The organism is Duganella sp. Dugasp78 (assembly GCF_059491455.1).
In genome coordinates this window covers 3412705-3469143 of the sequence record NZ_CP168506.1, presented here as the reverse complement: position 1 = coordinate 3469143, position 56439 = coordinate 3412705, and the positions used below count along the sequence as shown (strand labels likewise).

53 protein-coding genes and 1 tRNA gene (2 of these 54 cut by a window edge) are annotated in these 56439 nt (G+C 61.8%); 29 read left to right on the top strand and 25 right to left on the bottom strand.

Annotated features, from left to right (window positions below; genetic code table 11):
- The 8 genes from ACEN9O_RS15375 to ACEN9O_RS15340 all read left to right on the top strand — a co-directional run.
- Nucleotides 1-714: the 3' portion of a tetratricopeptide repeat protein gene (locus ACEN9O_RS15375; RefSeq protein ID WP_495618376.1), read on the top strand. The gene continues 510 nt to the left of window position 1, outside the view; only the last 714 of its 1224 coding nucleotides appear in the window; the start codon falls outside the window, past its left edge; it ends in the stop codon at nt 712-714.
- Nucleotides 715-908: 194 nt separating this feature from the next.
- Entirely contained in the window at nt 909-1880 is a 972-nt protein-coding gene (locus ACEN9O_RS15370; protein ID WP_495618375.1) for a bifunctional riboflavin kinase/FAD synthetase, read from the top strand.
- A 65-nt stretch (nt 1881-1945) separates the two neighbouring features.
- Nucleotides 1946-4813, top strand: coding sequence for an isoleucine--tRNA ligase (gene ileS, locus ACEN9O_RS15365; protein ID WP_495618374.1), 2868 nt, complete (start codon nt 1946-1948; stop codon nt 4811-4813).
- 126 nt (nt 4814-4939) lie between these two features.
- Nucleotides 4940-5443 carry a signal peptidase II gene (lspA, locus tag ACEN9O_RS15360; protein WP_495618373.1) on the top strand — a complete coding sequence of 168 codons (504 nt, stop codon included), beginning with the start codon at nt 4940-4942 and terminating at the stop codon, nt 5441-5443.
- 18 nt (nt 5444-5461) lie between these two features.
- Nucleotides 5462-6685 carry a bifunctional phosphopantothenoylcysteine decarboxylase/phosphopantothenate--cysteine ligase CoaBC gene (gene coaBC / locus ACEN9O_RS15355; protein ID WP_495618481.1) on the top strand — a complete coding sequence of 408 codons (1224 nt, stop codon included), beginning with the start codon at nt 5462-5464 and terminating at the stop codon, nt 6683-6685.
- The gene (dut, locus tag ACEN9O_RS15350; RefSeq protein WP_495618372.1) at nt 6686-7135 is read left to right on the top strand and encodes a dUTP diphosphatase; all 450 of its coding nucleotides are present in this window, start codon (nt 6686-6688) and stop codon (nt 7133-7135) included.
- A 22-nt stretch (nt 7136-7157) separates the two neighbouring features.
- Nucleotides 7158-8255: a M48 family metallopeptidase gene (locus ACEN9O_RS15345; RefSeq protein WP_495618371.1), complete on the top strand. Its 1098-nt coding sequence runs from the start codon at nt 7158-7160 to the stop codon at nt 8253-8255.
- A gap of 15 nt (nt 8256-8270) precedes the next feature.
- A complete protein-coding gene (locus tag ACEN9O_RS15340; RefSeq protein WP_495618370.1) occupies nt 8271-8663 on the top strand; it encodes a surface-adhesin E family protein in 393 nt (130 codons plus the stop codon).
- A gap of 14 nt (nt 8664-8677) precedes the next feature.
- On the opposite strand, the gene ACEN9O_RS15335 is transcribed toward ACEN9O_RS15340, so the two are convergent.
- Nucleotides 8678-8809, bottom strand: coding sequence for a hypothetical protein (locus tag ACEN9O_RS15335; RefSeq protein WP_256367505.1), 132 nt, complete (start codon nt 8807-8809; stop codon nt 8678-8680).
- A gap of 43 nt (nt 8810-8852) precedes the next feature.
- On the opposite strand from ACEN9O_RS15335, the gene ACEN9O_RS15330 reads away from it, so the two are divergent.
- The 7 genes from ACEN9O_RS15330 to pepA all read left to right on the top strand — a co-directional run bounded on the left by ACEN9O_RS15330 (nt 8853) and on the right by pepA (nt 17776).
- Nucleotides 8853-9875: an XdhC family protein gene (locus ACEN9O_RS15330; RefSeq protein ID WP_495618369.1), complete on the top strand. Its 1023-nt coding sequence runs from the start codon at nt 8853-8855 to the stop codon at nt 9873-9875.
- Nucleotides 9876-10026: 151 nt separating this feature from the next.
- The gene (locus tag ACEN9O_RS15325; protein ID WP_495618368.1) at nt 10027-10917 is read left to right on the top strand and encodes a DMT family transporter; all 891 of its coding nucleotides are present in this window, start codon (nt 10027-10029) and stop codon (nt 10915-10917) included.
- Nucleotides 10914-11819 (top strand): DNA-3-methyladenine glycosylase 2, encoded by a 906-nt coding sequence (locus ACEN9O_RS15320; RefSeq protein ID WP_495618367.1) that lies wholly within the window; start codon nt 10914-10916, stop codon nt 11817-11819. The genes ACEN9O_RS15325 and ACEN9O_RS15320 overlap by 4 nt, the downstream gene beginning before the upstream one ends.
- Nucleotides 11820-11885: 66 nt before the next feature.
- The gene (locus ACEN9O_RS15315) at nt 11886-12752 is read left to right on the top strand and encodes a class I SAM-dependent methyltransferase (protein ID WP_495618366.1); all 867 of its coding nucleotides are present in this window, start codon (nt 11886-11888) and stop codon (nt 12750-12752) included.
- A gap of 15 nt (nt 12753-12767) precedes the next feature.
- Nucleotides 12768-13796: a MerR family transcriptional regulator gene (locus tag ACEN9O_RS15310; protein WP_495618365.1), complete on the top strand. Its 1029-nt coding sequence runs from the start codon at nt 12768-12770 to the stop codon at nt 13794-13796.
- Nucleotides 13797-13866: 70 nt separating this feature from the next.
- Nucleotides 13867-16656, top strand: a complete 2790-nt coding sequence (gene prsT / locus ACEN9O_RS15305; RefSeq protein ID WP_495618364.1) for an XrtA/PEP-CTERM system TPR-repeat protein PrsT — start codon at nt 13867-13869, stop codon at nt 16654-16656.
- Between the two features lie 211 nt (nt 16657-16867).
- Nucleotides 16868-17776 (top strand): flocculation-associated PEP-CTERM protein PepA, encoded by a 909-nt coding sequence (pepA, locus tag ACEN9O_RS15300; RefSeq protein ID WP_495618363.1) that lies wholly within the window; start codon nt 16868-16870, stop codon nt 17774-17776.
- Between the two features lie 66 nt (nt 17777-17842).
- Here the strand turns inward: pepA and ACEN9O_RS15295 are convergent, their stop codons facing one another.
- Nucleotides 17843-18502: an acyltransferase gene (locus ACEN9O_RS15295; protein ID WP_495618362.1), complete on the bottom strand. Its 660-nt coding sequence runs from the start codon at nt 18500-18502 to the stop codon at nt 17843-17845.
- A gap of 104 nt (nt 18503-18606) precedes the next feature.
- Nucleotides 18607-18683 (bottom strand) — tRNA-Met (locus ACEN9O_RS15290).
- Between the two features lie 173 nt (nt 18684-18856).
- On the opposite strand from ACEN9O_RS15290, the gene ACEN9O_RS15285 reads away from it, so the two are divergent.
- The 6 genes from ACEN9O_RS15285 to ACEN9O_RS15260 all read left to right on the top strand — a co-directional run bounded on the left by ACEN9O_RS15285 (nt 18857) and on the right by ACEN9O_RS15260 (nt 25746).
- Entirely contained in the window at nt 18857-19429 is a 573-nt protein-coding gene (locus ACEN9O_RS15285) for an NUDIX hydrolase (RefSeq protein ID WP_495618361.1), read from the top strand.
- 18 nt (nt 19430-19447) lie between these two features.
- Nucleotides 19448-20176 (top strand): leucyl/phenylalanyl-tRNA--protein transferase, encoded by a 729-nt coding sequence (gene aat / locus ACEN9O_RS15280; protein ID WP_495618360.1) that lies wholly within the window; start codon nt 19448-19450, stop codon nt 20174-20176.
- Between the two features lie 74 nt (nt 20177-20250).
- Entirely contained in the window at nt 20251-20982 is a 732-nt protein-coding gene (locus ACEN9O_RS15275) for an arginyltransferase (protein WP_495618359.1), read from the top strand.
- A 32-nt stretch (nt 20983-21014) separates the two neighbouring features.
- Nucleotides 21015-22055 carry a quinone-dependent dihydroorotate dehydrogenase gene (locus ACEN9O_RS15270; protein WP_495618358.1) on the top strand — a complete coding sequence of 347 codons (1041 nt, stop codon included), beginning with the start codon at nt 21015-21017 and terminating at the stop codon, nt 22053-22055.
- An 11-nt stretch (nt 22056-22066) separates the two neighbouring features.
- Nucleotides 22067-23113, top strand: coding sequence for an aldo/keto reductase (locus ACEN9O_RS15265; protein ID WP_495618357.1), 1047 nt, complete (start codon nt 22067-22069; stop codon nt 23111-23113).
- 251 nt (nt 23114-23364) lie between these two features.
- A complete protein-coding gene (locus ACEN9O_RS15260) occupies nt 23365-25746 on the top strand; it encodes a TonB-dependent receptor plug domain-containing protein (RefSeq protein ID WP_495618356.1) in 2382 nt (793 codons plus the stop codon).
- Between the two features lie 79 nt (nt 25747-25825).
- On the opposite strand, the gene ACEN9O_RS15255 is transcribed toward ACEN9O_RS15260, so the two are convergent.
- From ACEN9O_RS15255 to ACEN9O_RS15215, 9 genes are all read right to left on the bottom strand, one after another.
- The gene (locus tag ACEN9O_RS15255; protein WP_495618355.1) at nt 25826-27430 is read right to left on the bottom strand and encodes a methyl-accepting chemotaxis protein; all 1605 of its coding nucleotides are present in this window, start codon (nt 27428-27430) and stop codon (nt 25826-25828) included.
- Between the two features lie 151 nt (nt 27431-27581).
- Nucleotides 27582-28514 carry a CysB family HTH-type transcriptional regulator gene (locus ACEN9O_RS15250; protein ID WP_495618354.1) on the bottom strand — a complete coding sequence of 311 codons (933 nt, stop codon included), beginning with the start codon at nt 28512-28514 and terminating at the stop codon, nt 27582-27584.
- The gene (locus ACEN9O_RS15245; protein ID WP_495618353.1) at nt 28511-29581 is read right to left on the bottom strand and encodes a sulfate/molybdate ABC transporter ATP-binding protein; all 1071 of its coding nucleotides are present in this window, start codon (nt 29579-29581) and stop codon (nt 28511-28513) included. The genes ACEN9O_RS15250 and ACEN9O_RS15245 overlap by 4 nt, the downstream gene beginning before the upstream one ends.
- Before the next feature lie 4 nt (nt 29582-29585).
- Nucleotides 29586-30476: a sulfate ABC transporter permease subunit CysW gene (gene cysW / locus ACEN9O_RS15240; RefSeq protein WP_495618352.1), complete on the bottom strand. Its 891-nt coding sequence runs from the start codon at nt 30474-30476 to the stop codon at nt 29586-29588.
- Nucleotides 30473-31348 carry a sulfate ABC transporter permease subunit CysT gene (cysT, locus tag ACEN9O_RS15235; protein ID WP_495618351.1) on the bottom strand — a complete coding sequence of 292 codons (876 nt, stop codon included), beginning with the start codon at nt 31346-31348 and terminating at the stop codon, nt 30473-30475. Before cysT ends, cysW begins: the two co-directional genes overlap by 4 nt.
- A gap of 110 nt (nt 31349-31458) precedes the next feature.
- Nucleotides 31459-32232 carry a sulfite exporter TauE/SafE family protein gene (locus ACEN9O_RS15230; protein ID WP_495618350.1) on the bottom strand — a complete coding sequence of 258 codons (774 nt, stop codon included), beginning with the start codon at nt 32230-32232 and terminating at the stop codon, nt 31459-31461.
- Nucleotides 32233-32310: 78 nt separating this feature from the next.
- Nucleotides 32311-32949 carry a peroxiredoxin gene (locus tag ACEN9O_RS15225; RefSeq protein WP_495618349.1) on the bottom strand — a complete coding sequence of 213 codons (639 nt, stop codon included), beginning with the start codon at nt 32947-32949 and terminating at the stop codon, nt 32311-32313.
- 115 nt (nt 32950-33064) lie between these two features.
- Nucleotides 33065-34063 (bottom strand): sulfate ABC transporter substrate-binding protein, encoded by a 999-nt coding sequence (locus tag ACEN9O_RS15220; RefSeq protein WP_495618348.1) that lies wholly within the window; start codon nt 34061-34063, stop codon nt 33065-33067.
- 98 nt (nt 34064-34161) lie between these two features.
- Complete coding sequence (locus ACEN9O_RS15215; RefSeq protein WP_495618347.1) at nt 34162-34545, bottom strand: diacylglycerol kinase; 384 nt, start codon at nt 34543-34545, stop codon at nt 34162-34164.
- A gap of 103 nt (nt 34546-34648) precedes the next feature.
- Between ACEN9O_RS15215 and ACEN9O_RS15210 the strand changes: the two genes are divergently transcribed.
- Nucleotides 34649-35428, top strand: a complete 780-nt coding sequence (locus ACEN9O_RS15210; protein WP_495618346.1) for an IclR family transcriptional regulator — start codon at nt 34649-34651, stop codon at nt 35426-35428.
- Here the strand turns inward: ACEN9O_RS15210 and pbpG are convergent.
- The 3 genes from pbpG to ACEN9O_RS15195 all read right to left on the bottom strand — a co-directional run bounded on the left by pbpG (nt 35410) and on the right by ACEN9O_RS15195 (nt 38240).
- On the bottom strand, nt 35410-36477 hold the full coding sequence (gene pbpG / locus ACEN9O_RS15205; RefSeq protein ID WP_495618345.1) for a D-alanyl-D-alanine endopeptidase: 1068 nt from the start codon (nt 36475-36477) through the stop codon (nt 35410-35412). The two genes, ACEN9O_RS15210 and pbpG, sit on opposite strands and share 19 nt — an antisense overlap.
- A 148-nt stretch (nt 36478-36625) precedes the next feature.
- Nucleotides 36626-37321: a nitroreductase gene (locus ACEN9O_RS15200; protein WP_495618344.1), complete on the bottom strand. Its 696-nt coding sequence runs from the start codon at nt 37319-37321 to the stop codon at nt 36626-36628.
- 10 nt (nt 37322-37331) lie between these two features.
- Nucleotides 37332-38240, bottom strand: coding sequence for a DMT family transporter (locus ACEN9O_RS15195; RefSeq protein WP_495618343.1), 909 nt, complete (start codon nt 38238-38240; stop codon nt 37332-37334).
- A gap of 334 nt (nt 38241-38574) precedes the next feature.
- Here ACEN9O_RS15195 and ACEN9O_RS15190 point away from each other — a divergent pair, with 334 nt between their 5' ends.
- Nucleotides 38575-39135, top strand: coding sequence for a phasin family protein (locus ACEN9O_RS15190; protein WP_116990480.1), 561 nt, complete (start codon nt 38575-38577; stop codon nt 39133-39135).
- 75 nt (nt 39136-39210) lie between these two features.
- Here the strand turns inward: ACEN9O_RS15190 and ACEN9O_RS15185 are convergent, their stop codons facing one another.
- Complete coding sequence (locus tag ACEN9O_RS15185; protein WP_495618480.1) at nt 39211-42345, bottom strand: NACHT domain-containing protein; 3135 nt, start codon at nt 42343-42345, stop codon at nt 39211-39213.
- A 225-nt stretch (nt 42346-42570) separates the two neighbouring features.
- Between ACEN9O_RS15185 and ACEN9O_RS15180 the strand changes: the two genes are divergently transcribed.
- Nucleotides 42571-43829 (top strand): IS3 family transposase gene (locus ACEN9O_RS15180; protein ID WP_495613664.1). Its coding sequence is split into 2 segments (ribosomal slippage): nt 42571-42919 and nt 42919-43829, totalling 1260 coding nucleotides; the frame shifts between segments, so codons are not numbered across the junction.
- Nucleotides 43830-43863: 34 nt separating this feature from the next.
- Here ACEN9O_RS15180 and ACEN9O_RS15175 read toward each other — a convergent pair.
- The 7 genes from ACEN9O_RS15175 to ACEN9O_RS15145 all read right to left on the bottom strand — a co-directional run bounded on the left by ACEN9O_RS15175 (nt 43864) and on the right by ACEN9O_RS15145 (nt 50259).
- On the bottom strand, nt 43864-44760 hold the full coding sequence (locus ACEN9O_RS15175) for an SIR2 family NAD-dependent protein deacylase (protein WP_495618342.1): 897 nt from the start codon (nt 44758-44760) through the stop codon (nt 43864-43866).
- Nucleotides 44761-44891: 131 nt separating this feature from the next.
- Nucleotides 44892-45614, bottom strand: coding sequence for an ABC transporter ATP-binding protein (locus tag ACEN9O_RS15170; RefSeq protein WP_495618341.1), 723 nt, complete (start codon nt 45612-45614; stop codon nt 44892-44894).
- Nucleotides 45614-46384, bottom strand: a complete 771-nt coding sequence (locus ACEN9O_RS15165; RefSeq protein ID WP_495618340.1) for an ABC transporter ATP-binding protein — start codon at nt 46382-46384, stop codon at nt 45614-45616. The genes ACEN9O_RS15170 and ACEN9O_RS15165 overlap by 1 nt, the downstream gene beginning before the upstream one ends.
- An 11-nt stretch (nt 46385-46395) precedes the next feature.
- Nucleotides 46396-47613 carry an ABC transporter permease subunit gene (locus ACEN9O_RS15160; protein ID WP_495618339.1) on the bottom strand — a complete coding sequence of 406 codons (1218 nt, stop codon included), beginning with the start codon at nt 47611-47613 and terminating at the stop codon, nt 46396-46398.
- A gap of 15 nt (nt 47614-47628) precedes the next feature.
- On the bottom strand, nt 47629-48558 hold the full coding sequence (locus ACEN9O_RS15155) for a branched-chain amino acid ABC transporter permease (RefSeq protein WP_495618338.1): 930 nt from the start codon (nt 48556-48558) through the stop codon (nt 47629-47631).
- A gap of 275 nt (nt 48559-48833) precedes the next feature.
- Nucleotides 48834-49796 (bottom strand): 4-hydroxy-3-methylbut-2-enyl diphosphate reductase, encoded by a 963-nt coding sequence (gene ispH / locus ACEN9O_RS15150; protein ID WP_495618337.1) that lies wholly within the window; start codon nt 49794-49796, stop codon nt 48834-48836.
- A gap of 7 nt (nt 49797-49803) precedes the next feature.
- Nucleotides 49804-50259, bottom strand: coding sequence for an FKBP-type peptidyl-prolyl cis-trans isomerase (locus tag ACEN9O_RS15145; protein WP_495618336.1), 456 nt, complete (start codon nt 50257-50259; stop codon nt 49804-49806).
- Nucleotides 50260-50397: 138 nt separating this feature from the next.
- Between ACEN9O_RS15145 and ACEN9O_RS15140 the strand changes: the two genes are divergently transcribed.
- The 5 genes from ACEN9O_RS15140 (at nt 50398) to rpmG (ending at nt 54639) form a co-directional block, all read left to right on the top strand.
- Entirely contained in the window at nt 50398-51522 is a 1125-nt protein-coding gene (locus ACEN9O_RS15140; protein WP_495618335.1) for an acyltransferase family protein, read from the top strand.
- Nucleotides 51523-51867: 345 nt separating this feature from the next.
- On the top strand, nt 51868-53319 hold the full coding sequence (locus ACEN9O_RS15135; RefSeq protein ID WP_495618334.1) for a family 43 glycosylhydrolase: 1452 nt from the start codon (nt 51868-51870) through the stop codon (nt 53317-53319).
- Nucleotides 53320-53385: 66 nt separating this feature from the next.
- Nucleotides 53386-54060, top strand: coding sequence for a RadC family protein (gene radC / locus ACEN9O_RS15130; protein WP_495618333.1), 675 nt, complete (start codon nt 53386-53388; stop codon nt 54058-54060).
- A gap of 161 nt (nt 54061-54221) precedes the next feature.
- Complete coding sequence (gene rpmB / locus ACEN9O_RS15125) at nt 54222-54458, top strand: 50S ribosomal protein L28 (protein ID WP_008451488.1); 237 nt, start codon at nt 54222-54224, stop codon at nt 54456-54458.
- A 13-nt stretch (nt 54459-54471) separates the two neighbouring features.
- Nucleotides 54472-54639, top strand: a complete 168-nt coding sequence (rpmG, locus tag ACEN9O_RS15120) for a 50S ribosomal protein L33 (RefSeq protein WP_008451489.1) — start codon at nt 54472-54474, stop codon at nt 54637-54639.
- Between the two features lie 58 nt (nt 54640-54697).
- Here rpmG and ACEN9O_RS15115 read toward each other — a convergent pair whose 3' ends face one another.
- Both ACEN9O_RS15115 and ACEN9O_RS15110 read right to left on the bottom strand, forming a co-directional pair.
- Nucleotides 54698-55207: a hypothetical protein gene (locus tag ACEN9O_RS15115; RefSeq protein WP_495618332.1), complete on the bottom strand. Its 510-nt coding sequence runs from the start codon at nt 55205-55207 to the stop codon at nt 54698-54700.
- 63 nt (nt 55208-55270) lie between these two features.
- Nucleotides 55271-56439 carry the 3' portion of a DesA family fatty acid desaturase gene (locus ACEN9O_RS15110; protein ID WP_495618331.1) on the bottom strand. It continues 34 nt past the right edge of the window, so the window shows 1169 of its 1203 coding nt (coding positions 35-1203); its start codon lies beyond the right edge, outside the window; it ends in the stop codon at nt 55271-55273.

Here is a 56439-nt window from a genome sequence, read left to right as displayed (position 1 = left end):
GCCAAGGAGCTGCAATCGTCGAAAGCCGGCTCGGAAGCGTCGCTGCAAATGCTGGCCAATATCCAGCTGAAGCAGAACGACAAGGAAGGCTATGTCCAGACCCTGGAAAAACTGGCCGGTTCCTATCCGAAGACCAGCTACTGGGCCGACCTGCTGAACCGCGTGTCCGGCAAGCCTGGCTTCTCGTCGACGCTGTCGCTGGACGTGCTGCGCCTGCGCCTGGCCAACGGCCTGCTGAGCAAGCCGGGCGAGTACATGGAAATGTCCCAGCTGGCGCTGCAGGCGGGTGACCCTGCCGAAGCGATCAAGATCATCGACCAGGGCTACAAAAAAGGCGCGCTGGGCACCGGCTCCGACGCCGCCCGCCACCAGCGCCTGAAAGACCTGGCCGCCAAGACCCAGACCGAGTTCGACGCCAAGCAAGCCGCGCTGGAAGCGGAAGCCGTCAAGAGCAAGGACGCCGATGCGCTGGCCAATATGGGCTATGCGCTGGTTTCCGAAGGCAAGGCCGACAAGGGCCTGGCGCTGCTGGACCAGGCTGTGAAGCTGGGCACCGCGAAAAATCCTGATGCCGTCAAGCTGCACCAGGGTATCGCCCAGTTCAACGCCGGCAAGAAGCCTGCCGCGCTGGCCACCCTGAAATCGGTCAAAGGCAAGGACGGCACCGCCGAACTGGCCCGCTACTGGACCCTGGTCATCAACCACCCGATGTAATTCGGGATTGCGATGCGCATAAAGCGCTGTCCGGCCCCGCGCCGGACAGCGCTTTTTTTATGCATGACCCGGCAAGGCGGGGTCGGACCCCATCCGGGGTCCGACCCCAGAACGGGCCGCTTTACGGGTTAACTGTCGGCTATCTCAAACAAACCGTATAATCCTCCATTTAGCGACAGTTCCCCCAGATTCCCATGAAGGTATTTCGAGGTCTACCCAATGCAGCGGCGCGTGCGCCCTGCGCGCTCACGATAGGCAACTTTGACGGTGTCCACCTTGGCCATCAGGCATTGCTGGGCCGCGTGCGTGCGGCCGCCTCGGGCCTCGGGCTGGAAGCGGCCGTGATGACCTTCGAACCGCATCCGCGCGAATTCTTCGCCCATAAAGCCGGCGACCTGTCGAAAGCCCCGCCGCGCATCGCCAACCTGCGCGACAAGCTGCAATCGCTGTCCGACAACGGCATCGACCGTGTCATCGTCGAGCACTTCTCGGCGCCGTTCGCCGCGCTCACGCCGCAGGAATTCACCGAGAAGGTGCTGGTCGAGGGCCTGCACGTCAAGTGGCTGATGGTCGGCGACGACTTCTGCTACGGCGCCCGCCGCGCCGGCAACGTCCAGATGCTGCTGGAAGCGGGCCGCCACTACGGCTTCCACGTCGAAACCTTGCCCACCGTGATGAACGGCAGCACCCGCATCTCCTCCTCCGCCGTGCGCGCCGCGCTGGCCGAGGGCGACTTCGCGCACGCCGAGGCGCTGCTGGGCCACCCCTACGCGATCTCCGGCCACGTGATCCACGGCCAGAAGCTGGGCCGCACGCTGGGCTTCCCGACGCTGAACCTGCGCGTGCCGCACCGTCCCGCGCTGTCCGGCATCTTCATCGTGCAGGTGCACGGCCTGGCCGACCGGCCGCTGGCCGCCGTCGCCAGCCTGGGCGTGCGCCCCACCGTCGACGACAGCGGCCGCGTGCTGCTGGAGGTGCACGTGTTCGACTTCGCCCAGAACTGCTACGGCAAACAGGTGCGCGTCGAGTTCCTGCACAAGATACGCGACGAGGAAAAATACGTCGACCTGCCGACGCTGACCGCCGCCATCGACCGCGACGCCGCCATCGCGCGCGAGTACTTCAAAGAGCGCGACGGCGCCACCACCGCCACCGACCGAATTTAACCGCGCGACCAGCTACGCGCGCCGGCTACACAGAACTCCCCGAATAAAAATCACTGAAGATAACCATGTCCGATAACAAATCTGCAAAGAAGCCTGAAAGCAAATACCCGGTCAACATGACCGAAACCCCATTCCCGATGCGCGGCGATATGGCCAAGCGCGAGCCGAACTGGGTCAAGGAGTGGCAGGACAAGAAGATCTACGAGCGCGTGCGCAAGGCCGCCGCCGGCCGTCCTAAATTCATCCTGCACGACGGTCCTCCGTACGCCAACGGCGACATCCACACTGGCCACGCCGTTAACAAGATCCTGAAAGACATGGTGGTCAAGGCCCGCGGCATGGCCGGCTACGACGCACCCTACGTGCCGGGCTGGGATTGCCACGGCATGCCGATCGAGATCCAGATCGAAAAACTGTACGGCAAAAACCTGCCAACCGCTGAAGTGCTGACCAAGGCCCGCGCCTACGCGCTGGAGCAGGTCGACCGCCAGCGCAAGGACTTCATCCGCCTGGGCGTGCTGGGCGAATGGCAGAACCCTTACCTGACCATGAACTACTCTAACGAGGCCGACGAACTGCGCGCCCTCGGCCAGCTGCTGGAGAAGGGCTACGTCTACCGCGGCCTGAAGCCAGTCAACTGGTGCTTCGACTGCCAGTCCGCCCTGGCCGAAGCCGAAGTGGAATACCAGGACAAGCGCGATCCGGCCATCGACGTCGGCTTCAAGTTCGCCGAATTCGACAAGCTGGCCACCGCCTTCGGCCTGGACAAGCTGCCGACCGAGAACGGCTTCATCGTCATCTGGACCACCACGCCGTGGACCATCCCGTCCAACCAGGCGCTGAACGTCAACGCCGAAGTGATCTACTCGCTGGTGCAGACCGAGCGTGACGGCCAGCCTTTGCTGCTGATCCTGGCGCAGGACCTGGTGGAAGCCTGCCTGGCGCGCTACAAGCTCGAAGGCACCACCATCGCCACCTGCCACGGCGCGGCGCTGGGCGGCATCAGCTTCCGCCACCCGCTGCACGCCTCGGACGCCTTCTTCGACCGCCTGTCGCCGATGTACCTGGCCGAATACGTGACCACCGAAAGCGGCACCGGCGTGGTCCACTCGGCGCCAGCCTACGGCCTGGATGACTTTATCTCCTGCCGCGCGCATGGCATGAAGGACGAGAACATCCTCACCCCGGTGATGGGCGACGGCAAATACGCCTCGTCGCTGCCGCTGTTCGGCGGCATGACGATCTGGGAAGCCTCCAAGCCGATCTGCAACGCGCTGAAGGAAGCGGGCGCGCTGTTCGAAGTGAAGATGTTCGACCACAGTTATATGCACTGCTGGCGCCACAAGACGCCGATCATCTACCGCGCCACCTCGCAGTGGTTCGCCGGCATGGATGTGAAGCCTAAGGACGGCGGCCACACGCTGCGCGAAACCGCGCTCAAAGGCATCGACGAGACCAAGTTCTTCCCGGACTGGGGCAAGGCGCGCCTGCACGGCATGATCGCCAACCGTCCCGACTGGACCCTGTCGCGCCAGCGCCAGTGGGGCGTGCCGATGGCCTTCATCGTCCACAAGGAAACCGGCGCGCTGCATCCGCGCACCCCGGAGCTGCTGGAACAGGTGGCCAAGCTGATCGAAAAGAGCGGCATCGACGCCTGGCTGGCGCTGGACCTGAAAGACCTGATCGGCGACGAAGCGGCCATCTACGAAAAGAACAAGGACACGCTGGACGTCTGGTTCGATTCCGGCTCGACCCACCAGACCGTGCTGCGCGGCTCGCACAAGGAGCAGTCGGCGTTCCCTGCGGACCTGTATCTTGAGGGTTCGGACCAGCACCGCGGCTGGTTCCACTCCTCGCTGCTGACGTCCTCGATGCTGAACGGCGCCCCGCCGTACAAGGCCCTCTTGACCCACGGCTTCGTGGTCGACGGCGAAGGCAAGAAGATGTCCAAGTCGCTCGGCAACACCATCGCGCCGCAGGACGTCTGGAACAAGCTGGGCGCCGACATGCTGCGCCTGTGGGTGGCCACCACCGACTACACCGGCGAACTGTCGATCTCCGACGAGATCCTCAAACGCGTGACCGAGGCCTATCGCCGCATCCGCAACACGCTGCGCTTCCTGCTGGCCAACCTGTCGGACTTCGACGCCGCCAAGGACGCGGTCGCGATCAACGACATGCTGGAGATCGACCGCTACGCCGTCGCCAACATGGCGTCGCTGCAGGCGGAAATCGCCGAGCACTATATGCAGTATGAATTCCAGCCTATCTACTCCAAGCTGCAGAACTTCTGCTCGGAAGACCTGGGCGGCTTCTACCTGGACGTGCTGAAGGACCGCCTGTACACCACGGCCGTCACCTCGCACGCGCGCCGCTCGGCGCAGACCGCGCTGTGGCACATCACGCAAAGCCTGCTGCGCGTGATGGCGCCGGCGCTGTCGTTCACGGCGGAAGAAGCGTGGGCGATCTTCGCCGGCGAAGAAGCCTACAAGGCCAGCGACGAAACCATCTTCACGCAAACCTGGTGGAAGCTGCCGGAAGCTGCCGACGCGGCGGCGCTGCTGGCCAAGTATACGGCCCTGCGCGCGGTCCGCACCGACGTCACCAAGCAGCTGGAGGACGTGCGCACCTCGGGCGCGATCGGCTCCTCGCTGCAGGCGGAGCTGATCATCAAGGCCGCCGGCGACAAGTACCAGCTGCTGGCCAGCCTGGACGACGACCTGAAGTTCGTCTTCATCACCTCGGCCGCCAAGGCGGTGCAGGTGGCGAGCGAAGCGGAAGAAGCGGTTGAAGTGAGCGCCTCGGCGGCCGGGAAGTGCGAGCGCTGCTGGCACTATCGCGCCGACGTCGGCTCGCATGCGGACCACCCTACCCTGTGCGGCCGTTGCCACAGCAATCTGTTCGGTGCAGGCGAAAAACGCAAGTTCGCTTAAGATATGACCCGCCGTCGTTCCCGCGCAAGCGGGAACCCATACTGAGCTTGCGGCGGACGCTCAGCATGGATCCCCGCCTGCGCGGGGATGACGGAGCTAGCCGCTTAGAACCAATTTGAACAACCCATGGCCACCAAAAAAATCTTTCCGACCAAATCCTCGGCCAGCCTGACGCCTTGGCTGGGCATCGCCGCCATCGTCATCCTGTTCGACCAGCTCTCCAAGATCACCATCACCAAGACCTTCCAGCTCGGTGAAGAGAAAGTCATCACCTCCTTCTTCAACCTGGTGCTGGCCTATAACAGGGGCGCGGCGTTCAGCTTCCTGCAGAACAGCGGCGGCTGGCAGCGCTACTTCTTCACCGCCATCGCGCTGGGCGCGGCGGCGTGGATCATCGTGCTGCTGAAAAAGCACGGCAACCAGCGCATGTTCTCGTGGGCGTTGTCGCTGATCCTGGGCGGCGCCATCGGCAACGTCATCGACCGCGTGCTGTATGGCCACGTGGTCGACTTCCTCGATTTCCATTGGAGCGGATTTGGCCACTTCCCGGCGTTCAACGTCGCCGACTCGGCCATCTGCATCGGCGCGGCGCTGTTCATCCTCGATGAACTGCGCCGGGTGAACCGCTAACTGGGGCAGCACATCATGATGGAATTGACCGGCAAGAAAATCGTCCTCGGCCTGTCCGGCGGCGTGGCCTGCTACAAGGCGGCGGAACTGTGCCGCGCGCTGACCAAGGCCGGCGCCTCGGTGCAGGTGGTGATGACCGACGCCGCCACCCACTTCATCACCGCCGTCACCATGCAAGCGCTGTCCGGCAACAAGGTGTTCAGCAGCCAGTGGGATCCGCGCGTCGAGAACAATATGGCCCACATCGACGTCACCCGCGACGCCGACGCCATCCTGGTCGCGCCCTGCTCGGCGGACTTCATGTACAAGCTGGCGCACGGCGTCTGCGACGACCTGCTGTCGACCCTGTGCCTGGCGCGTCCGCGCCTGGTGCCGCTGCTGGTGGCGCCGGCCATGAACGTCGAAATGTGGCAGAACCCCGCCACCCAGCGCAACGCGCAGCAGCTGCGCGACGACGGCATCGTCATCTTCGGCCCGGCCGCCGGCGATCAGGCCTGCGGCGAAGTGGGCATGGGCCGCATGCTGGAACCGGCGCAGCTGCTCGAAGAGCTGATCGCATCGTTCCAGCCCAAGGTTTTGGCGGGCAAGCGCATCCTGATCACCGCCGGCCCGACCTTCGAGCCGATCGACCCGGTGCGCGGCATTACCAATCTGTCCTCGGGCAAGATGGGTTACGCCGTGGCGCGCGCCGCGCGCGAAGCCGGCGCCGAGGTGGTGCTGGTGTCCGGCCCCACCGCGCTGCCGGCGCCGTTCGGCGTCCAGCGCATCAACGTGCAAAGCGCGCTGCAGATGCACGACGCGGTGATGGCCAATGTCGACCACCAGCACATCTTCATCGCGGTGGCGGCGGTGGCCGACTGGCGCGTGTCCAACTCCAGCGAACAGAAACTGAAGAAGAACCCGGACGGCTCGGTGCCGGACCTGAAGTTCGAACAGAACCCGGACATCCTCGCCGGCGTCGCCGCGCGCACCACGCTGGCCGGCTATCCTTACTGCGTCGGCTTCGCCGCCGAATCGGAAAACCTGATCCAGTTCGGCGCCGACAAGCGCGAGAAAAAAGGCATCCCCCTGCTAGTGGGGAATATCGGTCACCACACCTTCGGCCAGGACGACAACACCATCATCCTGTTCGATGAAAACGGCCACACCATACTGCCGCGCGCCGACAAGCTGACGCTTGCGCGCCAACTGATTTCGGAGATCTCGAAACGGATCTCCCAGCACTCCTTATTTGCCAATTAAATGAAAAACATCGACGTCAAAATCCTCGACCCGCGCATGAAAGACCAGCTGCCGGCCTACGCCACGCCAGGTTCCGCCGGCCTCGATCTGCGCGCCTGCATCGATGCGCCCATGGTGATCGAAGCCGGTCAGACCGTGCTGATTCCAACCGGCCTGGCGATCCACGTCGCCGATCCGGGCTACGCCGCCATGATCCTGCCGCGCAGCGGCATGGGCCACAAAAACGGCATCGTGCTGGGGAATCTGGTAGGCTTGATCGACTCCGACTACCAGGGCCAGCTGATGATCTCGACCTGGAACCGCGGCCACAGCGCCTTCACGCTGAACCCGATGGAACGCCTGGCACAGCTGATCATCGTGCCGGTGCTGCAAGTCGGTTTCAACGTGGTCGAGGAATTCGGCGACAGCGAACGCGGTGAAGGCGGCTTTGGCAGCACCGGCAAACACTAACAAAAACATACGGAGACCCGGGATGGTCCAGCAGAACAAGATCAATAAATTCGCCTCATTATCCCTGTTGGCGGCGGCAGCGCTGCTGCCGGCCTGCTCGACCTTCCAATCCAAACCGGCGCCCGCGCCCACCGAGCCGGTGGTGGCCCGCGTGTTCACCGAAGAAGCGCCGGTGGTCACCGCCAAGATGGCCGCCGCGCGCGATGCCCTGAGCCAGATGGTGGCCTTGCAGGACCGCCTGTACCGCATCGCCGGTCCGCTGTTGATCAACAACGCGGACCTGTGCCGCACGCAGGCGCGCAACCTGCTCGGCTTCACGGCCAAGAACAAATACTCCTACACCGGCGAATTCGTCGACGCCGCGCAAGCGGTGCTGAACTACGGCGACCGCCTGGAAGTGGCCAGCGTGCTGACCGGCAGCGGCGGCGCGCGCGCCGGCCTGCGCAAGGGCGACGGCCTGGTCGCCGCCGGCGGCAAGACCCTGCCGACCGGCCAGAACGCCGAGACCCTGGCCGCCGGCATCCTCGGCCCGCTGGTCTCCGGCCACCAGTCGCTCAACCTGATCGTGGCCCGCGATGGCCGCAACCAGGAGCTCAACGTGCCGGTCACGCGCGCCTGCGCATTCAAGATCGACATCGGCAACTCGGACAACATCAACGCCTACTCGGACGGCCAGCGCGTGCTGATCACGCGCGGCATGGTCAACTTCGCGCAGAGCGACGAGGCGATCGCCTACGTGCTGGCCAAGGACATCGCCCACAATGTGCTGGGCCACGCGGCCACCACCCGTTCGGCCTACACGGTCGGCGGCATCATCGACAACCTGGTGGCGGTGCGGCCGGACACGACGATGCTGATCACCGGCGGCGGCGTCAAGCCCATGCCGCAGGAACTCGATGCGGCGGCCGACTACCTGTCGCTGTACATGGTGGCCCGCGCCGGCTACAGCCTGGATCACGCGCACGCTTTCTGGCAGCGCCTGGCCGGCCAATATCCCGCCACGGTGTTAAACGGGTATACTGCCATCCACCCCGCCGTTAACTACCGCCTGTCGGTGATCGACAAGACCATCGCCGAGATCAAGGGCAAGCAGGCGGCCAAGAAACCGCTGGTGCCGTAGCACGGAGAGACCACCATGAACAAGCCGGGCCTGTTGGCAATCATCTTGATACTGATGTGCAGCTGGGCCCAGGCGGCGCAATGGGCCAGGGTCAAGGGCGACGGCGACGGCGTCTTCTACATCGACAAGGCCAGCATCATCAAGGTCGACAAGACGCGCAAGGTCTGGTCCATGCGCAGCTTCGGCAAGCCGCAGACCACGCCCGAGGGCAAGCCTTACCGCTCGGTCAAGGCGCTGCACCTGTACTCCTGCGAAGACCGCACCACCGTGCTGCTGTCGCAGGTGTTCTATCCCGAAGCCATGGGCAAGGGCGAGCCGGTCGAAAACTACAAATACGAGAAGTTCAACCCGGAAGACATCGTCCCGGACAGCCCGTTCGACAACGCGCTGGCCGCCGTGTGCAAGTGACTTAGTTGGGGAACTTAGTTCGGAAAATTAGGGAACACATTCCCCATCAGCCAGGTGAGGCCCGCGCACAGCAGCACGGCGAGTATCAGCACGATCAGCAGGCGGCCGAATTTAGGCGAGCCGTCGTCTTCCTTGGGAGTGGTCATGGCAGTTCCTGCAAGCTTTAGAGAGCCGTAGTATATTCCATCCATGGACAGCATCGACCTCGAAGTACTTAAAACCAGCGCCGCGTGGATCGCCGCCGGCCGCCGCTGCGAACTCATCACCGTCATCAAGACCTGGGGCTCCAGTCCACGCCCGGTCGGCGCCACGCTGGCCATCTGCGAGGACGGCACGGTGATCGGCTCCGTTTCCGGCGGCTGCATCGAGGACGACCTGATCGCCCGCGTGCGCGACGAGGGCATACGCCGCACCGTGCCGGAGATCGTCAGCTACGGCATCACCGCCGACGAGGCACACCGTTTCGGCCTGCCCTGCGGCGGCACCATCGAGCTGGCGATCGAGCCGCTGTCGGCGCGCAGCCGCGTGGCCGAACTGCTGGAACGGCTGGAGCGGCACGAACTGGTGCAGCGCCGCCTGGATCTGCACAGCGGTGAGGTGGAACTGTCCAAGGCCGCGCCGGGCGCGCAGATGCAGGTCAGCGAGCGCGCCATGGTCAGCCTGCACGGCCCGCGCTGGCGGCTGCTGATCATCGGCGCCGGCCAGTTGTCGCGCTTCCTGGCGCAGATCGCCACCGCGATGGACTACCACGTCATCGTCTGCGACCCGCGCGAGGAATACCGCGCCGGCTGGCAGGTCGACGGCGTGCAGCTGGTGCACGACATGCCGGACGATATCGTGCTGGCCTTGCAGCTGGACCGCCGCAGCGCAGTGGTCGCGCTGACCCACGATCCCAAGCTGGACGACCTGGCGCTGATGGAGGCGCTGAAGTCGGACGCGTTCTACGTCGGCGCGATCGGCTCGCGCCTGAACAACGGCAAGCGCCGCGAGCGGCTGCTGGAGTTCGACCTGACGCCGGAACAGCTGGCGCGCCTGCACGGGCCGATCGGCCTTTACATCGGCAGCAAGACGCCTTCCGAGATCGCGATCTCCATCCTGGCCGAGATGACCGCGATTAAGAACGGCGTGCCGACGGCGATGCTGATCCCGCACGCGGCCACGCCCAGCATGCCCGGCGAGAATGCCTGCGTGGTGCGTATCGACGCGACGTAACCCCTCACCCGAAGGGGTCGGACCCCATGCGGGGTCCGACCCCGGCTTGCGGGTTGCGGGGTAAAGCAAGAGAATTCAAAAGCAAGAACCGGCTAGCCCATGGCCCGCGTGGTACGGGACAATAGCGCACCATAAAACGACTGGAATCCGCATGAGTACCGCCAACCTGTTCCGCCTGATCCTCCTTGCCGCCATCTGGGGCGGCTCCTTCCTGTTCATGCGCATCGCCGCACCGGTGCTGGGCGCCGCCGTGTTGATCGAGTACCGCGTGCTGTTTGCGTCGCTGTTCCTGGCGATCATCGCGCTGGCGCTGAAAAAGCCGCTGGACCTGCGCCAGCACTGGAAGCATTACCTGATCCTCGGCCTGTTCAACTCCGCGCTGCCGTTCCTGATGTTCGCCTTCGCCGCGCGCACGCTGTCGGCCTCCCTGCTGGCGGTGCTGAACGCCACCACGCCGCTGTGGGGCACGCTGATCGCCGCCGTCTGGACCCGCCAGATGGTCAGCGCCAAGGTGATGCTAGGCCTGCTGCTGGGCGCCTGCGGCGTGGCGCTGCTGGTCGGCTTCGACCACGTGACCACCAAGCCCGGCGCCGGCATCGCCATCGCGGCGGTGCTGTTCGCGTCCTTCAACTACGGCATCGCCAGCAACTACGCCAAGCAGGCCAAGGCGGTCGAACCGTTCTCCAACGCGCATGGCTCGATGTGGGCCTCGACGCTGCTGGTGCTGCCGGCGCTGCCGTTCTTCCCGGCGCCGGGCGAGCCGACCATCGGCATCATGGGCGCGGTGCTGGCGCTCGGGGTGCTGTGCAGCGGCGTGGCGTACCTGATCTACTTCCGTTTGATCCAGGACGTCGGCCCGTCGTCGGCGCTGACGGTGACCTTCCTCAGCCCTTTGTTCGGCATCCTGTGGGGCATGCTGTTCCTCGGCGAGAGCGTGGGCTGGTACACCTTCGTCGGCGCCGCCATCGTCATCACCGGCACCGCGCTGGTGACGGGCTTCCGTCCCGGCTTCGGCTTCCTGAACAAGGCCAGGACGGCGTGAAGCCTTTCACCCTGCCGCTGCCGGCCAACTACCGGCTGCACGATGTACTGGCCTTCCACAGCCGCGATGCGGAAAGCGTGGCCGAGGAAGTCAGCCCCGAACGGCTGCGCAAGGGCATGCTGATCGCCGCTGTGCCGGTGGTGCTGGAGATCGTGCCCGACCATCCCGTCGCGCCCACCAGCGCCAGCTGCACCGTGCATGCGGATGGCAAGCTGTCCAAGGCCGCGCAGGAGCAGGTGCGCGAGGCGGCGCTGAGCATCCTCGGCCTGCGCATCGATCCCGAACCGTTCATCACCTTCGCCGCCGGAGACAAGATGTTCGGACCGCTGACGCGCGCGCAACCGGGCCTGCGCATCGTGCAATCGGCCACCGTGTTCGAGGCGCTGACGTGGGCCATCATCGGCCAGCAGATCAACCTGTCGTTCGCGATTGCGCTGCGCCGCACCTTCATCCTGCAGGCCGGCCGCCAGCACAGCAGCGGCTTGTGGTGCTACCCGGCCGCCGCCGACGCGGCCAAACTGCAGATCGATGACCTGACCAGCCGTAAATTCTCGCGCGCGAAGGCGGAGACGCTGCTGCGCCTCGCCGGCCTGGTCGCCAGCGGCGAGCTGCCGCTGGAGCTGTCGCCGTCGAACAGCATCGAACAGGTGTCGGCCGCGCTGCTGGCGGTCAAGGGCATCGGCCCGTGGACCGTCAACTACGGCCTGCTGCGCGGCTATGGCTACGCCGACTGTTCGCTGCACGGCGACGTCGCGATCCGCGCCGCGCTGCAGCACCTGCTGGGCGAAGAGACCAAGCCGGACATGCCGCGCACCGAGAAAATCCTGGCCCGCTACAGCCCTCACCGCACCATGGCCGCCGCCCACCTGTGGGCCAGCCTGCATCCGCGCGATCCTGAGTAAGATTTTGCTTGAGCCTGACGCCGCGTCAGGCTTTACGCTGCATGCCTTACCGTGAAGGAGTATGCAATGCAGCCATCGCCCCTCGGCCACCTGGCCGGCCCCAAGCCCAGCGCGTGGATGACCGCCACCTTGCGCGCCGCGCATCAACTGTACGACCAGCCGCTGATCCTGCGGGACGCGGTCGCCCTGTGCATCCTGGGCGCCGAACGCGAAGCCCAGCTGCGCGCCGATGAGGAACGCCAGCGCCATCCGCTGGCGGTGGCCATGCGCGCCACGCTGGTGGTGCGTGCCCGCCTGGCCGAAGACAGCTGGCAGGCCGCGCACCGGCAAGGCGTGAACCAGTATGCGATCCTCGGTGCGGGCCTGGATACCTATGCTTATCGCGCCGACTGCATGCCGTCCGCGCGGCTGTTCGAAGTCGACCTGCCAGCCATGCAGCAATGGAAGCGCGCATGCCTGCGCGCGGCGGGCATCGCGGAGCCGACGTCGCTGACTTACGTCGACACCGATTTCGAATCGACCTCGCTCAGCGCGGACCTGCTGCAAGCGGGCCATGACGGCGACGCGCCGACCTGCTTCTCCTGGCTGGGCGTGACCATGTACCTGCGACCGGACGCCGTGATGCGCACTTTGCAGGATATCGCGGCCTGCCCGCCGGGGAGCAGCATCGTCTTCGACTACTGCATGCACGACTCGCAGCTCACCGAGGCGGAGCGCGTGGGACTGCGCGTGGTGACCGGAGCGCTGGCGGCGCAGGGCGAGCATCTGCTCAGCGCCTTCGATCCGCAACGGCTGGAACACATGCTGCGCCAGTACGGCTTCAGCCAGGTCGAACACTTCGGCGCGCAGGAACTCAGCGAGCGTTATCTGAAAGACCGCAGCGACGGCCTGCGCCTGAGCGGCATCTTCCGCATGATACGGGCCACGGTTTAACGTACACTGCTGGGCATGGAAAAAACCGTACTGAAGATCGGCGAACTGGCCACACGCTCCGGCCTGACGGTGCGCGCGCTGCACCACTACGACAGCATCGGCCTGTTGACGCCATCGGCACGCGCGGATTCCGGTTACCGCCTGTACAACCGGGACGACGTCGCGCGCCTGCATCACATCCAGGCGCTGCGGCGTTTCGGCATGTCGCTGGCCGATATCGCCACCTTCCTCGCCAGCCCGGACGCGCCGTTCGCCGACATCGTCGCGCAGCAGATCGCCGCGCTGGGCAAGCAGATCGAGCAGGCCACCACGTTGCGCGAGCAGCTCACGCAACTGCAGGACATGCTGAACGGCGGCCGCAGCCCCGAACTGTCCGACTGGCTGGAGACGCTGGAGGAAATGGACCTGTACGACAAGTACTTCAGCCGCGAGGAGTTGAGGCGCCTGCCCTTCTGGCAGCAGGGTGCGCGCCGCAACGCCGCCTGGGACAAGCTGGTGACCGAGGCGGAAGCGCTGATGACGCAAGACGTGCCGCCGGACGATGCGCGCGCTGGCGATCTGTCGACACGCTGGATGCGGATGCTGGAGCACGATACCGCCGCCAATCCCGAATTCGCGCGCCGCCTGACCGTCATGCTGGACCAGGAGCCCAAGGCGCAGCAGCAGACCCGCATCACGCCGGCGCTGAAGGAATACGTGTCGGCGGCGTTCGGCGCGCGCAAGCTGGCCATCTACGCGCGCTATCTCAACGCCGACGAAATGCGCGGCATGCGCGAAAACAGCGGCAAGAACCAGAACGAGTGGATGGCCCTGATCGCGGCTGTGCATCAGCACCTGCAGGACGGCATCCCCCACGACGCGCCGTCGGCACAGGCGCTGGCACGGCAATGGATGGCGCTCTACCTGTCGCAGATCGGCGGCGACCCGGCCACGCTGGCCAAGATCCGCGCCGCGCACGATCAGGAACCGGCGCTGCTGAGCGGCACCTGGATCACCCCCGCCATGCTCGACTACATCCGGGCCTCCCGGGCCACGCTCGCTTGATCGCGCGTAAGGTGCGGGGCCATATTGCGACCTAAGATCGTCGAGGTGCCCCCACGTCCTGGAGACCTCGATGATACGATTCAACAAAAATTCGACCGGCCGGCGCGGCCGCGTACCGCGTCTGGCCCTGGTGCTGCTGACGCTGGCGCTGGGCGCCTGCAACACCGCGCGCGACACCGACAGCCTGATGGCCCAGGCGCGACAATATCGCGTCAAGGGCGAGACCAAGGCCGCCATCATCGAGCTGAAAAACGCGCTGCAGAAAGCCCCCGACAACGCGCCCGCGCGCCTGCTGCTGGGCGAGGTCTATATCGATGCGGGCGACGTGGCATCGGCCGAGAAGGAAGTGCGCAAGGCCCAGGCGCTGGGCATGGGCGCGGCGGAAGTCATGCCCCGCCTGGGCAAGATCATGCTGATGCAAGGGCAATTCCAGAAACTGCTCGACGAAGTCAAACCCGACCCTGCCAGCCCGCACCAGACGGAGCTGCTCGTGCTGCGGGCCAACGCCTACCTGGGCCTGGGCGACACGGCGCAGGCTCAGCAACTGTTCGACGCTTTGCTGGCGAAGAACCCGGACCTGGCCGAAGCGCTGCTGGGCCAGGCCAGGATCGCCACCCTGTCGCACCGCCTGGACCTTGCCTGGCAACATCTCGAACACGCGCTGGCCAAGCATCCCGACAATATCGACTGCCTGCGTTTCAAGGGCGACCTGTTGCGCATGCAAGGGAAGAACGCGGCGGCCCTGCAGACATACAAGCAAATCCTGACGCTCCAGCCCAACAATACCCAAGCCCATATCGACAGCGCCACCCTGCTGCTGCAGGACAAAAAACTGGCCGAAGCCCGCGCCGAAATCGATGCCGCCCGCAAGATCTCGTCCAACACCCTGCCGGTGCTGTACACCCAGGCCTTGCTCGACTTTCAGGAGGCGAAATATCCGGCGGCGCGCGATACCTTGCAGCTGATATTGCGGGTGATGCCGGATCACATGCCCAGCTTGCTCCTCATGGGTTCCGTGCAGTTGGCCATGGGCTCGCCTCTTGAGGCCGAACTGTCCTTCCGTAAATTTCTCGACGCAAATCCGCGCCATCTCTACGCCAGCAAGCGCCTGGCCGGCCTCCTGCTGAAGAGTGGCAAGACCGACGACGCCATCGCCGTGCTGGGGCCGGTGCTGGAGGCTAATCAGTCGGATGTGGAACTGCTGGCCCTGGCAGGACAGGCGCAGATGCAAGGCAGGCACTTCGCCAAGGCGGCCGAATATTTCCAGGCCGCCAGCGACCTGGCGCCGCAAGCGGCCAGCTTGCATACCTCGCTGGGATTGAGCCGTCTGGGCGCCGGCGAATCGGCGCGCGCGGTGACCGAACTGGAACAGGCGACCGCCTTGAACGACAAGAGCGGCAAGGCCGGCATCCTGCTCGCGATGACCCACTTGCGCAACCAGGAGTACGACAAGGCGCTGCAGGCGGTGACGGCCATGGAAAAAAAAGACGGCAAAAATCCGCTGGTGCAAAATCTGAAGGGCGGCATCCTGCTGTCCAAGCACGACCTCGCTGGCGCACGCGCCGGCTTTGAACAGGCGCTGGCGTTGGACCCCGCCTACCTGCCGGCTCTCGACAATCTGGCGCAAATGGACCTGGTGGAAAAAAAACCCGAACGTGCCCGCCAGCGTTACGAAGCGGCACTCGCCAAGGATAAGAAAAACATCGGCCTGATGACGGGCCTGGCCAAGCTGGCCCTGACACAGAATAACAGCGCGGAAGCGGTGCGCTGGCTGGAACGCGCCACCGCAGACCACCCCGAAGCCTTGACCCCGGCATTGCAGCTGGCGACGCTTTACCTGCGCACCGGCGCCAGGGAAAAATCGCTGAAGCTGGCGCAGGCCGTCCAGGCCAGCCATCCCGCCGATCCCGAAGCGCTGGCGATGCTGGCGCAGGCCCAGACTGCGAACGGCAGCAACGAAGCGGGGCTGGAAAACTATACCAAACTGGCCGCGTTGCAGCCGGCATCGGCCGCGGTGCAGCTGCGCATCGCCTATGCCCAGGTCGCGCTCAAGGACAATGACGCCGCCCTCGATTCGGTCAAGAAAGCCTTGCGCTTGAAGGAAGACTGGTTTGAAGCCCAGGTCCTGGCAACCAGCTTGCTGGTGGAGGGCAAAAACTACGCCGAAGCGCTGGCCATCGCACAAACCGTACAGCGCCAGCGTCCCGAGCTGCCAGCGGGGCTGACGCTGGAGGGCGACATCTGGATGGCCCAACACAAACCGCAGGACGCGCTGCGCGCCTACGAGCGGGCATTCAAGATGAGCCCGTTGCCGCCGCTGGCGATCAAGATCCACCAGGCCCTGCTGCTGGCAGGTAAAACCCGGGAGGCGAGCCTGCATGCCGCCCAGTGGTTGCAGCAACATCCAGGCGACCCCGGTTTCCTGCTCTACCAGGCCAGCGCCGATCTGGCGGCCGGGCGATACAAACCTGCGATCAGCGCGTTCGAGACCATCGTCCGGCAAGACCCGAAAAATGCGGTGGCGCTCAACAACCTGGCCTGGGCCTACCAGCAGGAGAAGGACCAACGTGCGTTGGCGACCGCCGAACGGGCTTACCAACTGGCCGGCGCCAACCCCGGCATCCTCGATACCCTGGGCTGGATCCTGGTGGAGAAAGGTGAAACTGCGCGCGCCCTGCCTTTGCTGAAACAAGCCAAGACCCTGACACCCGACATGCCCGACATCGGCTACCACCTCGGCCTGGCGCTGATGAAGTCCGGCGACAGGCGCGCCGCGCGGCTCCAGTTCGAGCAACTGCTGGCCACCAATAAAGATTTCCCGCAACGCGCCGAGGTCCAGGCGATGCTGGAGTCCTGGTAAGCGCGCAAGAGTGTCGGCTTTCTTTACACGTCATCTGAGCGCATCGGCAGAATTTTAAAAATATGGTTTTAAAACATATACTTAGCACGTCCTTCAAGCATGGCTTGGCATTTGCTTAGTAGTGGATAGCCGACTGACTCCAATCGGTCGGCAAGGTATTGAAACCCCACCCTAGCGTAGCGATACTCCAATCATCAAGGAAGGAAACAAAATGAAGAAACTCAGCATATTAAGCGCTCTGCTGGGAGCGCTATTTGCGGCCGGCGCAGCTCAGGCAGCCACGCTCAACACCACCAGCGCCGCCAATGTGATCTTTGCAGGCAACCCGAGTGAACCGCCCGCTCCTTCGGCGACCGGCGGCGACGGCATCCTCCAGAACTTCACCGGCATAGACTGGCACCAAAACGGCGCGGGCCTGGTTCAGGGCTTTAATCTCAGCCCCGCCAACAATACCGGCGATTTCGTCGATTTCACCCTGACGTATCAAGCCTTCGCCGGGGTCATCAACACCACCTCGCCCACGCCGGACCTGCGGGTTGCCCCTCCCGGCCCCGCAGTCGGCACCTATGAGCTGACGACGGTCGCCACCCTGCACGAACGGGCAACTTGCCTCACCGCGGGTTGCTCCTCGGTGGCGATCACCTTCACCCCCGCCACCAACAGCAACTGGTCGATTTATTTCGATAACGCTCCCAACGCCAATCAAGCGGCCGGTACCGGCTTTACCGATGGCGCGCTGATGCTTTCCGGCACCTGGGATTCGGAACTGTCGACCTTCCTGGCCACCGGCACGTCCGGCACGCCGGGCGCAACCGGCGTTGGCTCGGCGACGTTGATCGGCACGGTCTTGTTCACGAACGGGGCCTACGTCTCGCCGGCCCTGGCCGGTACGCGCTTCGACAGCACGCTCAACTTCCCCGGCCCCGCCGCGCCCGACTTCACGCGCCCGCTGCTGGTCAATGGCATCGCCACCGGCCCGAACACGAACTCGCAATTCGTGTTGAATGTCGATGGGGCCCAGCAATTCACGCCCGTGCCTGAGCCAGCCACCCTGGCGCTGGTTGCCGCCGGCATCTTCGGGATGGGGTCGCTGGGCCGTCGCCGCGAGCAAAAGAAATAGTCCGTCGTCAGGGCTATCGATACAGGCCGGCGCTTAAAGGCGCCGGCCTTTTTTTTATCGCCCGGTTTATTTCAAGCGGCGTGCCGGGCTGCCGCCCCACACCTCGCCGCTGCCGATGCGCGTGCCTTTGGCCACCAGCGAATTGGCCGCCACGATCGCGTTATCGCCTATCGTCACGCCGGACAAGACCACCGCATGGGCACCTATCGTCACATGGTCGCCTACCGTGATGAAATAATGGCCCAGGGTGTCGCCCTCGATCACATGGGGCACCAGCAGGGCCGTTTCGCCGACCACGCTGTTGGCTCCCATCGTCACAAACGAGGGATCGTAAATGATGCCGGAGCTGTAGGTATTGGCGCCCAGGCGGGCGCCCAGCGCAAGATAGATCAAGCGCATGATGGGAATCGGAATGATTCCGCCACGTATCAAGGAATTGAACAGTATCAGGTAAAACAAGACATAGACCTGATAGATGAACTCCTGCCTGGAGCCGAATTCGATATTGCCGTCATGCAGGGGCTGCGCCCACAAGAAAATCCGAAATATGAGCAGGCCATACAGGTAGACCAGCAGCACCGCCGCCGCGCTGACGGCCACGCCCCGGAAATCGCCCAGGCCGGGAATGGCGCCCACACCGCAGTAAGCGCTCAGCAATGCCAGCAGCAATACCAGCGCCAGCATGGACAGGAAGACGACAATGGAGGTCGGTCTGATTTTTCGCATGAACACACTCCCCATAGGAACAACCGATTATAGGGAAAGGGCGTTTTTGCAGTCGCGGAAACGAAAAAGCCGCTGACACCTGACGGCATCAACGGCTTCGAATTTGGTTGCGGGGACAGGATTTGAACCTGTGACCTTCGGGTTATGAGCCCGACGAGCTGCCAGACTGCTCCACCCCGCGTCTGTATGTAGCTATTATAGGGCAGATCATTAGTTTAGGCAATATTAATCCTGAAATCGGCTGTGATAGCCCGAATATATGCAGTTGCCTATAGACATAGGCTATGCCGCACAGGCTTCAATCGGTGTAAAGTAGCCAAAGTAAACATCCTTATCGCGACTGAGCTATCCCCTATGAAATTCTGTTCCGAATGCGCCTCCCCCGTCAGCCTGGCCGTGCCGGCCGGTGACAACCGTCCGCGCTATGTGTGCGGCAACTGCGCCACCATCCACTACCAGAACCCGAAAATGGTGCTGGGCTCCATCCCCGTGTGGGAAGGCGACGGCGAGCTGAAGGTCTTGCTGTGCAAGCGCGCGATCGAGCCGCGCCACGGCTTTTGGACGCTGCCGGCAGGCTTCATGGAAAACAATGAAACCACGGCCGAAGGGGCCATCCGCGAAACCCAGGAGGAAGCCGGCGCCAACATCGAGCTGGGCCAGCTGTTCTCGCTGCTGAACGTGGCGCGCGTGCACCAGGTCCACCTGTTCTACCTGGCCACGCTGCTGGACCTGGACTTCGCCCCCGGCGAGGAAAGCCTGGAAGTAAAGCTGTTCAGCGAAGCGGAGATCCCGTGGGACGAGCTGGCCTTCCCCACCATCCGCACCACGCTGGAACTGTTCTTCGCCGACCGCGTCAAAATGCGGGAGGGCGGCAGTTACGGTTTCCACACCCAGGACATCAACCGCAACATGCGTTCGGACCTCTGACAACATGACGCAGTCCCTATGATTCCGTGGTTAGAAACCCATAGTCCCTTCCCCGACGTCGCCCAGGCGCTGACCACCGACGCGCCCGGCCTGCTGGCGGCCGGCGCCGACCTGTCGCCGCAGCGGCTGCTGATGGCTTACCGTAACGGCATCTTCCCCTGGTTTTCCGAAGGCCAGCCCATCCTGTGGTGGAGCACCGATCCGCGCATGGTGCTGATGACCGACCAGTTCCGCGTCTCCGACAGCCTGAAGAAAACCCTGCGCAAGGTCGAGCGCGAGATGGCCGCCGGCGGCCGCTGGCAGGTGCGCTTCGACAGCGCCTTCGAGCAGGTGATGCGGGCCTGCGCCGCGCCGCGCCGGGACGGCCCCGGCACCTGGATCTCGGAAGACATCATCGCCGGCTACACCGGCCTGCACCGGCTCGGCTACGCCCACTCGTCCGAGCTGTGGCTGGACGGCGAGCTGGTCGGCGGCGCCTACGGCGTGTCGATCGGCCGCATGTTCTACGGCGAATCGATGTTCGCCCGTGTCACCGACGGTTCCAAGATCGCGCTGGCCTACCTGGTGCGCTTCCTGCGCCGGCACGGCGTCGCGATGATCGATTGCCAACAGGAGACCGGCCACCTGGCCTCGCTGGGCGCGGCGCCGATTCCCCGTGCGCAATTCCTGGCGCATCTGCGCAACACTATTGAATTGCCTCAGATCACCGCATGGGAACCCATTGCACCACTGGCTGCGGACAGTTAAGCTAAAGGTGACAAGCGCCTTCGGAAACTTGGCGCTATCATAGGTCCAAACCACCTGCCCTCGATAGGACGTGCATGACGCACCTGAACGATCTGCCTTTCGCGACGCTGCAGTTTTACACCACGGCGCCCTACCCTTGCAGCTACCTGGACGCGCGCCAGGCGCGCTCGCAGGTGGCTACCCCTTCGCACCTGATCAACGCCGACGTCTACTCCGAACTGGTCAAGAACGGCTTCCGCCGCAGCGGCATCTTCACCTACCGCCCGTATTGCGACGGTTGCCAGGCCTGCATCCCGGTGCGGGTGGTGGCCGGCCAGTTCGCGCCCAGCCGCGGCCAGCGGCGCGCCTGGGCCCGGCATAGCGACCTGACGGCCGGCGTCGCCACGCTGTCGTTCTCCGACGAGCACTACGAGCTCTACCTGCGCTACCAGAGCAAGCGCCACGCCGGCGGCGGCATGGACCAGGACAGCCGCGACCAGTATGCGCAATTCCTGCTGCAAAGCCGGGTCAACACGCGGCTGGTGGAGTTCCGCGAACCCGGCGGCACGCTGCGCATGGTCAGCATCATCGACGTGCTGTCGGACGGCCTGTCGTCGGTCTACACCTTCTTCGATCCCGATGTCGGGGGCGCCTCCTACGGCACCTTCAACGTTTTATGGCAAATCGAACAGGCGCGCGAATTGAAGCTGCCCTATGTCTACCTGGGCTACTGGATCAAGGAAAGTCCGAAGATGTCCTACAAAACCAACTTCAAGCCGCTGGAGGCGCGCATCAAGGGCGTGTGGAGCGTGCTGGACGACGCCTGATAAAATACGGGGAACTACAACAAGAGCTCCCCATGTCCGAAAAATTCCTGTACTCGCTGACCCGTCCGCTGCTGTTTTCCATGGACGCCGAAGCCGCCCACCACTTCACCCTTCCCGCACTCAAGCGCGCCGCCGCGCTGGGCCTGACCAAACTGGTCAAGCAGCCCAAGGCCGACCCGCGCACCGTGATGGGCATTACCTTCAAGAACCCGGTCGGCCTGGCCGCCGGCCTGGACAAGGACGGCGCCTACATTGACGCGCTGGCCGACCTGGGCTTCGGCTCGATCGAGGTGGGCACCGTGACGCCGCGCGCGCAGCCGGGCAATCCCAAGCCGCGCATGTTCCGCCTGCCGGACGCCAACGCCATCATCAACCGCATGGGCTTCAACAACGGCGGCGTCGACGCCTTTGTCGCCAACGTGCAGTCGTCGCGCTTCTACCAGGACAAGGCCGGCGTGCTGGGCCTGAACATCGGCAAGAACGCCGACACCCCGATCGAGCGCGCCACCGACGACTACCTGCACTGCCTGCAAAAAGTCTACCCCTACGCCAGCTACGTGACGGTCAACATCTCTTCGCCGAACACCAAGAACCTGCGCCAGCTGCAGGGCGGCTCGGAGCTGGACGGCCTGCTGGGTACGCTCAAGGACGCGCAACTGCGCCTGGCCGACCAGCACCAGCGTTACGTGCCGCTGGCGCTGAAGATCGCGCCGGACATGGACGGCGACCAGGTCAAGAACATCGCCGACGCGCTGCTGCGCCACAAGATCGACGGCGTCATCGCCACCAACACCACGCTGAGCCGCGACGCCGTCACCGGCATGCTGCACGGCGCCGAGGCGGGAGGCCTGTCGGGCGCGCCGGTGTTCCAACTGTCCAACACGGTGATCCGCCTGCTCAAGGCCGAGCTGGGCGATGCGCTGCCCATCATCGGCGTCGGCGGCATCATGCGCGGCGCGGACGCCAGGGTCAAAATGGAATGCGGCGCGCAGCTGGTGCAGCTGTACAGTGGACTGATCTACGCGGGCCCGGCGCTGGTGCGCGATTGCGCGGACGCCGTACGCGGCAAATAAAAGGAGGCGGCATGCAGCAGACACAACTTGGCACAAGCGACCTGAACGTCAGCAAGATCTGCCTGGGCACCATGACCTTCGGCGAGCAGAACACCGAAGCCGACGCGCACAGCCAGCTGGACTACGCGCTGGAGCGCGGCATCAACTTCATCGACACGGCGGAAATGTATCCGGTGATGCCGCGCGCGGAAACCCAGGGCGCGACCGAGCGCCACATCGGCAGCTGGCTCAAGAAGAGCGGCGCGCGCGGCAAGGTGGTGCTGGCCACCAAGGCCGCCGGCCCCAGTCCGCACATCAGCTGGGTGCGCGGCGGCAAGCAGAACTTCGACGCCGCCAATCTGCGCGCGGCGGTCGAGACCAGCCTGCAGCGGCTGCAAACCGACCATATCGATTTATACCAATTGCACTGGCCCAGCCGCAATGTCCCGGTGTTCGGCTCCAACGCCTTCAATCCCAAGCTCGAGCGCGAATGCGTGGCGATCGAGGAAACGCTGGCCGCGCTGGGCGAGCTGATCAAGGAAGGCAAGATCGGCGCCATCGGCGTGTCCAATGAATCGTGCTGGGGCGTGAACGAGTTCATCAAGCAATCCGAGATGCGGGGCCTGCCGCGCATCGCCACCATCCAGAACCTGTACAACCTGACCGCGCGCCATTTCGAGACCAGCCTGCTGGACGAGACCTGCTTCCGCGAGAACGTCAGCCTGCTGGCCTACAGCCCGCTGGCCTTCGGCCAGTTGACGGCCAAGTACCATGACGACCCGAAGACCAAGGGCCGCCTGACCTTGTTCCCGGTGACCTGGAGCCCGCGCTACCTGCGTCCGACGGTGGTGTCGGCCGTGGCGCAGTACGCCGAGCTGGCGCGCGCCAACGGCCTCACGCCGACCCAGCTGGCGCTGGCGTGGTGCTACTCGCGCTGGTTCGTGGCCTCGACCATCATCGGCGCCACCAACCTGGCGCAACTGAAGGAAAACATCGACGCCTACAGCGTGCAACTGCCGGCCGAGGTGCTGGCCCAGGTGGACGCCATCCACGCCGCCATCCCCAATCCCGGCCAATAACCCCTTGGGGTCAAGTCTGACATTCGGACACGAGCTCTACCGTAACACGGAGTTACGGTAGAGCTCGTGTCCGAATGTCAGACTTGACCCCAGGCGCTTTTAAACAACACTCCCGCCACCGCTGTTGCACGAAAAGCCCGCTGTGCCTGCACGTTCTCCAAATCTTGCATATCATTAGACGTAACCATTCGTGTGCAGCAACTTTGCGCACTGGCAAGCTTTCCTCATCACCAACGTAGAAAGACCGTCACATGAGCACACGCCGCATCGCCCGTCCCCTTGCCCGCCCCCTCCTGCTCAGCAGCCTGATCGCCACCGTCGTCATTCCCGCCTTCGCCCAGCAAGCCGTGGCCGACGGTGAATTGCAGTCCGTGGTCGTGACCGGCACCTATGCCAAGAACCGCCGCACCATCGACTCCGAATCGCCGGTCGACGTCATCGGTGCCAAGGACCTGCAGGCGAGCGGCTCGACCGAGCTGGCCACCGTGCTGGGACGGCTGCTGCCGTCGATGAACTTCCCACGCCCGTCCGGCGCCGACGCCAGCGACGCCGTGCGCCCCGCGCAGCTGCGCGGCCTGTCGCCGGACCAGACGCTGGTGCTGGTCAACGGCAAGCGCCGCCATACCACGGCGGTGGTCAACGTCAACGGCACCCAGGGCCGCGGCTCGGCGCCGGTGGACCTGAATGCAATCCCGCTGGCGGCCATCGACCACATCGAGGTGCTGCGCGACGGCGCGGCGGCCCAGTACGGCTCGGACGCGATTGCCGGCGTGATCAACATCATCCTGAAAAAAGGCGCGGCCGGCAGCGAGGCCGAAGTGGGCTGGGGCGAGTACCAGAAGCGCGACGGCAAGGCGCTCACCGTGCGCGGCTCCACCGGCTTCAACCTGGGCGACCAGGGCTGGGTGCGGGTGGCGCTGGAAGCGTCCGACCGCGACCCGACCAACCGCGCCGGCCCCGACCTGCGCAACCCGGCCGAGCCGCGCTACGGCAAGGTCAACCAGCGCTTCGGCGATCCGGAAACCCGTCCGCGCACCGTGTTCGTCAACAGCCAGTACCGCGTCAACGACGATATCGATTGGTACGCCTTCGCCAACTACGGCCAGCGCAACACCTCGGCCGCCGCCACCTGGCGCACCGCGCTGAACGGCACGGCGCAGCGCACGCCGCTGTTCCCGGAAGGCTTCCTGCCGCTGGAAAACAGCGAGTCGACCGACACCTCGCTGGTCACCGGCCTGCGCGGCGAAGCCGGCGGATGGCGCTGGGACGCCAGCCTGAACTACGGCAGCAACGAGTTCCAGCTGGACCTGGACCACACCGTCAACCAGACGCTGGGTGCCAACAGCCCGACCCACTTCTACGCCGGCAAGCTGAAGAACACGCAGCAGCTGTTCAACGTCGACGTCGCCAAGGAATATCCGGTGGCGGCCTTCAGCGGCCCGCTGACGGTGGCGCTGGGCGTCGAGGCGCGCCACGAGAAGTACGAGATCGGCGCCGGCGACGAGGCGTCCTACGTCGGCACCGGCGCACAGGGCTTCTCCGGCTTCCGCCCGATCAACGCCGGCAGCAACAGCCGCCACAACGAATCCATCTACGCCAACCTGGAAGCGGAAATCACCAAGCAGTTCTCGGCCTCGGGCGCGCTGCGCCACGAGCGCTACAGCGATTTCGGCAGCACCACCTCGGCCAAGGGTTCGGCGCGCTACGCGTTCACGCCGGAATTCTCGCTGCGCGGCACGGCCTCGTCCGGCTTCCGCGCGCCGTCGCTGGCGCAGCAGTTCTACACCATCACCACCACCAACTTCTCGGTGGTGAACGGCGTCAACACGCCGATTGAAACCGGCACTTTCGCGGTCGGCAGCGCGGCCGCGTCGGCGCTGGGCGCGACCCCGCTGAAGGCCGAGAAAGCCCGCAACTACAGCCTCGGCGTGCAATGGTCGCCGAGCCGCAACTGGAACACCTCGGTCGATGCCTACCGCATCGACATCGACGACCGCGTGGCGCTGTCGGCCAACATGACCCTGTCGCCGGCGCTGCAGACGGCGCTGGCCAAACAGGGCATTCTGGTGGGCGCGGGCCGCTACTTCACCAACGCCATCGACACCCGCACCACCGGCGTCGACGTGGTCAGCACCTACCGTTGGCAGACCGAGGCCGCCGGCCGCTACGACTTCACCGCGGCCTACAACCACAACAAGAACTCGCTGGAGCATGTCAACGACAACCCGGCCATCCTGAGCGCCAACGGCCTGACCCTGATCGACCGCCAGACCATCAACCGCCTGACCGTCGGTTCGCCGAAGGACAAGTTCAGCCTGGCCACCGACTGGTCGCTCGGCGCCTGGGGCGCGCGCGGCGTGGTGACGCGCTACGGCAGCTTCACCGTGACGCAGAATAACGCGGCGCTGGACCAGGTCTACGATCCGCAATGGGTGCTGGACTTGTCGGCCAACGTCAAGCTGAACAAGAACTGGCGCCTGAGCGCGGGCATCGACAACGTGACCAATCGCTATCCCGACCAGGTCACGTCGGCGGGCAACCTCAACAACAACGGCATCAATCCGTACAGCGGTTTCGCGCCGAACGGCTTCAACGGCCGCTACTACTACGCCAAGGCCGGCTACAGCTGGTAAGCGGCTGGCGCCCCGCAAGGCCTGGAGGGGTCTGCCCCCGCAGGGGTCAGACCCCAGCCTCTCCGGGGTAAGCCGGCGCTCACGCCGCGGCCAGTTGCGGCAGGCGCTGGCGCGGCGCAGGTGACTGCCCCGCCAGCTTGAACACGCTGACCGCCTGCGCCAGCAAGTCCGCCTGGTCGCGCATGCTTTGCGCGGCCGCGGCGGACTCTTCCACCAAGGCGGCGTTCTGCTGCGTCACATCGTCGATCGAGACGATGGCCTGGTTGACCTGCTCGATCCCCGTGCTCTGCTCGCTGCTGGCGGCGCTGATTTCCGTCATGATGTCGGCCACCTGCCTGACCGCCTTGACAATGCCGTCCATCGTCGCGCCGGCCTCATCGACCAGCAGCGATCCCGCGTCCACCGTCTGCACCGAGCGCGCGATCAATTCCTTGATCTCCTTGGCGGCGCTGGCCGAACGCTGGGCCAGCGTGCGCACCTCCGAGGCGACCACGGCGAAGCCGCGTCCCTGCTCGCCGGCGCGCGCCGCTTCCACCGCCGCGTTCAGGGCCAGGATATTGGTCTGGAAAGCGATGCCGTCGATCACGCTGATGATGTCGACGATCTTGCCGGAGCTTTCCTTGATCGCGCCCATCGTCGTCACCACCTGGCCAACCACCTGCCCGCCCTTGGTGGCGAAGTCCGATGCCGCCACCACCAGCTTGGTGGCCTGACGCGCGTTCTCGGCGTTCTGCGTCACGGTCGACGTCAGTTCCTCCATCGACGATGCGGTCTCCTCCAGGCTGGACGCTTGCTGCTCGGTGCGGCTGGATAAATCCAGGTTGCCGTTGGCGATCTGATTGGACGCCGTCGCGATGGTGTCCGTGCCGGCGCGCACCTGGCCCACCGTGCGCGCCAGGCTGTCGTTCATGTCGATCAAGGCACGCAGCAGCTGCCCGGTTTCATCGGTGGTGTCGCACTCCATGTGCATGGTGAGATCGCCGCCCGCCACCGCCTGCGCCATGCCGACGGCGCGGTTCAGCGGCTGCGTGATGCTGCGCGTGATCCAGTACAACACCCATGAGGCCAGCGCGGTGGCGATCACCGTCAGCAAAATCATCGTATTGCGCGAGCTGGTATAGGACTGCTGGGCCACGGTGCTGGCCTCCTCGACCGCCGCGTTCTGGAATTTGACCAGCTCGGTCAGCGCGTTCAGGTAGGCAGTTTGTTCCTTGCGTACCGCGCTCAGCAGATAGTCCACCGCCTCTTCGCGCTTGCTGTCGTCGGCCGACATCTTGAGGAAGGTGGTCTGCACCACCGTGTATTTGTCGCGCGCTTCGAGCACGGCTTTCATCTTGGCCTTGCTCTGCGGGTCTTCATCGTCGGCGATCAGCACGGCCAGCTTGTCGAGCCGGCCGGCGTTGTCGGCCTTGCGCTGCTCCACCCGCGCCAGCTCCCCCTTGACGACCTCGGGGTCCTTGGACAGCATGGCATTGCGCATCGCGCGCGCCACGTCATTGAGGCCGCCTATCGTCTCGTAAGCCAGTATGACCTTGGGTATCTTGTCGGACGCGAGATCCTGGGTGTTGTTATTCAACTTGCCAAGATTGCCTATGCCGATCACCGAAATGCCGACCATGAACACCATCGACACGCCTAGTCCGGCAGCAAGCCGGACACCTATCTTCCAGTTACCGATACCCATTTACGTGCTCCCCAGAGTAAGACCAACGGACTTAAATTCTTGGTTGCTGCAAACTAGTTTTGGGTTTTAGTATAGGATCAATCAGCCGTGCCTGATGGAAAAAAATAGCAAACTGTTAGCTGGCCGCCACAGCCGGGCGGCGGCCGCCGGATCAGGACAAATCCCCGCCATTCAGGGCCGCGTCGATATCGGCGCGGCTCAGGTCGGGCGCGAATTCCTGGATGAAGTGGTAGGCGTAGGAGCGCAGATAAGCGCCGCGCCGCACCGCCAGCCGCGTGGTGTTCTGCGCAAACAGATGCGACGCCTCCACCGCGCGCATGCCCTTGTCGCGGCCGTGGTCGAAGGCCATCGAGGCCACGATGCCCACGCCCAGGCCCAGCGCCACATACTGCTTGATGACGTCCGAGTCCATCGCCGTCAGCACGATGTCGGGCTTGACGCCGGCGCGCTCGAACGCCGCGTCGATATGGCCGCGGCCGGTGAAGCCGACGTCGTAGGTGATCAGCGGGAACTCGGCCAGGTCCTCCAGCCGGATCGGCGAACGCCCCAGCAGCGGGTGGCCGTCCGGCACCACGATCAAATGGCTCCAGCGGTAGCAAGGGAAAGACACCAGGTCCGGGAACTGCGACAGGCCCTCGGTGGCGATGCCGATGTCGGTCTTGCCGGACAAGATCCATTCGGCGATGTGCTCGGGCGCACTCTGCTGCAAGGCGATGCGCACGTCGGGATAAGCCGTGCGGAAGCCCTGCACCACTTTCGGCAGCGCATAGCGCGCCTGCGTGTGGGTGGCCGCCACGCTCAGGGTGCCGCTCTGCTGGCCGGTGTATTCCAGGCTGGCCTGTTGCAGGTTCTCGGCCTCGATCAGCAGGCGCTCGATGATCTTCAGGATGCCTTTGCCAGGCTCGGTCATGCCGGTCAGGCGCTTGCCGTTGCGTTCGAAAATCACCACGCCCAGCTCGTCCTCCAGCTCGCGGATCTGGCGGCTGACGCCGGGTTGCGAGGTGAACAGCGCGTTGGCCACTTCGGTCAGGTTATAGCCACGGCGCGCGGCTTCGCGGATGGACCGCAGTTGTTGGAAATTCATATGGATGCTCCACCATCAACAAATACATGCAGGCGCTTGGGACGCACTACCAGGGTTTCGCCTTCTTTCAATTGCAGATGGCTGTATCGTTCGTTCGACATCACCGCTTCGATCAGCTCGGTGGTATCGCTGCGCTCCAGGTCCAGCTGCGCCAGCGGGCCGATCGCGTGCGCGCGGCGCAGCTTGACGACGATGCCTTCCGCGCCCGGCGTGTAGCGGTCGATCTCCAGGTCGTGCGGCCGCACGTAGGCAGTGCCCTTGCCGTCGGCCGATGGCTGGCCCGGCACGGTGAAGGACGCGTCGCCGCTGGCCAGGATGCCGTCCTGCACGCGGCCATGGAACATGTTCACATTGCCGAGGAAGCCGTACACGAACGGCGAGGCCGGATGGTTGTAGACCTGGTCCGGCGCGCCGATCTGCTCGACGTTACCCTTGTTCATCAGCACCACCTGGTCGGCCACTTCCAGCGCCTCCTCCTGGTCGTGGGTGACGAAGATCGAGGTCACGTGCAGGTCGTCATGCAGGCGGCGCAGCCAGCGCCGCAGTTCCTTGCGCACCTTGGCGTCAAGCGCGCCGAACGGTTCGTCCAACAGCAGTACGCGCGGCTCGACCGCCAACGCCCGCGCCAGTGCGATACGCTGGCGCTGCCCGCCCGACAGCTGCGGCGGATAGCGGTCGGCCAGCCAGTCCAGCTGCACCAGCTCCAGCAGCTCCTTGACCTTGCGGCGGATCTGGTCCTCCGACGGCCGCTCGGCGCGCGGCTTGACGCGCAGGCCGAAGGCGACGTTCTCGAACACCGTCATGTGCTTGAACAGCGCGTAGTGCTGGAACACAAAGCCGACCTGGCGCTCGCGCACGTGGCGGTGCGAGGCGTCGCTGGCGTCCAGCAGCACCTGGCCCGAGTCCGGATGTTCGAGGCCGGCGATGATGCGCAGCAGCGTGGTCTTGCCGCAGCCGGAAGGCCCCAGCAGCGCGGTCAGCTCGCCCTGCGGGAAATCCAGCGACACATTGTTGAGGGCGACGAAATCGCCGAAACGCTTGTTGATGTTTTTAACTTCGATGGTCATGGCATTACTCCGTTGTGCGCGCGTTGTCGGCGATGGATTCGTTGAGGCGCCAGGCGATAAAGGATTTCAGGGCCAGCGTCACCAGAGCCAGCAGTGCCAGCAGCGAGGCCACGGCAAAGGCGGCGGCAAAGTTGTATTCGTTGTAGAGGATCTCGACCTGCAAGGGCACGGTGTTGGTCTCGCCGCGGATGTGGCCGGACACCACCGACACCGCGCCGAACTCGCCCATCGCGCGGGCGTTACACAGGATCACGCCGTACAGCAGGCCCCACTTGATGTTGGGCAGCGTGACGCGGCGGAAGGTGTCCCAGCCGGACGCGCCCAGCACGATGGCGGCCTCCTCCTCCTCGCTGCCCTGCGCCTGCATCAGCGGGATCAGCTCGCGCGCGACAAACGGGAAGGTGACGAAGATGGTGGCCAGCACGATGCCCGGCACCGCGAACAGGATCTTGATGTCGTGCGCCTGCAGCCACGGGCCGAACCAGCCCTGCGCGCCGAACAGCAGCACATAGATCAGGCCGGAGATCACCGGCGACACAGAGAACGGCAAGTCGATCAGGGTCAGCAGGATGCTCTTGCCGCGGAACTCGAACTTGGCGATGCACCACGAAGCGGCCACGCCAAACACCAGGTTCAGCGGCACGGCAATCACCGCCGTGATCAGGGTCAGCTTGATGGCCGAGATCGCATCGTCCTCGATGATGGCGGCCAGGTAGGCCTCCCAGCCTTTGCGGAAGGCTTCGACGAACACCGCCACCAGCGGCACGAACAGGAACAGCGTGAGGAAGGTCAGCGCGATGGCGATCAGCGCGACGCGCACCCACCGTGGCTCCAGCGTTTGCGGGGCCGACGGCAGCTCGCCGCGACGCACAGGCGTGCTTGGAATGCCGCTCATGATTTCCCCGACTTTCCGCGAGCCCAGGCTTGCAACAGGTTGATGGTCAACAGCATGATGAAGGACACCACCAGCATCATCACGGCGATCGCGGTGGCGCCGGCGTAGTCGTACTGCTCCAGCTTGGTGATGATGAACAGCGGCGTGATTTCCGACACCATCGGCATATTGCCGGCGATGAAAATCACCGAGCCGTACTCGCCGGTGGCGCGCGCGAAGGCCAGCGCGAAGCCGGTCATCAGCGACGGCAAAATGGTCGGGAACACCACACGGCTGAAGGTCTGCCAGGCGTTGGCGCCCAGGCTGGCGGCGGCTTCTTCCAGTTCGCGCTCGGCGTCTTCCAGTACCGGCTGCACGGTGCGCACCACGAACGGCAGGCCGATGAAGGTCAGCGCGACCACCACGCCGACCGGCGTGAACGCGACCTTGAAGCCCAGCGTGCCTTCGAGGAAGCGGCCGAACCAGCCGTTGGCGGAATACAGCGCGGTCAGGGTGATGCCGGCGACAGCGGTCGGCAGCGCGAACGGCAGGTCGACCAGCGCGTCGATGATGCGCTTGCCGGGAAACTGGTAGCGCACCAGCACCCAGGCCACGATGCCGCCGAAGACGACGTTGACCAGGGCGCCCAGCAGCGAAGCGCCGAAGGTCAGCTTGTAAGAGGCCATCACGCGCGCCGATGTCACCGCGCTCCAGAAACCTTCCCAGCTGAGCGTGAAGGTCTTCAGGAACACGGCCGACAGCGGGATCAGGACGATCAGCGTCAGGTAGAAAATGGTGAATCCCAGCGACAGCCGGAACCCTGGCATGACGCGGAAAGGCGCGCCCCGGACGGCGCTGGACGCCGTGGCGGGCGCAGCGAGAACTGCTGACATGTATGCTCCCTTATTACAAATTCTTCTATAAGGGCTGCATAATCTCATCTGCGCTTCATATTACAAACGAAGCATTTTTCATTTGGTTAGACGGTAATGCTATATGGTTTTTAAAAAACCAGCTTGGCCGCGACCGCGACCAGGGTGAAGGCCAGCAAGCCACGCAGCATGCGTTCCGGCACGGCGCGGGCGGCGTAGGCGCCGATGGTGATGCCGGGCAGCGAGCCGACGAGCAAGGTCAGCAGCAAGCTCCAGTTGATCGAACCCAGCCACCAGTGGCCGACGGCGGCGATCGCCGTCAGCGGCACGGCGTAGGCGATATCGGTGCCGGCCACTTCGGCGGCGGTCAGGCGCGGGTAGAGCATCACCAGCAGGGTGGCGCCGATGGCACCGGCGCCGATGGAAGAGATGGTCACCAACGTGCCCAGCACGACGCCGGAGACGATGGTGGCGATGCTCAGCGCCCTGCCCTGCAACTGGCGTTCGGGACGGGCCATGATCCAGGCCAGCATCTTGCGTTTGAATAGTAAGGCGACCACGGTCAGCATCACCGAACCGGCGATCATATAGCGGATGACCTGGCCGATTTCCTTGTTGAGCGTACCGAAATATTTGAGACCCAGGCTGGCCAGCAAGGCGGCCGGCAAGGCGCCGAGGCAGAGGCGGCGCACGATTTCCCAGTGCACCGTGCCGCGCATGCGGTGGGTGAAGGTGCCCACGCCCTTGGTCAGCGAGGCGAAGGCCAGGTCGGTGCCGACCGCGACCGCAGGGGTGACGCCGAACAACAGCGTCAGCAGCGGCGTCATCAACGAGCCTCCGCCCACGCCAGTCATGCCGACCAGCAGGCCGACCGCGAAACCAGATGCGACAAATGACAAATCCATGCAAATCCCCAAGAGTAGATCGCAGAGTAACTACTCTAGGGGAATATCCAAACAACGCAATCCTTATTTGCTTATGCCTTATTTATTTGGCTGGGGTGTGACGCGCAAGTAAGGTCGGGCTGCGGTGTATCCTTTGGGATACTTTTGCTTCAACACATCCGGGTCCTGCACAGTGAGCGGGATGATGACGTCGTCGCCGTCTTTCCAGTTGCCGGGGGTGGCCACGGTGTAGCCGTCGGTCAATTGCAGGGCGTCAATAACGCGCAACACTTCGTCGAAGTTGCGGCCAGTGCTCATCGGATAGGTCAGGCTCAGGCGGACCTTTTTGTTCGGGTCGATCACGAACAGCGTGCGCACGGTGGCCGTGGTCGAGGCGTTCGGGTGGATCATGTCGTACAGCGTGGAAACCTTGCGGTCGGCGTCGGCAATGATGGGGAAGCCCACCACGGTGCCCTGGGTTTCCTCGATGTCGGAAATCCACGACTTGTGCGATTCAGCCGGGTCGACCGACAGCGCGATCGCCTTGACGTTGCGCTTGTCGAACTCCGGTTTCAGCTTGGCAGTCAGGCCCAGCTCGGTCGTGCAGACCGGCGTGAAGTCGGCCGGGTGCGAAAACAGCACCACCCAGGAATTGCCTGCCCACTCATGAAAGTGCAGCTTGCCGATGGAAGAATCTTGTTCAAAATCAGGGGCGGTATCGCCCAAACGTATCGTCATGGTCAGCTCCAGATGGGAAAAAAGCCGGCGTTCAATTCGCCGGCAACGCACTATTCTGCGCCTTTTCTGCTAAAAAATACAATATTTCGAGACGACTATGGATCGCCGCTCATGATTACTTGGGCTGGTAGATCTGGTCGAACAGGCCGCCGTCGGCGAAGTGCACCTTCTGCGCCCTGGTCCAGTCGCCGGCCACGTCGGACAGCTTGAACAGCTTCACGTTCGGGAACTGGGCAGCGTATTTCTTCGCCTCTTTTTCCACGGCCGGACGGTAGTAGTTTTTGGCGATGATTTCCTGCGCCTCATCGGTGTACAGGAAGTTCAGGTAAGCCTCGGCCACCTTGCGAGTGCCGCGCTTGTCCACCACTTTGTCGACCACGGCCACCGGCGGCTCGGCCAGGATGGACACCGACGGTGCGATGATGTCGAACTTGGCCGGGCCCAGTTCCTTGACCGCCAGCAGCGCCTCGTTTTCCCAGGCAATCAGCACATCACCGATGCCGCGCTCGACGAAGGTGGTGGTGGCGCCGCGCGCGCCGGAATCCAGCACCGGCACGTTCTTGTACAGCTTGCCCAGGAAGTCCTTGGCCGAAGCTTCGCTGCCGCCAGGCAGGCGCAGCGCGTAGCCGTAGGCGGCCAGGTGGTTCCAGCGGGCGCCGCCGGAGGTTTTAGGATTCGGCGTGATGACGGCCACGCCAGGCTTGACCAGGTCGCTCCAGTCCTTGATGCCTTTAGGATTGCCCTTGCGGACCAGGAACACGATGGTCGAGGTATAGGGAGTGCTGTTGTGCGGCAGTTTTTTCTGCCAGTCCGGTGCCAGCAGCTTGCGCTCCGCGATGGCGTCGATATCGTAGGCCAGTGCCAGCGAGACCACGTCCGCCTCCAGGCCGTCGATCACGGCGCGGCCCTGCTTGCCGGAGCCGCCGTGCGATTGTTTGATTTTCAGCACATCGCCGGTCTTGGCTTTCCAGTCCCTGGCGAAGGCGGTGTTGACGTCCTGGTACAACTCGCGGGTCGGGTCGTAGGACACGTTGAGCAACGAAATCTCGGCGGCCAGGGCTGGCACGACGGCGGTAACGGCAAGAACAACAGCGATCATTTTTTTGGACAGCATTGGATTCCCCTGGTAATGAAGGTCTCCAGATTACGGCGGTCCTTTATAAATGAGAACTAAGCTTTTAGCAGCTCCTTATACAAAAACTTTATATGCGTTCAGTAGAAACGGTTGAACAGCACCACGCCCCAGGCGCTTGCGGCCAGCAGGCAGGTCAGCAACACTGCGGCGCTACCGAAGTCCTTGGCGTTCTTGGACAACGGATGGCGCTCCAGCGACACCCGGTCCACCACGGCTTCGATGGACGAATTGATCAGTTCCACGATCAATATCAACATCAACACGCCGATCAGCATCAATTTCTCGAACGCCGAGATGCGCAGCGCCAGCGCGATGACGGTGCCGACCACGAACAGGCTCACTTCCTGGCGGAACGCATGCTCATGCTTCCAGGCCGACTTGAAGCCGTCGATGGAATATAAAAAGGCCGAAAAGATACGTTTCAGACCGCTCTTGCTCTTGAATTCGCTCACTGGTTCCATGAATATGCCGCTAAATTAGAATGTCTCATTATGCATCAATTCCCATTTTTTTCACATTATGGTATAAAGTAGCTATCGCATACTGCACCGCACCAACCACATCATGAAAATCGAAACCGTTCCAGAGCAAAAGACCACTATCCAGGTGATCGAGCGTATGGTGGCGCTACTCGATGCGCTGGCCAAGTACCCCGACCCCGTGAGCCTGAAGGAATTATCCAAGGTTTCCGGGCTACACCCTTCGACCGCCCACCGGATTCTCAACGACATGGTGCTGACGCGCTTTGTCGACCGCATCGAACCGGGCACCTACCGGCTCGGCATGCGGCTGCTGGAACTGGGCAATGTTGTAAAGAGCCGACTGTCGGTGCGCGAGGCCGCACTGGATTTCATGCGTGCACTGCACAAAAAAACCCAGCAGACCATCAACCTGTCGGTCCGCCAGGGCGACGAGATCGTCTACATCGACCGTGCCTTCTCCGAGCGTTCAGGCATGCAGGTGGTGCGCGCCATCGGTGGCCGCGGCCCGCTGCACCTGACCTCGACCGGCAAGCTGTTCCTGTCGGTGGACGAGCCGAAAGCCATCCGCGCCTACGCCACGCGTACCGGACTGGCCGGCCACAACAAGAATTCGATCACGGATCTGGCCAAGCTCGAGCGCGAGCTGAACCTGGTGAAGTCGCGCGGCTACGCGCGCGACAACGAAGAGCTGGAACTGGGGGTGCGTTGCATGGCCGCCGGCATCCACGACGACAGCGGCAAGCTGATTGCCGGGCTGTCGATCTCGGCGCCGGCCGACCGTCTGCAGGACGAGTGGCTGGAAGACCTGGTCATGACCGCCAACCAGATCTCCGCCACGCTGGGTTACATTCCGGTCGAATAAGTCGTGGTTGGCGCGCTGAGGCCGGCCGGCTTCAGCGCTTCCAGCCATTTACGCATGCGGCCCGCATCGGCCGTACGCGACTGCTTGCCCTTGGAATCGAGGAACACCATGATGACCGAGCGGCCTTCAATGACCGCCTGCATCATCAGGCAGCGCCCCGCTTCGTTGATGAAGCCGGTTTTTTGCAAGCCGATCGCCCAGTCCGGGCTGGCCACCAGATGGTTGGTGGTGCCGAACTGCATGGGACGGCCGTTGGTCTCCACCATGGCCTTGGCATCGGTCGAGTACTGGCGCAGGATGGGCTGCTGATACGCCGCCATCGCCAGCTTGGCCAGGTCGCGCGCGCTGGCCACATTCATTTTGGACAGGCCGCTGGAATCGACGTAGTGGGTGTCGACCATGCCCAGTTCGCGGGCCTTGGCGTTCATCGCCTCGACAAACGCAGGCTTGCCGCCCGGGTAGTTACGGCCCAGGGCCGACGAGGCCCGGTTCTCCGAGCTCATCAGGGCGATATGCAGCATGTCGGCGCGGCTCAGCTGGGTCCCCACCTTCAGGCGCGAGCTGCTGAACTTTTCGCGGTCGACGTCCTCGTCGGTGATGGTCAGGATCTCGTCCATGTTCTGCTTGGCTTCGACCACGACCAGGCCGGTCATCATCTTGGTGATCGAGGCGATCGGCAGCGCGACGTTGGAATTCTTTTCAAACAGCACTTCGGAATTGGCCTGGTCCAGCACCAGCGCCACGTTGGATTTCAGGTCCAGCGGATCGTGCGTCAAGTTCAGTCCGGCCAGGTCGCCCATGGTCGGCACAGGCGGCGCGGCAACGATGAGGCGCTGGTACACCACCTTGCGGCGGCCGTTGACCTTGATCACGCGCTTGACCACGCGTTCGCCAGGCTCGGCGGCCACGCGCACAGGCCCGCGGGCCTTGACCTTCTTCACGTGGTGTTTTTTCGGTGCGGCGCCATCGGCAGCCTGGGCTGTCGTCGCGGTGAGCGCGGTGGCGGCGAACATCAGCGAAATGAGCGCACTGAGAGCTAGTTTAGACATTCATATCCCCGAAAAAAACGTTGCAGAGAAAGCGCAAGACCTGTTGCAGTGTAGCAAAACTGCGGACAAGCGCAAGCAGATTTAACATTGAGCGCATCGATGGTTGCGTCGATACAATATAGCGCCGTAGGTTTTCAACAAGCTAGTTCTAACCAACAAATTTAACAAATTCATCGAGCGCCATACGGTCCGTGATCAAGGTATTCTCAACTTTCGAGTGATCGGCATAACCGAGCGCCATGCCGCACACCACGGTTTCGTTGTCCGGCAAGCCCAGCTCGCGGCCGATGATTTTATGATACTGGGTAAAAGCCGCCTGCGGGCAAGTATCGAGCCCCCTCGCCCGCGCCGCCACCATGATGTTTTGCAGGAACATGCCGTAGTCCAGCCACGAGCCCTGCTCCATGACGCGGTCGATGGTAAAGATGAGACCTACCGGAGCACCAAAAAATTCATAATTGCGGCCGTGTTGCGCAGCCATGCCGGCCTTGTTGTCCCGCGTCAAGCCCAGCAGCGCGTACAAATCCCAGCCCACCTTGCGGCGGCGCTCGATGAAGGGCGAAATCCACTCGCGCGGGTAGTAGGCGTATTCCTCGCTGTGCTGCCTGGCCTGCTCCGGATCGTTATGGACGGCCAGGATGGCCGACGCCAGCTGCTGCTTGCGTTCGCCGTCGAGCACGTAGACCTTCCACGGCTGGGTGTTGGTGCCGGACGGCGCCCGCGCCGCCACCTGCAGGATCTGCGCGACGTCGTCGCGCGCCACGGCATGCGGCAGGAAGGCGCGGATCGAGCGGCGGCTGGTGATGGCGGCGTCCACCGCTTGCTGGTCGGGAGTTGAGATCATGTGCGCTCGCTTAGTTGGTTTTTTTGACGACAAATATCACACCGGTAACCGCCAGCACCATGCCTGCTATGCCGAGGGCGTTGAAAGCTTCGCCAAACATCAGCCAGGCCATGACCGCGGTGGTCGGCGGGGTCAGGTACAGCAGGCTGGTGACCTGGGTGGCATCGCTGCGGCGTATCAGCGCGAACAACAGGAAGATGGCGCCGATCGACAAGCCCATCACCGACCACAGCAAGGCGCCGACAAAGCGCGGCGTCCACTGCACCGCAGCAAAATCCGGCGTCAGGCCTTCGAAAATGATCGCCAGCGGCAAGACCACGACCAGCGAGGCAGCAAACTGGATCACGGTGCCGGTGCGCAAGTCGAAATGCGGGCAATTACGTTTTTGATACAGGGTGCCGATGGTGATCGACAGCAAGGCCAGCACACACAGCAGGATGGCGTCGGTCGACAACCCGGCCAACTTGATCTTGGCTGCCACCACCAGCCCCACCCCGCCGAGGCCACACACCAGGCCTAGCCATTGTCGCGGCCGCACCTTCTCGCCGATCAGCGGCGCGGCGAAGGCGGTCAGGATGGGTTGCATGCCGACGATCAGCGCCGACAGCCCGGCCGGCATGCCAAGCTTGATGGCGCACCAGACGCCGATCAGATAGCCGGCCTGCACCAGCAGCCCGGCCAGCGCGATCTGCCTGATCTTGCCCTGCGGCCAAGGCGCTTTCAGCAGCAGCACGGCCGGCACCAGGAACAACAACACGCCCAGGAAGCGCATCACCAGGAAAGTCAGCGGCGGCGCATACGGCAGGCCGAACTTGGCGACGATGAAGCCGCTGCTCCACAACAGCACGAAAAATAGCGGCAGCGGCGACAGGAAAGTGGCGTGTTTGACAACCACAACGGCGCTTGGGGTGTTGGACATGGCTAAACCGGGAAAACAGACTTGCGGCATGAAAGGAAATCGGCGCCGGATTGCGGCGCCGACTCGACTGGATGCAAGTCTATCACGGCAGGCGTTTCATCACTGAACTAGCCCGGTCCAGCCATATTTTCCTCAGAGAAATGCTTTCTTAGGGCTAAAGTTGATTCTATGATGCAATGCACAAAAAATCGCTTGACTTAATTTTTGAAGGCCGTAAAATCGGGTTTGTTGCGTTGCACAATTTGTTGTTCGGTCTGAAACGTGGATTGCCTGTTTCGCACCGGCTGTAGAAACAGCAGTACTTAATCAATGACTACTTTCCTGGAGATTTTAAATGTTTTCAATTCCTGAGCAATTTTCCAATGCGACCAAAGCTAATTTCGAAGCTCAATTCGCGATTTTCTCGGCCCTGACCAACAAAGCTTTCGAAGGTGTTGAGAAGTTCGTCGACCTGAACCTGACCGCTGCCAAGGCATCGCTGGAAGAGTCGTCGATCACCACCAAGCAACTGCTGTCGGCCAAGGATCCACAAGAATTCTTCTCGCTGGCTTCGGCACAAGCCCAGCCTAGCGCAGAAAAAACCATCGCTTACGGCCGTCACCTGGCGACCATCGCTTCGAGCACCGGCGCTGAATTCAGCAAAGCTGCTGAAACCCAGATCGCTGAAACCAACCGCAAAGTCATCTCGCTGGTGGAAGAAGTGAGCAAGAACGCCCCAGCTGGTTCGGAAAACGCTGTCGCCATCCTGAAATCGGCCATCGGCAACGCCAACGCCGGCTACGAGCAGTTCGCCAAGACCGCCAAGCAGGCTGTCGAGTCGATCGAATCGAACCTGACCTCGGCCGTGAACCAGTTCACCGCCGCTGCTGCAAAAGCTGCCCCAGCCAAGAAGTAATCACGGAATACCGGCGCGGTAGGGCGCCGGTTCCTGCAAAAGCCTCGGCCTTGGCCGAGGCTTTTTCATTTAAAACTATCCCATCAGAGCAGCGGGATATGCCAAAGAGGCATTCTCTTTGCCATCGTTCCAGCCTCTACTAATTTCATATCTCGCTATCTGACGGACGTCATCGCTACGATCAAACTCCATACTATTTTTCAGAGTTGCAAGGGCATCTTTATGCCATCCTCTAGCTAACTCTCTAAGAGCGGATATTCGTACGCTACTATTTTTGTCGGAGCTAATGACTTTTTTCACTAGAATCCACGTCTCGGGATCGGAGGGGAATCTTTTCGCTAGTGCAACCAGTGCACACAACCGTACACTTCCGTTGCGATCAAAGGATATTCGATTCTTAAAAATATCCTGCACCCCATCATACTTCCACCAAGTAGTAGCTAATTTAGATACAGCGACATGGCGGACGCTAGAACTCCTATCTCGAATCCCGTACTTCATTATTCTCTCTAGCTGAATAGGTTGCGCATCGTCAGTCAAGATATAAGATATTAAGATTGCCGATCTAATATTTTCATTTTTATTTTCACCGAGCATCAACTCCAATTCCTTAGCCATTTTCGAATGCATTGAAAACCTACATAAGACCTCAATTGCCGCCACCCTCACCTCATCCAAATCACCATAAGCAGAAATTTCTTTTACAATATCAAAAACTTCCTCGTCGGATCCAAAATACTCAGAAAGCAGCCCTATAGATTTACGCCGAACGTATACTTTAGTGCTTTCTAATGCTGCAGAAATAATTAATTTACGGATATCGGCGTCACCGGGCCGTCCTCTTATTAACGCCTCCATGGCCACAACGCGGAGGCTTGGGTTATCTGATGCTTTAGCTATTTTTAAAACTATATTATATGATGCAATATCGTCTCTCCAATCTATAGCCAGCCGCTCTATCGCATCTCTATTTGCCCCAATTGCGTCGTCCTGAACCGCCAATCTTTTAATATTACTCAATATAGACTTTTCGTGCCGCCACTCATTTAGCAAAATAAATTGAGCATAGCCATTAATAAATCTATTTTTTTCCGACCTGATTATTTTTTTAATTAACAAAAGTGATTTTGGATTATTTCGCCAAGTCTCAGATATCACTTGAATCGCATTTTGACGCATATCAACGCCACGATTGCCTTCAGCAATATCTACGAAAAATGCAAATGCGCTCTTATCATCTCCCCAGATAATAGAAATTTGCTTCATTGCACAATATCTAACATATGAACTACCATCTGAATTAACTACCATTCTAAGGTGTTCCAGTAAGTCCCATTTTTTAGCAGACATCAAACAAATCGCATCGACGGCAGCTGCTCGCGCGTGATCATCTGGCCCCGTCAAGGAAAGATCTTTTATTAACTCAAAAATCTCTAAATCATCAGGCCAACCAACAGCTAGCTCAAATATTGCCATGGGACGAACGCGATTTTCTTCTTTCGCCGTAGCGTGCAACTTCAGCCATGCAAGAGTTACCGGATCATTTCTCCAACCCTGTACTAACAACCTTATAGCTGCGGCCGAGACCTCCCATGTTCCATCGGTTTCCGCCCGCAAACAAAGCCAATTAGGTATCTCAGGATCGTCAGGCCAGATCACTGCTAGAAGGTTGAGCGCCTTAATTCTTACCGATCGAGCTTGACCAGCTTCTAAAGACCAAGGCTCGCAATAATGTCTCTGATCAAATCTAGATAAATCTTTTGCCCATTCTTTTAATTTTGTTTCAAGAGGCCCTAAACTTGAACGTTTAATTACCTCCCCAACGCAGCGTACAGCAAGGAATATATGATTAAGAGTTTCATTAGTATCCCGCTGTACAATTAACCATTCCACTATTTCTTCTACAAATTTCGTCGCGACAATGCCGGTTAGAAGACATAGAACTTCATGCCAAGTTTCATCGGTCCAATGACCGAAAATTTCTTCCTTTAACTGATCGAGTGTAAGCGATTGTTCTTTTTCGAAGCGCTCTCGAATTTCAACAGCACAAAAATATTCTAAAAAAGTTCGATGTACAAAAGCATAAGAATGCCCCCCCATAAAGCAAAGCATGAAATTTCTTCCACGCAGTTGGTCAATTAAGGACCGAGCAGCGCGATCTGGACGTAATACTCGCGCCTCAGCCAGCCCCTCTGCAAGGGTTTTTTCTAAAGTACTTTCATCTATTAGATTTCCACTAATTCCGCGTTCAGAATTCTGCATCGCTTTCGCAATTCTCAGTAACAATCCACGCTTATCTTTAAAGTCTAGTGATGCACTCGTTAGGTCTGGGTCCCCTTGAAAAGCCATTTCTACTTTCCATTGATGCAATAAAAGGCGCGCGCACTGCTCATAAAGCTCAGCGCGATCACGAGGTAGATCTTGAGTCCGGTTAAGTATTGCCATCATAGTCAACAAAAGAGGATTCCCCGCTAACTGAGCAATCGCCGCTGAATCCGCTATAGCCCTAGTCAAAAGGACACGCTTACCTTCTCCAATATTTTTATCCTCATATGCGCCATCATGCCATTTGGAAAGGAAATTTGATATTTGCCCACTATCAAGATCTTGTAGCATAAAGTGACGAAAACCTTCATCATTCCACGCTTGGTGCTGGTAGCCTACTACCCGTGAAGTAACAATAATCCGACATAACGGGAATTCGTGTGCAAAGCGATGAATTGCAATGGTGATCGCTCGCCGATGGTTCAAATCAAATATTTCATCAAGACCATCAAACAAAACGATCGCAGAATTTCTTGCCAACCAATCACCTAACAATGATTGATCAAAATGCCAACGCACGCCAATTCCGCCATGCAGGTAATTCAAAAAACTCTCATTTGGATTGGCTGCTATGATGCGTGAGAATTCCCGGAGTTCAATCAAAAGAGGGAGAGCACGTTTTGATATATCCTTTAACGGAACTTCCGCCCATTCTAGGAGCAGATGCTGTAAAAGCGTCGATTTTCCTGCACCAGGATCCCCTAAAACCACCAAGCGATTAATCAAGGGATCGTTAACAACTTCAAGTACAGGGCGTGGGATTTGATCCATATACGCCTTATGGTGCTGCTTAAGAGAAACATCATCAATTTCGTCGCTATCAATCTCGCCTGATTTTCGTAACTGTTGTTGCATTTCTTTGGGCAGCTCGAAGACCCGAGGCATAAAATTCACGCACTCTCGTGCATTCTGCTCAATAAACATCGTAGTTAACGCTAACGGTCGAATGTCATGCGTTGTAGGGTCTAATTCCTCCAGTTTTAGGCGGCTGTATCGAGCACGCATAGCTTTACGATAACCATCCAAGTCTAGACCAGATGTGAAATAGCCCCCTGATTCACCGGACACAGCCTATGCGCTATTCTTACGGATAGGAATAGGACTGTGCATATGACTAGGAACAAGCAAACAATCGAGGTTGTAACGATTAGCCAGGAGCGCCGCAGGCGCTGGTCAGCCGATGAGAAGGCGGCGCTGGTGCGCGAGACATACGAGCCAGGCATGACCGTCTCGCTGGTCGCCCGCAAGCACGGCGTCGGCGCCAGCCAGCTGTTCAACTGGCGCAAGCTGGAGCGCGAAGGCGCGCTCACAGCGGTCTCTGCAGGTGAATCGGTGGTGCCGGCAAGCGAGCTGGCTGCGGCCCGCGCCCAGATCGCCCAGCTGCAACGGATGCTGGGTAAGAAGACGATGGAAGCGGAGATCCTGAAGGAGGCAGTCGAGTTCGCTCGCGAAAAAAAGTGGATTGCGCGCTCGCCCTTGTTAGACAAGGACGGCCAGTAAAGGCGGTCTGTTCGGCACTGGGCGTGGCGCGCTCGAATGTATGCACCAGGGCGGCGCGCCCGACCGACTGGGTTGACGGCCGTACCGTGCAGACGTTCCACCAGCCTGCCGACGCCATCTTGGTCGACGCGGTGCGCGCCGAAATCACGGCACTGCCGACTTACGGCTATCGCAGGGCGGGTGCCTTGGTGAATCGAACACGTGCTTTGATGGGCCTGCAGTCGATCAACCACAAGCGATTTTATCGGGTAATGAAGGAGCACCGCCTGTTGCTGCCGAAGGCGCCTAAACGCCGCGTCAGCAACCGCGTTCACGACGGCGTCGTGGCCGTGGCCGAGCCGAATCAGCGCTGGTGTTCGGACGGATTCGAGATCGCTTGCGACAATGGAGAGGTGGTCACAGGTGTGTTCATGAAGGACTGCTGTGATCGCGAAATCATTGCGTGGCGTGCCTGGGCTGAACGTGGCTTGCCTGGCGAGCCAGTACGCGACATGTTGGTGGAAGCGGTCGAGGCTCGGTTTGGCCAGGCCAGCATCGGCTCTGCGAAGCTGGAATTCTTGAGCGACAATGGCGGCGCCTACCGGGCCCATGAAACGCATGCTCTGGTGCGCGCATTGGGCTTGGAGCCGATTCATACACCAGTGTGCAGCCCGCAGTCGAACGGGATCGCCGAGAGCTTCGTGAACACGTTTAAACGGGACTACGTCAGCCTGATGGACCGCAGCAATGCCAAAGTCGTTCTCGCTCAACTGCCAGACGCTTTTTTGCATTTCAATGAGGTTCATCCGCACTCGTCGTTGAAGTTGAAATCGCCTCGCTTGTTCAGGAGGGAGCTGGCGCGCCGGGCTCAGGAAAGCGGCGCTAACTAAGCGATAAGCTGTGTCCGGTTATACGGGGGCAAGATCAAGATGAGTTAACCGCGATCTTTACGGAAATGGAGGTATCAGGAATAAGTGAACGTATAAACGGAGCAAGGTCGCTAAAATCATTACCAAACGCAAGCGGCTGAATCCAAGGCGTATTGCTGAGACTCCTTTGGCAGTTCACAATCTCGGAACTACGGCACAGAAAATAGTGCCTAGGAGATACGTCGCTTATACTTTTCGATGCCCATTCAATTAACCGCGTAAAGTTCGGATCTTGCAATGTTGCGCCGCAGCCAATAAATAAAAGTGTACGATCAATGGTAAATAACTCAAGTACAGCCCGCGCGTGGAAATTATCCCGCGCTGAAATATATGAACTGAGTCCAAGTACAACAGATTCAGGCTCTTTAAACCATCCATGTAAATGGAGTACTGAATTTTGATCACGACCTGTCAAGATCTCTTGTACATCATCGCTTTTCATCCAAGTAACTGCCTGTTTCCCGGTAACGTCTTCTAACAAGTTATCGTAATTCAAGGTAGCCAAGACTCCGGGCAGCAACGAAATAGCGTTAATTAGACTAGAATCTTTAACCTTCAGACGACCAATGCTATCTTTTAACCATCCGCGATATACGCCCTTCGAGCGGCTCATTAGGCGTTGAGATACGGCTTCCGCAGCAGAGATCATAAAATCGGTCTTACCACTTTCAATTTGCATTTTTAGCAAATTAACATCTAAATCATCGGCCAACTCAAGTCGGCGACAGTGCTCAACACCATGAAGGAGAAGCCCTACCCAAGAACTTACGCTGTAGCCCTCTACGTCCTGTCTCTGGGATACCGCAACAGATACACCACTTCCAGTGATGGTCACGACGCGACCCGAAGCCAGATCAGCTTTCAATTTTTCGATTAAAGACTCTGCCCTCATTTAGCCTCCATGTGGTTGATTATGCAATACGCTATTTAACTCTAATTTCTTGTGCGGTTGCAATTTTTCTTGAGGGAAATCGAAAAAAAAGGAGCAGTCACCTGCTCCTTTTTTTAGTTTCAAACTAACGCTTATTCGCCGAGGTAGGCGGCTTTGACGCGCGGGTCGTCCAGCATGTCCTTGGCGTTGCCGGTCATGGTGATCTGGCCAGAGTCCATGACGTAGCCGCGGTGCGCGGCCTGCAGCGCCAGCTTGGCGTTCTGCTCCACCAGCAGGATCGTGATGCCCTCTTTCGAGACGTTGCGGATCACCTCGAAAATCTTCTCGACCATGATTGGCGACAGGCCCATCGACGGCTCGTCCAGCAGCAGCAGCTCAGGATGCGACATCAGCGCGCGCGCCATCGCCAGCATCTGCTGCTCGCCGCCCGACAGCGTGCCCGCCATCTGCGCCGCGCGCTCCTTCAGGCGCGGGAACACGTCGAACCACTTGGCGATGTCGGCCTCGATGCCGGCCTTGTCGTCGCGGGTGTAGGCGCCCATCATCAGGTTTTCCTGGATCGACATGCGGGTGAACACGCCGCGTCCTTCCGGCACCATCGCCAGGCGCTTCTCAACCAGGTGGAAGGACTTGCTGCCCTTCAGCGACTCCCCCTTGTACGATACCGTGCCCTCGACCTTGCAAGGCGGCAGCGTGCCAGTGATGGCTTTCAAGGTGGTGGTCTTGCCGGCGCCGTTGGCGCCGATCAAGGCCACCAGCTCGCCCTTGTTCACTTCCAGATCGATGCCTTTGACGGCCTTGATGCCGCCGTACGCGACTTTCAGTCCCGATACTTTAAGAACGTTGTCGCCCATTAGTGCGATCCTCCCAGATAGGCGTCGATCACCGCCTGATTGCTTTGTATTTCCGCCGGCAGCCCCTCGGCGATCGGCTTGCCGTATTCCAGCACCATCAGCCGGTCGCACAAGCCCATCATCATCTTGACGTCGTGCTCGATCAGCAGCACGGTCTTGCCTTCGTTCTTGATCTTGACCAGCAGCTCGCGCAACGCCAGCTTCTCGGTGGCGTTCATGCCGGCCGCCGGTTCATCCAGCGCCAGCAGTTGCGGATCGGTGGCCAGGGCGCGGGCGATCTCCAGGCGGCGCTGGTCGCCATACGACAGGAACTTCGAGGTGCGGCTGGCGAACTGGCCGATGCCGACGAAGTCCAGCAGCTCCTGCGCACGCTTGCGGATCGATGCTTCCTCCTCGCGCGCCGCCTTGTGCCGGAACACGGCGCCGAACACGCCCTGGTGCGAGCGCACGTGGCGGCCGACCATGACGTTTTCCAGCGCGGTCATCTCGCCGAACAGGCGGATGTTCTGGAAGGTACGGGCGATGCCGGCCTTGGCCACCTCATGCGGCGCGGACGGCGAGTACGGCTTGCCGGCCAGCTCGAAGGTGCCGGTGTCCGGCTGGTACAGGCCGGTGATGACGTTGAAGAAGGTGGTCTTGCCGGCGCCGTTGGGGCCGATCAGGCCATAGATCTGGCCCTTCATGATCTTGATGCCGACATCGGTCAGCGCCTGCAAGCCGCCGAAGCGCTTGTTGACGCCGGCGATGTTCAGAATAACTTGTTCGCTCATTTCTGCTTTCCTCAGGCCGCCACGGTGCCGGACGATTGATCTTTGGTGTCGGAGTCGCCGTCGGGACGGTCTTCATGCTTGGGCGCCGGCCACAGACCCGCCGGACGGTTCAGCATGATCAGCACCATCGCCAGGCCGTACAGCAGCTGGCGCAGCACTTCCGCCTCGATCACCACGTGGCCGAACAGTTTTTCCTGCAGCGGCTCGACCACATGGCGCAGCACTTCCGGCAGCGCCGCCAGCAGCGCGCCGCCCATGATCACGCCGGGGATGTGGCCGATACCGCCCAGCACCACCATCGCCAGCACGGCGATCGACTCGGTCAGCGAGAACGATTCCGGCGACACAAAGCCCTGGAACGAGGCGAACATGGCGCCAGCGATGCCGCCGAACGAAGCGCCCATCGAGAACGCCAGCAGCTTGACGTTGCGGGTGTTGATGCCCATGGCCTTGGCGGCGATCTCGTCCTCGCGGATCGCGACCCAGGCGCGGCCCAGGCGCGAGTGCTGCAGGCGCGAGGTGACGAACACCACGGCAATGCACAGGAACAGGAACAGGAAATAATAGGCGTTCACCGACGGCATGGAGAAGCCGCCGACGACCACGTTGGCGCGCGAACCCGCCTCCCCCGCCAGGTTGACGCCGAACACGCGGATCGGGTCGATCAGGTTGATGCCCTGCGGACCGTTGGTGAAGTTGATCGGCTCGTTGAGGTTGTTCATGAAGATGCGGATGATCTCGCCGAAGCCCAGGGTCACGATGGCCAGGTAGTCGCCGCGCAGCTTCAAGGTCGGCGCGCCCAGCAGCGCGCCGAACAGGCCGGCCAGCGCGGCCGCCAGCGGCACGATCAGCCACACCGACAGGTGGATGCCGTTTTGCTGGATGTCCGGTCCCAGGATCGCCACCAGCGAATTGCCGACGACCGGGTATTCGTTGATCAGCGATTCCAGCAGGGTCGCGAACTGCGGCGAGGCCAGCAGGCCGGTCATGTAGGCGCCCACCGCGTAGAAGGCGATGTAGCCCAGGTCCAGCAGGCCGGCGAAGCCGACCACGATGTTCAGGCCCAGCGCCAGCATGATGTACAGCAGCGCCATGTCGATGATGCGCACCCACGAGTTGCCGAACTGCGAGGCGACGAACGGGAAGATCAGCAGGCCGATCAGGACCACAGCCATGCTGCTGTAGGCCTTGCGCGGGTTACGGGTGGTATCGAAATTCAGAATAGCCATGGTCAGTTCCTCCGCTTAGGCACGGTCCGCAACGCGCTCGCCCATGATGCCGGACGGACGCACCGTCAGCACAATGATCAGCACGACGAAGGCAAAGATGTCCTGGTAGTGGCTGCCGAGGAAGCCGCCGGTCAGGTCGCCGATGTAGCCGGCGCCCAGGCTCTCGATAATGCCGAGCACGATACCGCCTATCATCGCGCCGTAGATGTTGCCGATGCCGCCCAGCACCGCGGCCGAGAAGGCTTTCAGGCCGGGCACGAAGCCCATCGCGAACTGGATCGACGCATAGTTGGCGCCCCACATCACGCCGGCCACGGCGGCCAGCGCCGCGCCCAGCGCGAAGGTGGCGACGATGACCTTGTTCGAGTCGACGCCCATCAGGCCGGCGACCCGCGGGTTTTCCGCCGTGGCGCGCATGGCGCGGCCCATCTTGGTTTTTTCCACCAGCAGCACCAGGCCCGTCATCGACAGCGCGGCCAGCACCAGCAGCAGGATCTGGGTCTGCGAGATCAGCGCGCCGCCGACCGTGATCGGCTCCGACGACAGCAGTTGCGGGAAGGCCAGCGGGTTGCGGGTCCAGATCATCATGGCGATGGTTTGCAACAGGATCGACACGCCGATGGCGGTGATCAGCGGTGCCAGCCGTGGCGCATTGCGCAGGCGGCGGTAGGCGACCCGCTCGATCAGGATGTTAACCGCCATGCACACCGGGATGGCGCCGCCGATGGCGATCGCCAGCTTGACGTAGCCAGGCAGGTCCGGTGCGTATTCGTTCAGGTATTTGAGGATGGTCAGGCCGGTCATCGCACCGATCATCAACACATCGCCGTGCGCGAAGTTAATCAGGTTCAGCACGCCGTAGACCATGGTGTAGCCCAGCGCCACCAGTGCGTACATGCTGCCTAGCACCAGTCCGTTAATAAGTTGTTGGATAAATGTATCCATGAAGAGTGCCTTTACTTTTGGTGTTATGTCTGCACAGCGGTTCATCTAACAAAAACGGCACCCGGAGTTGTCTCCGTAGTGCCGCCGTTGACTACACGTTCATGATGCAAATTTCATGCCTGAACCAGTAGCGTCTCCCTGCGAGCCGCGCCCTCTTTTTATAAGCCTAAACGACAACTTTTTGAGAGCGAGGCAATGATAGCGAGATTCTGGAAAAACTAACTCCGGAATAACGGAAAGATGCAAAATTTAATTCCGTTTCATCCCGAAAGTTGTCAAACCCCGCCCTCCGCTGGTGCAGTTTTCTGTCCATCCAGGCCCCTGGGCAGCGGGAAAGTGACCGCTTCCTGCACGCCGTCCAGCGTGCGCACGCTGCGCGCGCCCAATTCCTTCAGGCGGTCGATGACGGCGTGCACCAGCACCTCCGGCGCCGACGCACCAGCGGTGACGCCCACGCGCAACTTGCCTTCCAGCCAGAGCGGGTCGATCTGCGTGGCGTTGTCGACCATGTAGGCCGGCGTGCCCTTCTTTTCCGCCACTTCGCGCAGGCGGTTGGAATTGGAGCTGTTCGGGCTGCCGACCACGATCACCACTTCCACCTGCGGCGCCATGAATTTCACGGCTTCCTGGCGGTTGGTGGTGGCGTAGCAGATGTCGCCTTTTTTCGGCTCGATGATCGCCGGATATTTGCGCTTGAGCGCTTCGATGATGTCAGCGGTGTCGTCCACCGACAACGTGGTCTGGGAAACATAGGCCAGCTGGTCAGGCTTGGTGACGTTCAGCTTGTCGACGTCCGCCACGGTCTCGACCAGGTACATGCCCTCTTCGGTCTGTCCCATCGTGCCTTCGACTTCCGGATGGCCATCGTGGCCGATCATGATGATCTCGCAGCCCTGCTTGCGCATCTTGGCCACTTCCACGTGCACCTTGGTGACCAGCGGGCACGTGGCGTCGAAGATGCTCAGGCCGCGCGATTCCGCCTCTGCCCGCACCGCCTTGGACACGCCGTGCGCCGAGAACACCAGCGTGTTGCCGGCCGGGACGTCGTCCAGGTCCTCGATGAAGATGGCGCCCTTGTTGCGCAGGTCTTCCACCACGTAGGCGTTGTGGACGATCTCGTGGCGTACGTAGATGGGCGCGCCGAACTGGGTCAGCGCGCGTTCGACGATTTCAATGGCGCGGTCGACACCGGCGCAAAAGCCGCGTGGCTGGGCCAACAGGATTTCGGTATCGCTCATGAGTTCCTCACAGCACGGAGATAAGTTGGACTTCGAATTTCAGCGGCTGGCCGGCCAGCGGGTGGTTGAAGTCGAACAGGCAGGTTGCCTCGCCCAGCTCGCGCAGGATGCCGGCGAAGCGGCCGCCGCCCGGCGCGGCGAAGTCGACCAGGTCGCCCACCTTGTAGTCGGCGCCCGGCACCGAGTTGTCGTCCAGCGTGGCGCGGGTGACTTCGCGCACCAGTTCCGGGTTGCGCGGGCCGAAGCCGACGCCCGGCTCCAGTTCGAAGGTCTTGTGCGTGCCTTCGGGCAAGCCGATCAACAGCTCTTCCAGCACCGGCGCCAGCTGGCCCTGGCCCAGCATCAGCGTGGCCGGGTTGCCATTGAAGGTGGTGACGATATCGGTGCCGTCCAGCGAGGCCAGGCGGTAATGCAGGGTGAGGTAGGCCGACTGGGTGACGACGGCGGGTTGCGCGTTAGACATGACGTGAGATTCGTTGAGCTGGCAAAGGCTCTATTGTAAGCCACCTTGCCGCCAGCGCCCTCCAAGCGCGCAAAGGATTGACTGAAAACGTTTTCATAGGCATATTTGTAACGTTTTATGGCCATCGGGAGGAAGATCATGGAAATACAGACCCACCAGCGGGTTGCCGCCATTGATATGTTGCGCGGACTGGCTGTCATCGGCATGATATTGGTCGCCTACGCCGGCGACTGGGACCACCGCTTCCGCGTGCTGACCCACGCCGACTGGCAGGGCTTCGCGCTGGCCGATATGATTTTCCCCAGTTTCCTGTTTTGCGTGGGCGCGGCCATGCCCTACTCGCTGCTCAAGCGCGCCGGCGACCAGTCCGCCGCCGAAGTGCTGGCCTACCTGGCGCGGCGCTCGGCCGCGCTGTTCCTGCTGGGGCTGGTGCTGAACCTGCTGCCCTCCTTCGACTTCGCGCACGTGCGCCTGATGGGCATCCTGCAACGCATCGGCATCTGCTACCTCGCCGTCGGCGCGCTGGTGCTGGCGCTGGGCCGGCGCACGGCGGACGGCTTCTTGCTGCCGCCGCGCTCCGTGATGCTGGCCGCAGCGGCTGTGGCGACGGCCTATGGCGCCCTGCTGCTGGCCTGGGACGCGCCCGGCTGCGGTCGCGCCTGCTTTAATTCCGTCCACTCGCTGCCCGCCGTGATCGACCGCGCCGTGCTCAGCGTTGATCACCTGTGGCCCTATGGCCTGACCAACGGCCAGGTCACGTACGAGCCCGAGGGGCTGCTGTCGACCGTCGGCGCGCTGGTCAACGTGCTGGCCGGCCTGACAACGGGACTGGTGCTGCGCCGTGGCGGCGACGCCTGGCTCCAGCTGGCGCTGGCCGCCGTGCTGCTGCTGGTGGCCGGCTTCGCGCTTGATCCCTTGCTCCCGATAGTCAAGAAGATCTGGACGCCAAGCTTCGCGCTGCTGTCCTCCGGCTTTTCGCTGCTGGCGCTGGTGCTGCTGCGGCGCGCGACGGCCGGCGCCAGCGTCATCCTGGCGTTCGGCGCCAACGCCACGCTGGCCTTTGTCGCCATCAGCCTGCTCGACTGCGCGCTGCAACTGCCGCTCAACGCCGGGCAATCCTGGCATGACAGCCTGGCGCACGGCCTGGGCGGCCTGATCGCCGACGCCAGGATTGCCTCCGTCACCTACTCCGCCGGGCTGGTGGTGGTGCTGGGCACGCTGCTGCTGGCGCTGTACCGGAAGAAGCTTTTCCTGCGCCTTTAAGCTGGGTTAGTACCGTCCGCGCCGGCGCGCCGAGCGCCCCCATGCCCATCACGGACTTCCGCCAGCTGCCACGGCGATTTTCACCATGGCTCACATTGCTTGCAATTTCTGCGGTTTGCAAGAAATTCGCTTGCCAGCGATATCGTTGCGCACGATGACCAGCCTATACTTCCGACGCGGAATAGCGCGACTGCCCCCCCCCCCGGTTGCAGGTTCCGCTTGCGATGGCGGCCGACGTCAAGCGCTTCCTGCAAGAGCTGTGATGGTGATCGCTTTGAAGGAGTAAACGCCTGGCTCTTTCGCTTAAATCGCCTTCCGCTTTTCCACCCTCATTTTCCGATCCTCATGAAAAAAACAACCCGATCCGCTGTCGTTCTCTTGTCCGCGTTGGCTACGCTGCCCGCAACGTCATTCGCGCTCAACCCGGTGATTCAGACGATGTACACCGCCGATCCGGCCCCCGTGGCCCATAAGGGCACGCTCTACCTGTTTTCCAGCCACGACCAGGATGTCGGGGAAAAAAACAACTTCAACATGAAGGACTGGGTGCTCGCCACGACGACGGACATGGTGAACTGGACCCAGCATGGCGCGGTCGCCTCGCTCCGGGATTTCCCCTGGGCCTCCAAGGAGAGTTCCGGCTGGGACGGTTTTGACAATGGTGCCTGGGCTCCCCAGGCCATCGAGCGGGATGGCAAATGGTATCTCTATGCCCCGGTACAAGGCCGCGGCATCGGCGTGCTGGTGGCCGACAATCCCCTCGGCCCCTACACCGATCCCATCAAAAAACCGCTGATCGCCGGCCACTACGACAGCATCGATCCGACCGTCTACATCGACGACAAGGGCCAAGCCTATCTCGCCTGGGGCAATCCCAATCTGTGGTCGGTCAAGCTGAACAAGGACATGATTTCCTACGACACCAGCGTCGGAGAGAATGGTCTCATTCGCCATCCGATGACCGTCAAGGCCTTGGGCAAGCGCATCCCTCCGGACGAAAAACGCGGTACGTCCTACGAAGAGGGGCCTTGGCTGTATCAGCGCAATCATCGCCACTACTTGTTTTTTGCCGGCGGTCCGCTCCCCGAGCCTCTCGGCTATTCCACCGGCCCCACTGCCGAAGGCCCGTGGACCTACGGCGGCGTTGTTATGGCGCCGCAAAGTGCCTTTACCAACCACCCGGGCGTGGTCGATTTCAAGGACAAGACCTACCTCTTCTACCACAACGCCGCGCTTCCGGGCGGCGACGGCTTCAAGCGTTCCGTGTGCGTCGATGAGTTGAAGTTCAACCCGGATGGCTCGGTCCAGCCGGTGCAGCCGACCAAGGAAGGGCCGGCACCGGTCGCCACCCTCGATCCTTATACGCGCGTCGAAGCCGAGACCATCGCCTGGTCTTCCGGTGTCAAGATCGAGCCCAGCAGCGCTGGCGGCCAGAATGTGCGCGACATCCACGACGGGGCCTACATCGAGGTGCGCAATGTCGATTTCGGCGTGGGCGGCGCGCGCGCCTTCCTGGCCAGCCTTTCCAGCACAGCCAAGCTGAAACAAGCCACCGGGGCGACGATCGAGATTCGTTTGGGCAAGGTCGACGGCCAGTTGATCGGCACGCTGCCGGTCTCGGGAACCGGCGGCCAATGGAAGCCGCAGTCCACCCGGATCTCCGGAGCCTCCGGCATCCAGGATCTCTTCTTCGTGTTCCGCGGTGCGGCCGGCGAAGAACTGTTCAAATTCGATTACTGGCAATTTTCCCAGCACGACCTGGCTGCGGACCGCAAGGAGCTTTTCCTGCACCTTTGAGTAGGGTTAGTACCGCCCGCGCCGACGCGCCGATAATCGACGGCAGAACGATTACCGGAGACCGTCATGCCCATCATGAACTGGCCGTTGGAGCGGCGCCCTCGCGAGCGCCTGATACGCGAAGGCGCCACCGCGCTGACGGACGCGGAATTGCTGGCCATCTTCCTGCGCATCGGCGTGCCCGGCAAGGATGCCGTGCAGCTTGGACAGGAAATGGTGCATCATTTCGGCTCGCTGCAAGGCCTGTTCAGCGCCAATCTGCGGCAATTCTCCGCCATCAACGGCCTGGGCCCGGCCAAGTTCGCCCAGCTGCAGGCCGTGATGGAATTGGCGCGGCGCGCCATGCTGGAAGAAATCAAGGCGGGACAGGCGCTGGGCTCGCCCAAGGCCGTCAAGGAATACCTGCGCATGCTGTTCCGCGGCCAGCCCTGCGAATCCTTCCATGTCCTGTTTTTGGACGTAAAAAACCGCCTGATCGACGCCAGGGAAATGTTTCGCGGCACCCTGACACACACCAGCGTCTACCCGCGCGAAGTGGTGAAAGCGGCGCTGACCTGCAACGCCGCCAGCATCATGCTGGCGCACAACCACCCGTCCGGCACGCCCGATCCCAGCGAATCGGACCTGCTGCTGACGCGGGCCCTGGTGCAGGCCATGGCGCTGGTGGACATCCGCATCCTCGACCATTTTGTGGTGGCCGGCCACCAGGTGCACTCGTTTGCCGAGCACGGCCAGCTATGAGTTTACCCCTATGGGCTCAAGGGTTTACGAGCGAATTCACAATTGTTAAATATTTTTAGATATTCGAGACACAATTGTTTTTCACAAGTCATTGAAAAAGCTGAGTTTTTTGGATATACTCTTGTTTTTCCAATTGTGGAATGTCTTTTAAGGAGTGCGTTATGGCACGTGTTTGCCAAGTTACTGGGAAGAAGCCGATGGTCGGCAACAATGTTTCCCACGCAAACAACAAAACCAAACGTCGTTTCCTGCCTAACCTGCAGAACCGTCGTATTTTTGTTGAATCTGAAAACCGCTGGGTCTCCCTGCGTCTGTCCAACGCTGGTCTGCGCGTAATCGACAAAGTCGGCATCGATGCCGTACTGGCCGACATGCGCGCCCGTGGCGAAAAAGTCTAATTAGGGAGCTACCATGGCAAAAACTGGCCGCGACAAAATCAAACTGGAATCGACCGCAGGTACGGGTTTCTTCTACACCACCACCAAGAACAAGCGCACCACGCCTGCTAAAATGGAGATCATGAAGTTCGATCCTAAAGCACGCAAGCACGTGATGTTCAAAGAAACCAAGATCAAGTAATCCGATCTTCGCTTCTCGCAAAAAAGCCGCTCAGCATCAGCTCAGCGGCTTTTTTCTTTTACAGGCAGCCCTCGATGTACTGCACTTCCTTCCAGGCGCCGGCATAGATCGCGCCGACCTTGCCCTTGCTGGTGTCGAAGCGGATCGCGTACTGCCCGCCGCCGGCCTTGACGGTCAGGGTCTGCTCGCTGTCGTCGTAGGCCTGGGGCGCCGATGCCACCGCCTCGCCGTAGACTTGCCGTATCTTCTCCACCGGGTCGCCCAGGCCGATGCCGCGCTCGGATAAGATGCCCTCCTCCATCACGTCCACCCGCTTCAACACGTCGCCGACAAACATCAGCAGCAAACCGGGCTGGCGCGCCGGCTCCAGCTGGAAGCAGTTCGGCGAACCACGCAGCTCTTTGGGCGTACGCTGCATGTGATCGCCCAGCACTTTGTTGACGGCATCGAAACGCATGCCGATCTTCAGCGGGCCGGCGCCGTCGAAGCGCACCGTCCAATCGGCGGCGTGCGCGCCGCACAGCGGCCAGGCCAGCGCCAGGGCCGCCAGGTAAGTTCGCAATGTCATGTCGCTCCTTGAAATGAAAAACGGCCCCGATAATCGGGGCCGTTCAATTGTATCAATACTTTCTTATGCGTAGCTGCGCAGGCGGAGCGAGAAGTCCTGCAGCGACTTGATGCCCGACGCTTCCGCGCGGTTGCACCAGTCTTGCAGCTTGTGCAGCAACTGGTCGCGGGTGAAGTGCGAACGCTCCCAGATCACGCCCAGTTCCACGCGCATGGTGTGCATGGTTTCCAGCGCCTTGCTGTGCTGGAACAGTTCCACCAGCTGCTGTTGCTGCGGCGCTTCCAGCTTGCCCGGCTCGCGCTGCAACAGCTTGCGCGACGACTTCAGGAAGCGGGCTTCCAGCTGGGCCTTGTCCTTCAGGTGTTCCAGCTCTTCTTTCCAGGCGTGCTTGACCGATTTGGCGTACTTGGCCATCACGTCGTAGCGGTTGGCGATGACCGATTGCAGCGTGTCGAAGTCGGCTTCGATCTTGCCTTTGGCGAACTTCGGCTCCGGTGCGCGTTTCTTGACCTTGGCCAGGCCCATCATTTCCAGCGCGCGGATGTAGCCCCAGCCGATGTCGAACTCATACCACTTCGACGACAGCTTGGCCGAGGTGGCGAAGGTGTGGTGGTTGTTGTGCAATTCCTCGCCGCCAATCAGGATGCCGAACGGGATGATGTTGGTTGCCGCGTCGGAGCAATCGTAGTTGCGGTAGCCCCAGTAGTGGCCAATGCCGTTGATGATGCCGGCCGCCGTGACGGGGATCCACATCATCTGCACGGCCCATACGGTGATGCCGATCACGCCAAACAGCATGACGTTGATCACCAGCAGCGACGCCACGCCCTGCCAGCTGAAGCGGGTGTACAGGTTGCGCTCAATCCAGTCGTCCGGCGTGCCATGGCCATACTTTTCCATGGTTTCCAGGTTCTTCGATTCGGCGCGATACAGCTCGGCGCCTTCCCAGAACACCTTCTTGATGCCGCGCGTGACCGGGCTGTGCGGATCTTCCTCGGTGTCGCACTTGGCGTGGTGCTTGCGGTGGATCGACGCCCACTCCTTGGTCACCTGGCCGGTGGTCAGCCACAGCCAGAAACGGAAGAAATGGCTAGGGATGGCGTGCAGCTCCAGCGCGCGGTGCGCCTGGTGACGGTGCAGATAGATGGTGACGCTGGCGATGGTGATGTGCGTAACCACCAGCGTATAAAAGAACACTTGCCAGGCGGTGAGTCGGGTGACGCCGTTAGACA

Excerpts from the sequence above, each read along its gene's own strand:
- ACEN9O_RS15370 (WP_495618375.1), top strand. The coding sequence starts at position 909 with ATGAAGGTATTTCGAGGTCTACCCAATGCAGCGGCGCGTGCGCCCTGC.
- ileS (WP_495618374.1), top strand. The coding sequence starts at position 1,946 with ATGTCCGATAACAAATCTGCAAAGAAGCCTGAAAGCAAATACCCGGTC.
- lspA (WP_495618373.1), top strand. The coding sequence starts at position 4,940 with ATGGCCACCAAAAAAATCTTTCCGACCAAATCCTCGGCCAGCCTGACG.
- coaBC (WP_495618481.1), top strand. The coding sequence starts at position 5,462 with ATGGAATTGACCGGCAAGAAAATCGTCCTCGGCCTGTCCGGCGGCGTG.
- dut (WP_495618372.1), top strand. The coding sequence starts at position 6,686 with ATGAAAAACATCGACGTCAAAATCCTCGACCCGCGCATGAAAGACCAG.
- ACEN9O_RS15345 (WP_495618371.1), top strand. The coding sequence starts at position 7,158 with ATGGTCCAGCAGAACAAGATCAATAAATTCGCCTCATTATCCCTGTTG.
- ACEN9O_RS15340 (WP_495618370.1), top strand. The coding sequence starts at position 8,271 with ATGAACAAGCCGGGCCTGTTGGCAATCATCTTGATACTGATGTGCAGC.
- ACEN9O_RS15335 (WP_256367505.1), bottom strand. The coding sequence starts at position 8,809 with ATGACCACTCCCAAGGAAGACGACGGCTCGCCTAAATTCGGCCGCCTG.
- ACEN9O_RS15330 (WP_495618369.1), top strand. The coding sequence starts at position 8,853 with ATGGACAGCATCGACCTCGAAGTACTTAAAACCAGCGCCGCGTGGATC.
- ACEN9O_RS15325 (WP_495618368.1), top strand. The coding sequence starts at position 10,027 with ATGAGTACCGCCAACCTGTTCCGCCTGATCCTCCTTGCCGCCATCTGG.
- ACEN9O_RS15315 (WP_495618366.1), top strand. The coding sequence starts at position 11,886 with ATGCAGCCATCGCCCCTCGGCCACCTGGCCGGCCCCAAGCCCAGCGCG.
- ACEN9O_RS15310 (WP_495618365.1), top strand. The coding sequence starts at position 12,768 with ATGGAAAAAACCGTACTGAAGATCGGCGAACTGGCCACACGCTCCGGC.
- prsT (WP_495618364.1), top strand. The coding sequence starts at position 13,867 with ATGATACGATTCAACAAAAATTCGACCGGCCGGCGCGGCCGCGTACCG.
- pepA (WP_495618363.1), top strand. The coding sequence starts at position 16,868 with ATGAAGAAACTCAGCATATTAAGCGCTCTGCTGGGAGCGCTATTTGCG.
- ACEN9O_RS15295 (WP_495618362.1), bottom strand. The coding sequence starts at position 18,502 with ATGCGAAAAATCAGACCGACCTCCATTGTCGTCTTCCTGTCCATGCTG.
- ACEN9O_RS15285 (WP_495618361.1), top strand. The coding sequence starts at position 18,857 with ATGAAATTCTGTTCCGAATGCGCCTCCCCCGTCAGCCTGGCCGTGCCG.
- aat (WP_495618360.1), top strand. The coding sequence starts at position 19,448 with ATGATTCCGTGGTTAGAAACCCATAGTCCCTTCCCCGACGTCGCCCAG.
- ACEN9O_RS15275 (WP_495618359.1), top strand. The coding sequence starts at position 20,251 with ATGACGCACCTGAACGATCTGCCTTTCGCGACGCTGCAGTTTTACACC.
- ACEN9O_RS15270 (WP_495618358.1), top strand. The coding sequence starts at position 21,015 with ATGTCCGAAAAATTCCTGTACTCGCTGACCCGTCCGCTGCTGTTTTCC.
- ACEN9O_RS15265 (WP_495618357.1), top strand. The coding sequence starts at position 22,067 with ATGCAGCAGACACAACTTGGCACAAGCGACCTGAACGTCAGCAAGATC.
- ACEN9O_RS15260 (WP_495618356.1), top strand. The coding sequence starts at position 23,365 with ATGAGCACACGCCGCATCGCCCGTCCCCTTGCCCGCCCCCTCCTGCTC.
- ACEN9O_RS15255 (WP_495618355.1), bottom strand. The coding sequence starts at position 27,430 with ATGGGTATCGGTAACTGGAAGATAGGTGTCCGGCTTGCTGCCGGACTA.
- ACEN9O_RS15250 (WP_495618354.1), bottom strand. The coding sequence starts at position 28,514 with ATGAATTTCCAACAACTGCGGTCCATCCGCGAAGCCGCGCGCCGTGGC.
- ACEN9O_RS15245 (WP_495618353.1), bottom strand. The coding sequence starts at position 29,581 with ATGACCATCGAAGTTAAAAACATCAACAAGCGTTTCGGCGATTTCGTC.
- cysW (WP_495618352.1), bottom strand. The coding sequence starts at position 30,476 with ATGAGCGGCATTCCAAGCACGCCTGTGCGTCGCGGCGAGCTGCCGTCG.
- cysT (WP_495618351.1), bottom strand. The coding sequence starts at position 31,348 with ATGTCAGCAGTTCTCGCTGCGCCCGCCACGGCGTCCAGCGCCGTCCGG.
- ACEN9O_RS15230 (WP_495618350.1), bottom strand. The coding sequence starts at position 32,232 with ATGGATTTGTCATTTGTCGCATCTGGTTTCGCGGTCGGCCTGCTGGTC.
- ACEN9O_RS15225 (WP_495618349.1), bottom strand. The coding sequence starts at position 32,949 with ATGACGATACGTTTGGGCGATACCGCCCCTGATTTTGAACAAGATTCT.
- ACEN9O_RS15220 (WP_495618348.1), bottom strand. The coding sequence starts at position 34,063 with ATGCTGTCCAAAAAAATGATCGCTGTTGTTCTTGCCGTTACCGCCGTC.
- ACEN9O_RS15215 (WP_495618347.1), bottom strand. The coding sequence starts at position 34,545 with ATGGAACCAGTGAGCGAATTCAAGAGCAAGAGCGGTCTGAAACGTATC.
- ACEN9O_RS15210 (WP_495618346.1), top strand. The coding sequence starts at position 34,649 with ATGAAAATCGAAACCGTTCCAGAGCAAAAGACCACTATCCAGGTGATC.
- pbpG (WP_495618345.1), bottom strand. The coding sequence starts at position 36,477 with ATGTCTAAACTAGCTCTCAGTGCGCTCATTTCGCTGATGTTCGCCGCC.
- ACEN9O_RS15200 (WP_495618344.1), bottom strand. The coding sequence starts at position 37,321 with ATGATCTCAACTCCCGACCAGCAAGCGGTGGACGCCGCCATCACCAGC.
- ACEN9O_RS15195 (WP_495618343.1), bottom strand. The coding sequence starts at position 38,240 with ATGTCCAACACCCCAAGCGCCGTTGTGGTTGTCAAACACGCCACTTTC.
- ACEN9O_RS15190 (WP_116990480.1), top strand. The coding sequence starts at position 38,575 with ATGTTTTCAATTCCTGAGCAATTTTCCAATGCGACCAAAGCTAATTTC.
- ACEN9O_RS15185 (WP_495618480.1), bottom strand. The coding sequence starts at position 42,345 with ATGCCTCGGGTCTTCGAGCTGCCCAAAGAAATGCAACAACAGTTACGA.
- ACEN9O_RS15175 (WP_495618342.1), bottom strand. The coding sequence starts at position 44,760 with ATGAGGGCAGAGTCTTTAATCGAAAAATTGAAAGCTGATCTGGCTTCG.
- ACEN9O_RS15170 (WP_495618341.1), bottom strand. The coding sequence starts at position 45,614 with ATGGGCGACAACGTTCTTAAAGTATCGGGACTGAAAGTCGCGTACGGC.
- ACEN9O_RS15165 (WP_495618340.1), bottom strand. The coding sequence starts at position 46,384 with ATGAGCGAACAAGTTATTCTGAACATCGCCGGCGTCAACAAGCGCTTC.
- ACEN9O_RS15160 (WP_495618339.1), bottom strand. The coding sequence starts at position 47,613 with ATGGCTATTCTGAATTTCGATACCACCCGTAACCCGCGCAAGGCCTAC.
- ACEN9O_RS15155 (WP_495618338.1), bottom strand. The coding sequence starts at position 48,558 with ATGGATACATTTATCCAACAACTTATTAACGGACTGGTGCTAGGCAGC.
- ispH (WP_495618337.1), bottom strand. The coding sequence starts at position 49,796 with ATGAGCGATACCGAAATCCTGTTGGCCCAGCCACGCGGCTTTTGCGCC.
- ACEN9O_RS15145 (WP_495618336.1), bottom strand. The coding sequence starts at position 50,259 with ATGTCTAACGCGCAACCCGCCGTCGTCACCCAGTCGGCCTACCTCACC.
- ACEN9O_RS15140 (WP_495618335.1), top strand. The coding sequence starts at position 50,398 with ATGGAAATACAGACCCACCAGCGGGTTGCCGCCATTGATATGTTGCGC.
- ACEN9O_RS15135 (WP_495618334.1), top strand. The coding sequence starts at position 51,868 with ATGAAAAAAACAACCCGATCCGCTGTCGTTCTCTTGTCCGCGTTGGCT.
- radC (WP_495618333.1), top strand. The coding sequence starts at position 53,386 with ATGCCCATCATGAACTGGCCGTTGGAGCGGCGCCCTCGCGAGCGCCTG.
- rpmB (WP_008451488.1), top strand. The coding sequence starts at position 54,222 with ATGGCACGTGTTTGCCAAGTTACTGGGAAGAAGCCGATGGTCGGCAAC.
- rpmG (WP_008451489.1), top strand. The coding sequence starts at position 54,472 with ATGGCAAAAACTGGCCGCGACAAAATCAAACTGGAATCGACCGCAGGT.
- ACEN9O_RS15115 (WP_495618332.1), bottom strand. The coding sequence starts at position 55,207 with ATGACATTGCGAACTTACCTGGCGGCCCTGGCGCTGGCCTGGCCGCTG.